We start from the raw sequence: 54531 nt of genomic DNA on the forward strand, positions 1-54531 counted from the left end.
AGCCGATGCAGATCCTTCGTCCCCAGCCCGAAGAGCCAGGCTCCGGCGCCGAGGAACAGCAGGCTCTTCGTCGCCGCGTGCGCGACCAGCTGGCCGGTCCCGGCTGCCTGGCCTCCGGCTCCGGCGGCGAGCACCATGAACCCGATCTGCGAACACGTCGAGGCCGCCAGCACCTGCTTGAGGTCCCGTTGCACCACCGCCACCACGCCGAGGACGAGCGCCGTCACCACCCCGGCCCAGGCCGCCGTGTCCGCGGCCCAGCCCGTCGCCCCCAGCAACGGCTCGACCCGGATCAGCAGGTACGCCCCGGCGGCGACCATCGTGGCCGAGTGCAGCAGTGCCGAGACCGGGCTCGGGCCGTCCATCGCGCGGGAAAGCCAGAAGCTGAACGGCAGCTGCGCGGACTTCCCCAGCGCGGCCAGCACCAGTCCGGCCGCGACGGCGTCGCGCCAGCCGCCTGCGGCGCCGGGCAGCCCGGCGAGGGCGAGCCCCGGGACCCCGCCCGCCAGTGCCGCCCCAGCCGCGAGATACAGGCCGAGATCGCCCGACCGCGTCGTGAGGAACGCGATCGCCCCGGATTCCACCCGGCGGTTCTCCCGCCACCAGAAGCCGATCAGGGCGTACGAACAGGCCCCCATGACCTCCCAGGCCATCAACAGGACGACGAGGTCGCGCGCGGTGACGGTGACCAGCATGGCCCCGGCGAACACCAGCATCAGCCCGTGAAAACGCGCCCGTGATTCCTCGGCGCCGAACTCGCCGGCCGCGAACACCAGCACCGCCGCCAGAACCGCGGCGACAGTGATCACCATGACCGCGGACAGCCCGTCCACCGCCAGCCCGATCGGCAGGTTCGCGAGCAGCGGAACGGTCACGGCGGGCCGGGCGACCGCGGCGGCGACTGCCAGCGCGAGCGTCGCCACGGCGATGCCCACGCCGACCGCGGGCGCGATCCGGTCGCCGCTGCGGCGCGAAAGCAGCAGCGCCGCACCGGCGACGAGGGGGAGACCGATCAACAGCCACAGCGTCATCGGATCAGCCCTTGAGGTCGGCGGCGGAGTCGGTCAGGTCGACGTCACGCCGCCGGAAGATCGCCGTGACGACGGCGAAGCCGACCGCCATGTCCACCGCCATCAGCGTCACCGCGACGAGCACGACGACCTGGCCGTCTGGCCGGCCGGGGGAGACGAAGTACCAGAAGGCGGCTCCGGCGACGATCACCGCGTTCGCCATCAGCTCCAGGCCCATCATGATCATCACGATGGACTGCTGCGACAACGCGCCGTACAGGCCGACGCTGAACAATGCCGCGGCCAGCAAGAGAAAAGCCTGCAGGGTCACCGGTTCAGCCCTCCCGGCACCGGATCGTCCGGCCGTTTCGCGTCCAGACGGTCGCCGTAGCGGTCGTACCGGCCGCGGTGGGTCGCCAGGACGACGGTGGCGACCATCGTGGCGAACAGGCACAGCCCGAGCACCATCATCACGAGCATCTTCGACCCCATCAGCGCCTCGCCCAGCGCCCGTGTCGGGTCGGCCGGGCGCGGCCGGGCGGATGCCGGCCACGGAACCAGGAAAATCCCGGCGGCCAGCGCGGCGAACACCGCGCCGGAGATCGCGAGCGAGCCCTTCTGGTTGTGCACCATCGTCATCGGCATCAACCCGGCCGGATTCATCATGTACATGATCATGAAGACGACCATCACGACCATCTCCATGATCATCATCAGCACGACCAGGATCCCGAGGTAGGCCAGGTTCAGCAGCAGGAGCGTGCCCGCCGCGAAGACGAACGACGCCAGCAGCGCGAAGGTCGCCCGCGCCATCGAGTCGACCCGGAACACCGCGATTCCCGTCGCGACCGCCGCGACGGCGCAGGCCCAGAACGCGACTTGTGTCCACATGCGACTGCTCCCTTCCTCAGCGAACGAGCACAACGACGGCGACGACCAGCGCCTGCACCAGGGTGACCGGGATCAGCACGACCCAGGCGATCTCCTGGTAGCGCTCCATCCGCACGGTGGGCAGCCGGCGTTTCAGCCACACCAGCACGGCCAGCACCGCGAGGGTCTTGACCACCGACCACAACCACGGCGGCAGCAGCGGCCCGGCACCGCCGCCGAGGAACAGCGGCACCGCGAACGCCGCCCCGGACACCAGCAGCAACCAGCGTCCGCCGAGGAACACCAGACGGTCCACTCCGGACAGTTCGGCAGCCGCCCCGCCGGACGCGTCCGAGCCGACCGGGTGATCGAACGGACCCCAGAACGCCATCGCCGGAACCGACAGCAGGTACCCGGCGAACGCGGCCGGCATCCACACGACGAACCACAGCGAACCCTGCGCGGCCACCACATCCGACACCCGCAGCGAACCCGCGCCCAGCGCCGCGGTGATCAACGCGAACATATGCGGCAGTTCGTAGGCCAGCCCCTGCGCGATGAACCGGTAGCCGCCGACCAGGCCGTACGCCGAGTTGGCGCCCCAGCCGACCAGCCAGACGGCCGCCCAAGCCACCACCTCCATGGCGTTGAACCAGACGATGCCGATCGAGAAGTCCGCGACCGGCCGCTGGCCGAACGGGGTGACCAGCGACGCGAGCACGGCGGCGGCCAGGAGCGCGACCGCCCCGCTCTGTCCTAAGAGGACATCCGCGGCCAGTGTGCGCCGTCGCTGCCCCACCAGGAACCCGGCGAGGTCGCGCAGCGGGAGGGTCAGCGCCTGTCGTGCCGGTGCGCCCGCGGTCCGGGCGGTGAGCACGGCGTCCGCCGACGCGGTCGCCGCGGCGAGGGCCGCCAGCACGAGCGGCAGGAGCAATCCTGCCCACCAGGGCAGTTCGTCACCCATGGGTCACCCGCGTCCGCTCGAGATCGGGATCGAGACCGGCGACGATCAACCGCGCAGCCGCGAGTTCGGCACCGGCCAGCAGATCGGGCAGCAGAGCGAGAATTTCGTCCGGGTCCTCGACGGTGGCCGGTGCGGCGCCGGTCGCCTCGTCGAGCCAGCGGTACAGGCGATCGGCGGTGTCGCCGGCCAGCGCTCCGCGGTCGAGCCGCCCCAGCCCGGACAACGACCAGCGCAGCGTCCTCGACCGCCGGACGCGGCGGGCCCACCGGGCCAGCTGGCCGCCGACGTCGCGTCCGGCGAGCAGATCGTCGCGCAACCGGCAGGCGGCGACGGCGGCGTCCTCCCAGCCCGCGACGGACAGCAGCCGCGCGCAGCTGTCGAGCCGTCGCGCGGCGATCCGGGTGCTTTCGAGCGGGAGCGTGTCCCAGAACGGCTCCATGCCGTGCGGGTGGCCGCGCACCGCTTCGACTTCGGCCTCTTGGATCACGTCGCCTTGCAGCGTTGTCCGCACCAGCAGCCCGGCCGGCCACGCGGGCAGCACCGGGCCGAGCGGCACGGTGAGCCGGTCGAGTTTCAGGCCGTCGCGGTCGTCGGCGCGGTCCGCCATCGGGATGCCGCCGGGCATGGACATCCCGCCCATGTCGTGTCCGTGGTGGCCGCCGTGCCCCATGTCGTGGGACTGGTGCTCGCTGTGGCCCATGTCGTGGCCTTGGTGCCCGCCATCGTCCGAGTCGTGGGCTTGGTGGCCGTGCTGGCTCATGTCGTGCCCGCCGTGCGCGGCGTCGCCGGTGTCGTGGGCTTCGTCCATGGCGTGGCCGCTGTGGTCCATGGCGTGCTCGTGGTGTCCGCCGTGCCCCATGCCGGGCTCAGCGTCGTCGCCGTGGTGCATCTCGTGGCCGTGCATTCCGTGGTTGTCGGCCGGAGGATGCTGACTGCGGGCTGCTTCGTGGCGGTCCAGGTCGGCGTCCGGCGGCAGCACCCCGGAACGGAGTTGCTGTTCCGCCTCGGTCAGCTTGGCGTCCGCCTCGGCGGGATCGGCAATGTCGGCTCGGGACCGGGGTCCCGGAACGACGCGCCACACGGCTTCGAGGAACGGTTCCATCGCCGGATCCCGCGGTCCGGCGACGATCAGCAGATTCGCTTCGGCCGGGTTCGGCGCGGGACGCCAGCCTTGCCGGCGGAGCCGCTGTTCCGCGGCGAGCCGGGCGGCAGTTCCCCCGACCGTGCTGACGAGCAGCGGCCGCACCGAAATCCGCTGGAGCAGCCAGGCGGTCAGGTCCATCGGAACACGCCTTCCCGCCGCGCGTACCAGACTCCGGCGAAGAGCACGGCGAGGAACGCGAACATCTCCACGACCGCTGTGGTCCCGACTTCCTTGACGACCAGCGTCCACGGGTACATGAAGACCATCTCCATGTCGAAGGCGAGGAACACCATGGTGATCGGGTACCAGCGGACGTGGAAACGGGACACCGCGTGCTCGGCCGGGGAACCGCCGGAGAGGAACGGCAGGACGTCCCGTGCGGTCGGCGCGAGCCGGACCAGCCGCGCGAAGGCGTAGCCGCCGGCGGCCAGCAGGACAACCGCGGCAAGGGCCGCGAGCGCACCCAGCACTCCGCCTCCTCGGTCTGCATCGGTCTACTACGGAGCTTAGAGGGCCGGACCGGGACCGGCAGCTCGACGCTCCTATACGGGTACGGGGTAATGCTATAGGGGCGCTCGCAGGCTGTCGATCTGGGATCGGCTTCGGTGCCGATGGCGGGCTTGGGCGGTTTTTCGTACGGGTGGGCCGTGGCACGGAAACGCCCGGCGGCGGGTAAGCGGGCGGCCGCGGCAGGTTCCTGTGATCCGGTTCCGGGCGCGTGACCTGGCGGGGTGGCTCGGGCAGGCGAGCAGGCGGTGCCGCCCGACTGTCCTCTTCGGACGCTGTGGTCGACGGGATGTCGTTGGCCTGGAACGGTGGCGATTCGCCGACGTCGCGAGGCGGGCCCGGACGGCTGGTGCCCCGGCGACCTCCGGGAGAACACACCGCGGCGGCCGAAATCCGCTGCTGACAAGAAAGTCGCGACGATCGGCAGCGTCAGGTTCCGGACGTCGCGGCTTCCCGATCTCCGCCGGCGGCCGGTGCGGACTCGCGGACGGCGCGGCGCCAGGCCGCCGCGCGCAGGAGGCGGAGGCCGTTGAGGCCGACGATGACCGTGGAGCCTTCGTGTCCGGCGACGCCGAGCGGGAGCGGGAGGGTGCCGATCAGGTCCCAGAGGACCAGGGCGGTGATGAAGGTCGCGGCGATGACGAGGTTGGCGGTGACGACGCGGCGGGCTCGGCGCGACAGCGCGATGACGGCGGGGACCGTGGCGAGGTCGTCGCGGATGATCACGGCGTCGGCGGTCTGCAGGGTCAGGTCGGATCCCGCTCCGCCCATCGCGATTCCGGTGTGGGCGGCGGCGAGAGCGGGGGCGTCGTTGATGCCGTCGCCGATCACGGTGACGCGCTGGCCGTCGGCTGCCAGTTCGCGCACGGCGATGACCTTGTCGTCGGGCAGCAGCCCGGCGCGCACGTCGGCGATCCCGACCTGGCCGGCCAGTTTCCGGGCTGTGGCGTGGTTGTCTCCGGTCAACAGGACCGGGGCGGCGCCGGTGAGCCGGGTGACTGCCGAGACGGCGCCGGCGGCTTCGGGGCGCAGCTGGTCGGTGATCGCCAGTACCGCGATCGGCTGGTGCTCGCACCGCACGACCACGGCGGTGTTGCCGCGCTGCTGCAGGGCGCCGACCGCGGAGGCGGCGGTGGCGAGGCCGGCCGTGCCGTCTCCCTCCGGCAGGAGGGCGCCAGGCGAGCCGACCTGGATGAACCGGTCCTCGACCCGCGCGGAGACGCCGCGCCCGGGCTGGGCGCTGAATTCGTCGACGGCGGGCAGTTCGAGGCCGCGGGCTCGGGCTGCCCGCACGACAGCGGCGGCGAGCGGGTGCTCGCTGGGGTGCTCGGCCGCTGCGGCCAGCCGCAGGACGTCGTCTTCGGTGAAGCGCGTACCGGGCAGGACGCGGATCTCGGCCAGCTCCGGGACGCCGCGGGTGAGAGTGCCGGTCTTGTCGAAGGCGACGCGGGTGGTCGCGCCGAGCTGCTCCATCACGACGGCGGACTTGGCGAGCACGCCGTGGCGCCCGGCGTTGGCGATCGCAGCCAGCAGCGGCGGCATCGTCGCGAGGACCACCGCGCAGGGCGAGGCGACGATCATGAACGTCATCGCGCGCAACAGCGAGTCCCGCAGCGGGTCGCCCCACAGCAGCGGGAGCACGAACGGGGCGATGGTCGCGGCGACCATGCCGAGCGAGTAGCGCTGCTCGACTTTTTCGATGAACAGCTGGGTTTTCGCCTTGGTCCGGCTGGCCTGCTCGACCAGGGACGCGATGCGGGCGACGACGGAGTCTTCGGCGCGGCGGTCCACGCGCACGCGCAGCGACCCGGTGCCGTTGAGGGTGCCCGCGAACACCTCGTCGCCGGTCGTCTTGTCCACCGGCAGCGGTTCGCCGGTGATGGTCGCCTGGTCGACTTCGCTGGCCCCGCCCACGACCGCGCCGTCGGCGGCGATGCGCTCGCCGGGCCGCACCAGCACGACGTCGCCGACCTCCAGATCGGCCGCCCGCACCGTGTGCTCGGCGCCGTCGGGGCCGAGGCGGGTCGCGGTTTCGGGCGCGAGGTCGAGCAGGCCGCGGACCGCGTCCTCGGTGCGGGCGGTGGCCAGTGCCTCCAGCGCGCCGGAGGTGGCGAAGATGACGATCAGCAGGCCGCCGTCCATCACCTGCCCGATCGCCGCGGCCCCGATCGCGGCGGCGACCATCAGCAGGTCGACGTCCAGGGTTTTCTCGCGCAGCGCCTGCAGCCCGGCCCATCCGGGTTCCCATCCGCCGGTGACGTAGCAGGCCAGGTACAGCGCCCACCACGCCCACGCCGGACCGCCGGCCAGCTGCACGGCCAGCCCGGTCAGGAACAGCGTGAGCGCGGCCGCGGCCCAGCGCATCTCCGCCAGCGCGAACAGCCGGGTCCGCCGTGCGGGGACACCCTCGGCAGGCGCCGCGACAGCTGAAGCGCCGGCTGCGACGGTGGGCGACGAGACCACGAGGAACCTCCAAGACGAGCGGGCTGACTGGATCACGATAACAGAACACATGAAGATGTCTTCATGCGTTATGGGGTGAGTTATGCTGCACCGCATGGGACACGGGGTGCAGGGGCACGATCGCCCGGCAGCACGGCTCGACGCCGAGTCGGCCGCGCACGTCGCCACCACCCTGCAGGCGCTGGCCACCCCGAGCCGGTTGCTGATCCTGACCGAACTGCGGCACGAACCCCGGCCGGTCACCGCGCTCGCGGAGGCGATCGGCATGGAACAGTCCGCGGTGTCGCATCAGCTGCGGCTGCTGCGCAATCTCGGCCTGGTCACCGGCACCCGGACCGGCCGCAGCATTGTCTACAGCCTCTACGACAACCACGTCGCCCAGCTGCTGGACGAAGCCGTCTACCACAGCGAGCACTTGCGTCTCGGGTTGAGCGACGCTCCCCGCACCGCGGGCTGACCGTCCTCGGAACCCGGGGCGGTGCACCGAGTTCGCGGAAGCGCTCTGCCGGAACTCGACGCCGGTCCGCCGGGGCGGAGCCGCTGTGCCCCCGCTGATCGGTTCCGGCCGGCCGCGCGGGGAGGGACTCTGATTCCCCATGCCAGGAACTTGAGGTGAAGCTGTGGGCGCGGTTGAGGCGTGTCTGTCCTAGGTCGCAGAGCTGGCTGGACTCGGTGGCTCGGCAGAGGGAGGGCCAGCGCCCCAATGTGGCATTGGGTGCATGCGACGCACCCAATGTGGCATTGGGTGCGCGGCGGGAACGGTCAGAGGGGCATCAATCGGTCATTCCGGCGGCGTCGGCTTCTCTTGTGGACGGTCAGCAGGCCGTGTCGACGCGGCTTAAGTTCCTGGCATTGACTCTGAGTCCCTCAGGGTTCCCCTCACGGACCTGCGAAGACAGTCATGCGGGAATCAATGGGGCATTTCAGCGATCCTGACGTCCTTTACGGACGGTCAGCGGGCCGAGGCCACGAAGGTTAAGTCCCTGGCATTGCGTGCCGGCCTGCCGGGAGGCCGGCGAGGTCGGCGACGAGGCCGCTGAGCATGCCGCCGCACCCGCCTCGCGCCGGGTCACCGCCGCGCTCGCACAGGCGACCCTCGAAACGGCTGCTGCGGCGCCTTGGCCCCGCCGCACTGCCGTCCACATCTCAGGAAGATCGAAGGACCGGATCCCGCCTCGGGCAAGTTCGTACATCGGCAACCTGCTGCGGCGCTTGCGTCGCCGCGAGCCGAGGCGAAAGGCCCATCGCGATGTTCGGTCGCTCGCCCGAGCTGCCGAAGAGTGCGGTCGGTCAGCGGGTACCTTGCCGCGGAAGAGTTTTGCCCCGTCCGGCGGGGCCGGCGATGGGCCGCACCTGATCCTCAGGCGTGCTTTCGGCCGAGATCATCCGGCAATGCGGAGCGCGGCAGAAGGCATCGATCTCGACCGGCGAGCCTGCCGGGCTGTCGACCCGGGATCAACCTTGGGGTGGAGGCGAGCGAGCGTGCTCGTTCGTACGGTTGCGCCATGGCACCGACGCAAGACAGCTTCCCGGTACGAACCGTGGAGCTGGAAGACGGCAGGCGGCTCGCGTTCGAGGAGCGGGGCAACCACGACGGATTCCCGGTGTTCCGGTTCCACGGCACGCCCGGGTCGCGGCGGGAACAGTTTCCCGGCGAAGAGGCGACTGCCGGACTCGGCGTCCGGCTGATCACCTTCGACCGGCCTGGCTATGGCCGCTCCGACCCGCGCCCGGGCCGGACGCTGCTCGACGTCGCGTGCGATGCCGCGCGGCTGGCCGATGCTCTCGGCATAGACGCGTTCGCCGTGACCGGGATGTCCGGCGGTGCCCCCTTCGCACTCGCGACGGCATGGTCCTGTCCGGACCGAGTGACTGCGGTGGCGCTCACGTGCGGCATCGCACCGCTGGACCGGCCGGGCGCGTTGGAGGGGATGCACGCGCCGAACGCGCGCGAATTCTCGTGCGCGGCACAGGAACCGGAGCGATTGGAGAGCCTGCTTTCCGGCGGGAGCCTTGCGGCGGACTTGCCGGCGGACGAGGTGCGGGCATTCGGCGGGATCGACGGGCTCGGCGAAGCCCTGGCACCGGGCTTGGCCGAGGCTGCCCGGCAGGGCTGGGCCGGAGTGCTTGCGGACGACCTGGCATTCGTGCGGCCGTGGGGATTCGACCTGGCCGCGATCGCCGTCCCGGTGTCGTTGTGGCACGGCGACCGCGATTCGCTGGTCCCGTTCCACCACGCCGAACATCTCGCGGCTCGGATCCCTGGCGCGGCGCTGCACCGCTGCCGCGGCGAAGGGCACCTCGCGATGTTCGGCCGCCAGGAGGAAGCACTGGCGAGCCTGCTCCCGCAGCGGATTCGGTGAGGCGGAGGCGCTTCCGCCGCATCGGAGCGACTCCGCGAGGCCGGCCGAGTTCATCCGGCAGCGTGGAGCACGCGGCAGAAGGCGTCGATCTCCTCGACGGTGTTGTAGTAGTGCAGCGAGGCGCGCACGACCTCGGCCAGGCCGCGATGCTCCATGTCCCAGCGAGTCGACGGTGCGCGGGACACGCTCACGTTGATCGAGTGTTGTGCCAGCGTCGTTTTCACCGCGTCGCCGGTCATGGCGTCGACGGTGAAGGAGACGATTCCGCACTGCTCGGCGCCGACGTCGCGCACGCGGACACCCGGCAGTTCGTCCAGGCGGAGGCGAAGGTCGGCGGCAAGCCGGCTGACGCGCTCCCAGATGGCGTCGAGATCCCAGCCGAGCGCGTAGTCGACCGCTGCGCCGAAGCCGATTTTCGCCGCGACATTGAATTCCCAGGATTCGAACCGGCGTGCGTCCTCGCGCATCTCGTAGCGGTCGCGCGCTACCCACTTGGCGGCGTGCAGATCCAGCATGGGTGGTGCCAGCTCGGCCAGCCGTTCGCGGCGGACGTAGAGGATCCCGGTCCCGCGCGGCCCGCGCAGGTACTTGCGCCCGGTCAGCGACAGCAGGTCGCAGCCGATCGCGTCGACGTCGAGCGGGATCTGGCCGGCCGACTGGCAGGCGTCGAGCAGGAACAGCACGCCGGCCTCGCGGGCCGCGCGGCCGACTTCCGCCGCCGGGTTGACCAGGCCGCCGTTGGTGGGCACGTGGGTCAGCGAGACCAGCCGGACCCGGTCGTCGAGCATCTCGCGCAGCCGCGGCACCGAAATCTGGCCGGATTCGTCGTTGGGCACTACCGCCACCTCGATGCCGTGGCGTTCGGCGGCCTGCAGGTAGGCGATGAAGTTGCTCGCGTACTCGGCTTCGCTGGTGAGGACGCGGTCGCCGGGCCGGAACGGAATCGCGAAGAACGCCAAGTCCCAGGCCCGGGTGGCGCTGTCGAGGAACGCGATCTCGTCCGGTGCGCAGCCGAGCAGGCGCGCCGCCGACGGGTAGACGCCTTCCAGGGCGTCGTTCGCGGCGGCAGCGGCCTCGTATCCGCCGATGCTCGCTTCGAGATTGAGATGCCCGATGACGCCGTCCAGCACCGGACGCGGCATCAAGGCGGCTCCGGCGTTGTTGAAGTGCACGACCGTCTCGCAGCCGGGCGTTTCCTTGCGTGCGGTGTCGACGTCGAACGGGGTCATACCGCCTCCTCGCCGCGTCGGGGGAGGGGCGCGGCTGCCGTCGCGCCCGTGTGATCCACCAGTCGCAGGAACGAGCGTGCCCGTTCCTGGGTCGGCCGGGTGAAGAAGGCTTCCGGCGCCGCTTCTTCGACGATGACGCCGCCGTCCATGAACACGATGCGGTCGGCGATTTCGCGGGCGAAGTGGGTCTCGTGCGTGACGATCACCATGGTCATGCCTTCTCCGGCCAGCTCCCTGATGACTTCCAGCACCTCGGCGTGCAGTTCGGGGTCCAGTGCCGAGGTGGGTTCGTCGAAGAGCACTGCCCGCGGTTCCATCGCCAGCGCCCGGGCGATGGCGACTCGCTGCTTCTGACCGCCCGAGAGGCGGGATGGGTATTCGTCGCGTTTTCCGGACAGCCCGACCCTGTCCAGCAGCCGCTCGCCGAGGGCGATCGCCTCGGACATCGGCAGCTGACGGACCTGGCGCGGCCCCTCGATGACGTTGCCCAGGGCGGTCATGTGCGGGAACAGGTTGAACTGCTGGAAGACCATGCCGGTTCGCCGGCGGGCTTGCCGCGCCAGCCGCCGTCCGGCGCGGTCGCGCGGCGAACCGCAGTCGAAAGCGCAGTCGCAGACGCGCAGATGCCCGGAATCGGGCTCCTCCAACAGGTTCATGCACCGCACCAGGGTCGTCTTGCCCGATCCGGACGGTCCCATGAGGACCACGACCTCGCCGGCCCGGACGGTCAGGTCCACGCCGCGGAGCACCTCGAGGTCGGCGAAGCGCTTGTGGATGCCGCGAAGTTCGATCATCGGCTGGGTCATCTTCAGTACGCCCTTCCCATCCGCTTTTCGAGCACGCTCTGCCCGAGCGACAGCAACGTGTTGATCAGCCAGTACATCAGCCCGGCGAGCAGGAATGCCTCCATGTAACGGAAACTGGCGTTTCCCACGCTTTCCGCGACCCGGGTCAGCTCGACCACGGTCACCACCGACGCCAGCGAGGTGTCCTTCATGAGTGCGATGAAGCGGCTGCCGACCGCCGGCGTCGCGATCCGGATCGCCTGCGGGAACACGATCCTGCGGAAAGTGCGCCAGTACGGCATGCCGATCGAGGAGGCGGCTTCCCACTGTCCTTTGTCGACACCGAGGATTCCGCCGCGGAAGTTCTCGCTGAGGTAGGCGGCGGAGAACAGCGTCAGAGCCAGGATCGCTGACGGGATCGGCTCCAGCTGGACGCCCAGCTGCGGCAGTCCGAAGTAGAGCACCATGATCTGGATCAGCAGCGGGGTGCCGCGGAACACCGAGACGTAGCCGATCGCGACGGCCCGCAGCACCCGGATCGACGAGATCCGCGCCAGTGCGATCAGCGCACCGAGCGCCGAGCCGAGGGCGAACGACACCACGCCGAGCAGCACGGTGACGCCGAGTCCTTTGGCCAGCATGGGAAACGCGTTGGCGAGCAGGTCCATGACGTCCTCCCTAGTTCGCCGGCGCGGTCTTGAGTTCGGCCGCCATGTCCAGGCCGCCGAGCCACTGCTTCGAGATGCGGGTCAGGGTGCCGTCGGCGATCATCGCGGCGATCGCCTTGTCGGCTTCCTGTTTGAGCGCGGGCGAATCCTTGCGGAAGGACATGCCGTTGACCTCGCTCTCCAGCAGCGGTCCCACCGGCTTCACGGCGAGGCCGTTCTTGCTGGCCAGGTAACTGCCCTGGAAGCGTGAAACCAGCATCGCGTCGGCGTTCCCGCGGGAAAGATCGGTCAGGCCGAGTGTCGCGTTCTCGTACGTTTTCACCTGCACGTCCGGGATCTTGTCCTGTGCGAAGCTTTGCTGCGTCGTGCCTGCCGACACCGCGACCGTCTTGCCCTTGAGGTCGGTCAGCGAGGCGATCTTCGGATTCGACGCCTGAACGAAGACCGAGATTCCGTTCACCTCGTAGGGCCGGGAGAAGTCGACCTGTTGCTTGCGGGCCGCGGTGATGGTCTGGCCGGAGATCACCATGTCGTACCGGCCCGCCTTGATGCCTTCGATGAACGTCTGGAAACTCGCCTGGACGAATTCGACCTTCCCGACGCCCATCCGGCGCGCCAGTTCGTTGGCGACATCCACGTCGTAGCCGATCGGAGTGCCCGACGGGCCAACGAAATTCCACGGTGGATTCGCTTGTGTCAGCGCGACGCGCAAGGTGCCGCTGTCGCGCACCTTCTGCAGCACGTCTCCGGAGGCTGCGCTCGAACAACCGAGCACCGTCCCGGCCGAGACGATCAGAACCGAGGACAGGACGACCCTTCGCGACAGCTGCATCCGTACCTTGCGCATGGCGGCTCCCTTGGGGACAGAGGAATCTGGCGGCCATCGGACACCCGTCGCGGCAGCCGCTTCGGTCGTGATGCGCATCACTCGAACGAGTGGACTGTATGCCCCCCTAGGGTATGGGTCAACGGGGGTTCACCCGGCTGTCGGACTGGAAACCGAACCGTAACGACCTGAGCGTAAGGTCGCGGCGGGCGAGCCGAGGGCCGTCAACCTACTGCCGGCTGCCTGCGCGAACAAGGCGACGACGCGTGCGCGCGCTTCCTCGCTCCTAACTCAAGTAGTAGATTGACGGTCTGTCCGGAGTGGAAGGTGGACGCTCATGCCGGAGCAGCAAGCGGTGCGGCCGACGCTGATGACCCGGCTCGCGGCTGTGCTGCGGGGAGAGGTCTCGGCCGAGACGGTGGAGGCGTACCGGCGAGCCGGTGCGGGCGCGTACGAGGACTTGCTGACGGCGGAGAAACTCCGGGACCGCCTTGCCGGCCGCGGGGCCACGCTGTGGCAAGCGCGCCCAGGCGAGCTGAGCCAGCTGCTGTGCACCTGGAACGCATTCGCCTTGCAGACCCTCGGCGACCAGTTCGTCGAGGCGGACTACACGGCGGTTCCCCGGACCGTCGGATACCTTCCGCCGGTGACGGCGGAGCAGGCGGCCGCGTTCCTCGGCGAGGTCGAGCAGTGGTCGTCGCGCGCACGACGGGCCGCGCGCGACCCCGGTTTCGACGTCGCCGCCGAGGTGAGCCTGCCCGCCTCGCTTCCCGCCTGGGTCGAGGCCGAACCGTGTCCGCGTGCGCATCTGGCCGCCATGCTCGCCGCGGTGCGGACGATGCGCGACCATGTTCAGGCAGCGCAGGCCGACTTCGCCCGCACCGGAATCCCCGCGGGCAAGAACGCCCTCGCGGCCACCGTCGACGGGATGGTGGCGGAAGCCGAGGGCACTGCGTCCTACGCGGAGTCGCTGTGGTCCCCGAACGCTGACGCGGCCGTTCATCAGCGGGTCGAGAACTCGGTCAAGTGCGCGATCGAGCGCTACTACCTCATCGGGCAGCTGCTCGCGATGCCGGCTCTGCTGGATCGCCCCGACGTCCAGGTCGCGATGGTGTCGGGACCGGCCTTGCCGGTTCCCGGACAGGCGGGCTTCGACCCGTGGTGCCTCACCGACCCGGCAAGCCGGGCGAGCTGGAAGCGCGACCCGGCCGCGCGCCGGGCAATCGATCACCTGTGGCGCTGCGACCCGGACCCCGCGGCGACGCTGACGATCCAGGCGCAGATCGATGCGGCGCTGCGGGCGGAGGCGATCGCGGCCGGGACCACGGCCAGCGGCGCGGCGATCGGCAACTACTACTGCTGCCCCTGGTCGGCGATCTACCTCGTGCGCGCCCCGGTCGTGATCGCCGGCCGCCGGCTGCGTCCGGGGGACCAGTTCACGCTGGACGTTTCGGCGGAGGAGATCGCCGAGGGCGGCCCGTTCAAGCGGGCGCTGCTCGTGGGGCCGTTCCATCCCACGAACGACATCGACTACTGCGATCCGGCGTCGGGCGGCCGCCATGGCTAGGCGCGGCGCGACGTGTCGGCGGGGCGGTCTCCGGGCAGCCGCGGCTGGCGGAATCCTGGCGCTCGGCGCGGCCGGATGCGGCGGGAGCGGTGCCGGATCGCCCGGCAGCCCAGCTTCGCCGGCTCGGTCGTCGAGCGCTGCGCCGCCGGGGACGCGGGTCGCGGTGGAGCTGACCGAGTTCGCGATCCGGCTGCCGCAGCGAACGTGGGCACCCGGCACCTACACCTTCGTCGCGAGCAACAGCGGAACGACAGTCCACGCGCTGGAACTCGCCGGACCCGGCGGTGCCGATCAGAAGACCGGCACCTTGCGCGGCGGCGAGTCGGGGAGCTTCACCGTCACGCTCCAGCCAGGGCGCTATGAGCTTTCCTGCCCGGTCGGCAACCACAAGGAACTCGGCATGGACACGACGATCGAGGTGGGCTCCGCCGCACCCGGTACGTCGCCCGCTCAGCCCAGCGGCGGCGGCGACTGAACAGCGGGGGCAGGCCTGCCCGCAGGACTGTGGTGGGAGAATGATCCCCAGCTGGCCGAACGGTTCAGGCGGCAGTGATTTTCGGCAGCGCTGCTCTCCTTCGCGCGCCGGACAGCCGATCACAGCAGGAGATCGCGTTCGTGTTTTCAGTCCGCCGGTCTGTGCTCCGGACGGTCCGGGCGCAAGCCCCGGAGGAGGTCGACGACGGGCCCCAGCTCGTCGGTCTCGCGGCGGCACGCGATGCAGACTCGCAAGTGCCGCCGGAATCGCTCGTGCTCCGCGGGTCTCAGATTCTTCAGGAGATATGCGGCTGCTTCGTCGGTCATCGGGCAGGAGAGCGGCATCGCGCCTCCTCTCCGGCTCGGGAACTCAATTAGTACTAACCTATATAGTAATATGACTCCATGCGACGTCATCAGCGCGGTCCAGGCGCCGTTTCGCGGTGGGGCCGGCGCGGCGGAGACTGGGGGTGCGGCCGGATCGGCCGGGTTCCGGTCCGGATGAGCCCGTGGATGGCGCTGCTGGCCGCGTTGATGGTCTACGTGTTCGCACCGTGGGTAGGGAGGTGGGCGCCCGGCCTCGGGATCGCGCGGTACGCGGTGGCGTTGGTGTTTCCAGCGGTGCTGGTGTTGTCCGTGCTGGTGCACGAGTTCGGCCATGTGGCGGCGGGGCGGGCGCTCGGGATGCCGGCGAAGCGAATCACGATCGACCTGCTGGGCGGTGCGACCGAATTCGACCGGGACCCGCGCACGCCCGGAGGCGAGGCGCTGCTGGCGGCCGGCGGGCCCGCGGCGTCGGTTCTGGTGGCGGGTCTGGCCGCCCTGGCTGAAGATCTGGTGCCGCTGACGGGTCTGGCGGAGGTGCTCACCCATGTCTTCGCTGTTCTCAACGTGGCGTTGGCCCTGTTCAACCTGCTGCCGGGGCTGCCGCTGGACGGCGGGCACCTCCTGCGAGCCGGTGCGTGGCGGGTCTTCGGAGACCGCCGGCGCGCGACGAGGATCGCCGGCTGGTTCGGGCGTCTGCTCGCGGTGCTGATCGTCGTGGTTCCGCTCGTGCGGCTCCTGGGCGGTGCCTCGACGGGGATCATGTTCGCCGCCGTCTTCGTCTTCGCCGGGGTGATGATCTGGGCAGGCGCGTCGGAGGCGCTGAGCGAAGCCGTCCTCCCGGTGCCGGATGCCGGCAGCCTGTGCCGGCCGGTCCTTCCGGTCGCCGAGCATCTGTCCGTTGCCGAGTCGCTGATGGTGGCCGAGCAGTACGGCGTGCGGGAGCTGGTGGTCCTCGACGTCGAGGACCGGGCCTGGGGAGTCGTGAGCCGGTCGGCGCTGCTTGCGGTGCCGCCGGCGCAGCGCCCGGCCGTGCCTGTCGTGGCTGTTGCCCGGACGGTCGGAGAGGACGCGATCGTCCCGGCTGGTCTCCGCGGACGGGAACTCGCCGAACGCGTGCGCAGCGGTGCCGAGCTTGTGGTCGTCGATCGGGCCGGTGTACCGAAGGGCCTGCTCGCGGAGGGTGATCTGGATCCGCGGGCGGCTCGCTCCTGAGGCCGGACGGGTCGTTCGTTGAGCAGTCTGCGTCTCGTCAGCCGGCTATGCGGGGAACTCGCCCGTGGCGGCGAAGTCCAGTCGCTTGGCGACGGAGACGGCCTGGTCGGCGAAGCGTTCGTGGAAGCGGGCCAGCAGTGCCAGGCTGGTGGCCGTGCGCACCCCGTACGGCCAGCCGGGGCCGGTGATCGTGGTGAGCACCCGGGAATGCAGGGCATCGACAGCGTGGTCGGTCTCGTCGAGTTCGGCGAAGCCGTCGACGCCCGGCTGGCCGATCAGTTCGCCCAGCCGGTCGGCCATGCCGGCGGCGATCTCGCCCAGCCGGGCGAACGTGTCCTCAAGGTCGGCGGGCACGGCGTGGTCGGGATGGCTGAAGCGTGCGGTGTCGGCGATGTGGGCAGCCAGGTCGCCCATGCGCTCGATCTTCTCCGCCGAGTAGACCGCGGCGAGGATGCTTCGCAGGTCGCTGGCGACCGGAGCCTGCAACGCCAGCAGACTCTGCGCGTGATCCTCGCAGCCGCCGCGAGCCTGATCCAGCGCGGCGTCTCCGGCGATCACCCGCTCGGCCAGGTCGAGGTCGGCCATCAGCAACGCCCGGCTCGCCTGCCGCATCGCCTGAGCGGCCATCGCGCACATCGCGACCAGCTGCTCGCGCAGCTGGACCAGCTCGCCGTGGAAGGTCACCCGCATGAACAACGAGCCTAACGCTGTACCTGGACCTCGGCATCCGCACACTGGCACCCTTCCGGATCCGGCGAGCACGTCCGGCGACATCGCCGCCCGGCGAGCACGCCCAGCCCTTCGCCCGGTGCCGAGCATTCCGGCCACGGCAGGCGCTGGGCGGGTAGCGCTTTCGCGCTGTACGCCTGGACGTCACGGCAGAACTGCGGCACCAAACGCGGGCAGGATCCGCCCCCTCCGCGGAAGTGACGTTTCCGCGGGCATGTTCGGCCGCCGAGTTCCTGGTGCGGCTGGGCGGCGTTCGATCAGTTCGGCGGAGGCTGCGCGTTCATCGTGGTCTCGCTCGCTGGGTTGCTGGTCCGCGTGCGGGATTTCGGCGTCAGGAGCGCAGGACGTCCATGAGGACGTCTTCGGCATGGAGATAGCGCAGCGAGTCGACCCACAGCCGGTAATAGCCGGGGCGACCGCGGACGGCCGCGGTGTAGGCGGCGATGTCGGCTTCGGTGAGGGCGAGCAGTGCTTCGGGGAGTTCCTCGGCGGTGAGGTCGGCGATCTCCGCCCAGGCCTGCGCGGAGATTCCGTTGCCGAAGCCGTGTGGCGGCAGCCAGAACATCGGACCCCGGCCGGCGTAGCCGGGGTCGGGGGTGTGCGGGGCGCTCATGGCGTGTCCTGGTCGTCGAATTCGGCGGGGGCGAGGCCGAGGCAGGCATCGCCGCGGAGGAAGGGGATCGCGCGGGGCCAGGACGTTTCGGCTGGGGTCGCTGGTTCGTGGCGGGTGTGCCAGGCGTGTTTGCGCTGGGTTTCCTCAAGCTCCCAGCCCAGCAGCGTCAGGCGGCTGCGCAGGACGTCTTTGGCGAGGTCCGATGCGGCGAGTGCGGCATGGTCACGGCACAGTCCGTGGCCGCGGGTCCAGCGTTCGCGGACGGTGTGGTGCAGGGAGGCCGCGTCGAGCAGTGCGAGTTCGCGACGTTCGGCGAGGTCGCCCGCGGCGCAGGCAGTACACGAGGGTTGGTTGTCACGGAAGTTCCGGAGGGCCTCGGCGACGAATCGTTCCGGACGTCGAAATGCGGCAGCGGCCCTGTCCCGGCGACGTTCGAGCAGGTGCGGCCAGGCTGCGCGAAGGCGGGCGAAAAACCCGGGGAGCGGCGAAGCGTCGAGGCGGTCGGCGAGCTGGGCAAGGCGGGCGTGTTCGGCCTGGTGCATCGTCGCCCAGATCGTGCAGGCGCTGTCGTGGTCGAGAAGGGTGGCGTCTGCGAGGTGCGTCGGGCAAAGCCAGGGCTCGCCGGGGTCGAGGCGGGCGACGTCTTGGCCGAGAAGCCAGGTGGCGTAACGCAGTTCGCCGCGGCTGCGGGCGCGGCATACGGGGCAGCAGGGAAGGTCGAGGGCGTGGGTTGCTCTGTCTGTTGTGGACTGTTCGGTGAGTCGTTTGTCGTCCTCGGCGAAGAGTTCGGCCGCGGCGGTGAGGTGCGGAGCCCGGATGAGGAGGTCGGGATCGGAGGGAGGCGTGTATGGCTGGTCCCGGGCGATGGCGGCGAGTGTGGTCGCGAACGGCCACGGAGCTGTGTTCAGGACGTCGAGCAGGTGGTGGGTGCACAGCCGGCGGATTCCGTTGATGACCTCGGGGTCGTCGAGCCATCGGACGAGGGCGCCGAGACGGCGGTCGACGGCGGCGGTCATTTTGTCGCAGGGATCGCAGTGGCAGCCGGTCACGCCGCCGAGAGCGGAGGCGATCAGATCTCCCAGGAGCGAGGGAAGGACCCGGATGCCTTCGGAGGTGGTGGTCAACAGACGCAGGTGGCGTGCGCAGAAGCCGCCAGCGGCCGCGATCCGGCGGCGGTAGCCGGGATCTCGGTGGGTTTCCATGACGTACCAGGTGTGCCAGTGGTGTTCGGCGGCGTCTTTGTCGCGGCACAGGAGGCAGCCGTCGTCGGCCAGGGCGCGAATGAGGCGGTGGCGTTCATCATCGTCTCGTGGGGTGTTCACGGCTCGCTCCGGAGACGTTCTGCCACTTGGTCGCGGAGAGCCTGCAGTCGCGCGGCGGGTGGGCCGACGCCGTCGAGTCGGCGGCGCATGGCTTCGCGGCGCGGGTCTTGGTTGAGGGAGAAGGCCAGCTGCACGGCGGTGCGCATGAGCCATTGGTGGTACTGCAGCAGCCGGCCGATTTCGTCTGCCAGCGGGGCGCGTTCGCGGTCCACGGGGATGCTGTTCAGTTCTTCGCGGAGCCGGTGGTAGGTGCTGACGAGTTCGCTGCCGGCGTGGCCGATGGCGCCGGGCACGTCACCAGCGGCGCCGCAGGCTCGTACGGCGGTCTCGGTCTCCGGTGCTACTGCCGCGGCGCGGTCGAGCACCGACGACAACCGCGCCAGCTGCTCTCTGGCGGAGAGCGCGGGGCGGCGGAAGCGGTGCAGGAAGCCGGGCACGGTTCATCCCAGGCGGACGGTGAACGCGGTTTCCGGGATGCCGTAAGGGAGTTCGGGCGCGTCGGCGGCGATCTCCAGCAGGCGGTTGTATTTCGCGACGCGTTCGCCGCGGGCCGGGGCACCGGCCTTGAGCTGTCCGCAGCCGGTGCCGACGGCGAGGTCGGCGATGAAGTCGTCGGTCGTTTCCCCGGATCGGTGCGAGATCATCTGGCCGTAGCGGTGTTCGCGGCAGATCTCGATCGCTTCGAGGGTTTCGGTGACGGTGCCGACCTGGTTGAGCTTGATCAAGGCGGCGTTGGCGACGCCGAGGCCGGCGCCGCGGGCGATGCGGGCCGGGTTGGTGACGAAGTTGTCGTCGCCGACCAGCTGGATGCGGTCGCCGAGTTCCGCGGTGAGTTCGCGCCACCCGGCGAGGTCGTCCTCGGCCATGCCGTCTTCGATGCTCCAGATCGGGAAGTCGCGCACCATTTCGACGTAGCGCTGCACGAGATCCGACGAGCTGTGCCGGCGGCCGTTGACCAGGTACGTGCCGTCGGCTTGGCGGAACTGCGACGCGGCCGGGTCCAGCGCGATGGCGATGCCGTCTTGGCCGGCCGGGTAGCCGGCGTCCTCGATCGCGCGGAGCAGCAGCTGCAGCGCGTCTTCGGGCCGGGTGACGTCCGGAGCGAAGCCGCCCTCGTCGCCGAGACCGACGGTGTATCCGCGTTCGGTCAGCAGCGCCTGGAGCGCGGCGTAGACCTCCGCGCCGGTGCGGATCGCCTCGGGCAGGCTGGCCGCGGCGAGCGGGGCGATCATGAATTCCTGGAAGTCGAGGCCGGTGCGGGCGTGCGCGCCGCCGTTGAGGACGTTGAAGTGCGGCACCGGCAGCCGCGGCCGCCCGCCCGGGACGTGCAGCCAGGACCACAGCGGAACCTTCTCGGCGTCCGCGAGCAGACGGGCGACCGCCATGGACACGCCGACGATCGCGTTCGCGCCGAGGCGGCTGCGGTCGGCAGTGCCGTCCAGCTCGACCATTGCCAGGTCGATCTCGGCGAGACCGGTCCAGTGGCGGGCGATCAGGAGGTGCCGCACCTCGGTGTTGACCGACTCGACGGCGCCGAGGACTCCCGCGCCGCCGTAGCGGGCCGGGTCGCCGTCGCGACGTTCGCAGGCTTCGTTCCGGCCGGTCGAGGCACCGGAAGGCACAGTCGCGGTGGCGTGCCGCGACCCGCTGGAGACGGCGACGGCCAGAGTGGGACGGCCGCGGGAGTCCAGGATTTCGCGGGCGCGGAGGTCGGTGATCTGCATGGTGGTCATGACGTTCTCCGTAAGGGTCGGGACGCGTGGTTTATTGCGGTGGGGCAAGGGGGCGCACGGCGAGCAGGTACGCCCCGCCGAGTGCGAGAACGCCTGCTGCGGCAAGCCAGGGCGAGCCGGTGGTCCACATGTCGCCGACGAGGGCTGCGGCGATGCCGGCGAGCCCGCCGAGCAGCAGGCGGCTGCGGTGGCGCAGCCAGCCTGGCAGGTCGGCATGGCCTGCGAGGGTGCGGCGGGCTTCGCCGGCGAGCAGGAACGTGAGGGCCAGGAACCCGGTTGCGCAGGCTGCGGGCGGCGACGGCGTCCCCACGGCAACGGCGAAGGCAGCGGTCACGACCGCGAGCGGGGCGGCCCATGAGCCCGGCCAGCGGGCGGTGACGAGGACGAACAGCAGCGTGACGGCTGCGCTGGCCACGACGACGGGCGAGACCTGGAGAGTGGAGGCGGCCATGGGGACGCCGGTGCCGAGCATAGGAATCGGTCCGCGGGCGAGTGTGTTCATCGGGTCCTCCCGATCAGCGGGCGAAGGCTGAGCGGTCCGAGGACGTCGTCGAGCTGCTGGCGCTCGTTCCACTGGACGACGGGGATCCCGAGGCCGGTCAGGCGGGTTTCGACCCGGCGTCGGTCGAGGCGCCACAGCCGTACTGCGAGGCGGTCGGTCTCGGCGTCTCGGCCGATGGGCGGTTCGGTGCGCAGCGTGTCGACCACGACGATCGCGCACCCCCTGCGGTGCAGGTCCTGCACGGCGTTGAGCGCGCGGTGGTCGAGCAGCGGCGAGAACACGATCACGGCGGCGCGTGGCGGCAGCGCGGGCCGCGGGATCCGGGAGAGGTCCGGCTCGACGACGGCATCGTCGAGACGGGCCTCGACCACAGTGTCGGCGACGCGGTAGAACTGCCGCGCGCTGGCATCCGGGCCGATCCAGCGCAGGATCCCGCCGAGCGCGACGACGCCGGCCCGGTCGCCCCGGTGCAGGGCCGTCCGCACGACGGCGGTCGCGCCGTGCACGCCGAGGTCCAATGTGGACCCGCCGGACTGCGGGACGGCGGAGAAGGTGTCGATCACAGCGATGATCTCGGCGGCCTGCTCGGCGAGCCGATCGGTGATGTACAGCTGTCCTCGCCGTGCGGTGGCGGTCCAGTTGACGTGGCGCAGCAGATCTCCCGGCTGGTAGGGCCGGACGGCGGCGAATTCGATGCCGCTGCCCCTGCGTCGTCCGATGTGGACTCCGGCGCGGTCGGGAAGATCAGCGGGGCGCGGCAGGCTGTCGAGCGTCGTGGTACGGGGGTAGGCGCGTATTTCGCCGGCGTCCGCGATCACCACGGCTTCGAGCAATCCTGAATGGGCGTAGGCGGCCACTCGCGGTTGTACGGACCAGCGCCCCCAACGGAGCAGTCGCAGCGCGAACGTGCGTCCGTCCTCAGTGGACGCAGCGATGCGAGGCGTGGGCAGCGACACGGAGATCTCGTCGGCCGCGCCGCGTGCGTGGACGTCGACGGTCAGCGGAACTGTGTCGTGTTCAAGGCAGCGGGGCTCCGGCAGCGCGGTATCGACGGTGAGCGACTCGGCGGGCGTCCGGCGTCGGCGGCCGACGGCGAGAGCGCCCAGCAGAGGTGCGGCGAACCCGATCAGGTCCGCCCGGCCGAGCAGCATCCCGGTCAGCATCGCGAGTCCGGCACAGGTCGCGAGTGTCACTGCGAGCGGGGTCGGATGCCAGTGCACCGGATACGCGCTCATGTCGGCCGCCCGGCGCGCGGGACGGGGACGTCGTCGAGAATCCGGGCGAGCACGTCTTCGCCGCGCACCTGACGGACCCACAGTTCGGGCCGCAGGCTGAGCCGGTGCGCCCAGCACGCGGGCACGAGATCCTTGACGTCTTCGGGCACGACATAGTCCCGGCCGGCCAGCAGCGCCTTCGCGCGGGCCAGCTGCACAAGCTCCAGGCAGGCCCGGGGGCTGGCGCCGACCACCACCTGGGTGTGCTCGCGGGTCGCCGCCGCGAGCCGCACGACGTAGGCCAGGACGTCCGGGTCGACCTCGGCCTGTTCCACCGATTCGCGCAGGGCGGTCAGCTCGCCGGAAGCCAGGATCTGGTGCAGCGCGGCCGGAGCGGAGCCGCGGTCGAGGCGGCGGCGGAGCATGTCCTGTTCGCGTTCGGCGGGCAGGTAGCCGATGCGGACGCGCAGGGCGAACCGGTCGAGCTGCGCTTCGGGCAAGGGATAGGTGCCCTCGTATTCGATCGGGTTGTCGGTGGCGAGCACGACGAACGGGTCCGGCAGCGGGTGCGTGCGCCCGTCGACGGTGACCTGCCCTTCGGCCATCGCTTCCAGCAGCGCGGCCTGGGTTTTCGGCGGGGTGCGGTTGATTTCGTCGGCAAGCAGCAGGTTGGCGAACACCGGCCCGGGCCGGAACACCAGCCGCCGGTCGGCCTGGTCGTAGACGACGGCGCCGGTGACGTCGGAGGGCAACAGGTCCGGGGTGAACTGGATGCGGGCGAAGCCGAGGCCGAGCACGGTCGCGAACGATCGGGCGATCAGTGTCTTGCCGAGGCCGGGCAGGTCTTCGATGAGCACGTGCCCGCGCGCGAGCGCGCCGAGCAGGATCAGCTCCAGGACGGCGCGTTTGCCGACGACGGCGCGTTCGACCTCGTCCAGGACGGCGGTCGAGCGGGCTCCGGTCATGGCGGCGTCGGTGAGCGTCATCGGAGGGCCTCCAAGCGGTCGAGGATCGCGGCGAGGGTCTGGTGCGACGGTCCTGGGGCGTCGCGGTCGCCGGACCGCGCGCGGCTCGGGTCGACCAGCGGCCAGAGGTCTTCGCCGAGGAGGCGCCTTCCGTCCGGGTCCGGTCCCAGCAGGCGCACGAGGACCGGGCGCAGGTCGCAGTCCCAGGCGTGCCGGGAGGTGCCGGACCAGGCCACGGCGGCGGCGAGCTTGGCATAGCCGGGGAAGTCCGGCCGCCGAGCCTCGCGGGCCGGTGCGGCCGCGGTCTGCGAGGGGCGCAGAGCTGCCCGGACGTTGACTATCGCCAGCACGGTGATCAGCACTGCGGTGACGAAGAGGCCTGCGACCGAGGCGATCGCATAGCCGACGGCGAGCAGGACCGCCGCGGCGACGCTGAACAGGACGGTGATCATGGTCGCCTGCCGAGGTCGTGGAGGAGTTCGTCCAGGGCCTGGCGCGCGGTGTCCTGGTGCGCGCCGGTGATCGGGTGGCTGCTGAAGCGTGCTTCGGCGAACACGTCGACCAGCCGCTGTGCCGGTCCTGCGCGCACGAGTCCGCCGTCTGCGGCGCGGGCGAGCACCGCCGACGGGGTGTCGGAGAGCCGGGGTGCCGCCGCGGACTGTGCGAGTGCGCGCTCCATCGCCGCGAACGACCGCAGGATCGCCCCTCGCGGCCCGCCGGTGACCGCCGCGACGATTTCGCCGCGGCCCGCTGCCGCAGCCTCCGCCAGACCACCTGACGCCTCGATCGGACGCGGCGCCCGGCGGTGCCATCGGAGAAGCAGCAGGAGCAGGGCTGCCAGCAGCACGACCGGCAACAGCCAGGACGGCCCGCCGCCGGGGGAAGCCACCGAGGGCGCGGCTGCTGGCGGAGGGGGCACGAACCGGACTGGAGGCTGCGTCGGCGGGGTGGCTCGCGACGCCACGACAGCCAGGACCACGAGCGGTGCGGCGACGACGGCCAGGGTGATCAGCACTGCCCACCGCCGGCCCCATTTCGTGCCCAGCGGCTCGTGGACGGCCTCGAAGTCGTCGTCCTCAGGCCTCCGGCGACGGCGCAGCGCCGCGAAGAACGCGAGCACCGGAAGAACCGCGGCGAGGACGAGGATCGAGGTGAGGACAGCCAGCGTCGTGCCCCCGACGTGCGCGAACGGCCCCGCGAACGACCAGCGGGCGTTTCCGCGGGCACGCACTCCGGCCACGCCGAGCGCCAGCAGGACGCCGACGGTGATCAGCGCGGTGGCTTCACCCCGGTGTCGCATTCGCACACCTCTCCCTGACGTGTTCGTCAGGGACCGTTAGCGGCGTGCCGCGGTTGTGGTGAGCCCCATCACCTGCCTGCGATTGTGCCACGGCCGGACGCCGGACGCGATCAGCCGGAGGGCTGGCTCGGGTATGCTCGGGTGAGGCGATGAAGCTCGCCGCAACCGCCGCCCCCGGCTGATGGCTTCTACCAGTGCCGAGCTGGTGTGGAAGCGGGTGGTGCGGCATGGCGCGTTCTCCGAGCGTCCTGTTCCCGGGTGGCGAAACCGTCGGCAGACCGGCCGAGCCCGCGTTCTTCGGCGATCTGAATCTCGGCCAGGCGGTGTCCGCGGTGACTGCCGGGCGGGCCGAGTACGACCTGGGCCTGTTCTTCTCCGCGCCGCTGCACGAGGCGCCTGCCGTCGAGTATCGGCACGAAGTGTTCCGCGACCTCCAGCGCGACGACGTGCGCGAGGTGGTCGAGGAGTTCGCCGAGCGGATGCGGCGCATGCGCGAGCGCCTGGCGCTGGCCGGAAAGATCCACTATCCCCGGCAGAAGCAGCGGTGGTTCCTCGACGCGGTGGATGTCTACTGTGGAGCGGTCGCGGCGCTGCGGGAAGGGCTGGACCGCGTCGAGATCCGGTCCCGCGGCCTGCGGTCGATCCACGAGCACGTCGCCGGATACCTTGCGGCGCAACCTTTTCACGCATTGCTTGCCGACACGCGTGATCTCCAGGAGCAGCTCGCGCGGATCAAGTACCGCGTGCACGTCCAGGGCGCGCGAGTCAAGGTCAGCCGGTTCGACGACGACGCGGACTACAGCAGCGAGGTCGAGAAGACGTTCGCGAAGTTCAAACAGGGCGCGGTGAAGGACTACTTCGTCCGGTTTTCCGAGCCGCCGGAGATGAACCACATCGAGGCGCAGGTTCTCGACTGCGCGGCCCGGCTGTACCCGGGCGCGTTCCGCGCTCTCGCGGACTACTGCGAACGGCATCGTGACTACCTGGCGGCCGCGATCGGCCGGTTCGATCGCGAGGTGCAGTTCTACCTCGCCTACCTGGCGCACATCCGGCGGCTGTCGGCGACCGGTCTGCGGTTCTGCTATCCGGAGATTTCGGCGACCTCGCACGACATTTACGCCGAGGACGCCTTCGACCTCGCTCTCGCCACCAAGCTCGTCCCGGACAGCCCGTTGGTGTGCAACGACTTCCGACTGTCGGGTGCCGAACGGGTGCTGGTGGTGACCGGGCCGAACCAGGGCGGCAAGACGACGTTCGCGCGCATGTTCGGCCAGCTCGCGCACCTGGCCGCGCTCGGATGCCCGGTGCCCGCGGCGCGAGCCAGGCTGTTCCTCCCGGACCGGGTGTTCACGCATTTCGAACGCGAGGAGAATCCGATCACCCTGCGCGGCAAGCTCGACGACGAGCTGGTGCGGATCCGGGACATCCTGCGCGACGCGACGAGCGACAGCGTGCTCGTGCTGAACGAGAGCTTCGCGTCCACCACCCTGCACGACGCCCGGTTCATCGGCACCGACGTGCTGCGCCGCATCATCGACTTGGGCGCGCTGACGGTGTATGTGACCTTTGTGGACGATCTCGCGTCGCTGGGCGAGGCGACGGTCAGCATGGTCGGCGGGGTCGTTCCGGACGATCCGGCCGAACGCACTTACCGGCTTGAACGGCGGGCGGCCGACGGGCTCGCTTACGCCGCGGCGATCGCCGAGAAATACGGACTAGCCTACGACACCCTGCGAAGGCGGATCGGGCGATGAAAGTCTTCCTGCTGCACCGAGACCAGGACGCCGATCTCGACGCCCCGCCGCCGCCGGACGACCTCGTCCAGGATCTGGAACTGGAGACCCTGTTCGACGCCATGGCCGCCGGCGACGACTTCCTGCGCGACCTCGTGCCCCGAATCATGTTCGCGAGCCTGACCGACCCGGACGCGATCCGGTATCGCCAGCAGGTTCTCGCCGACTGCGTCGCCCATCCCGGGGTCGTGCGCGACCTCTACGCCATCGCGGTCGACGCGCGCCAGGTCGAGCGGAAGGTGTGGTTCGGGATCCTTTCCCGCGACTCGCCCGAGCACATCCTGAACCGGTCGGTGAAAACGCTCGAATTCCTCGTGGACAACCTCAAACAGCTGCGGCAGCAAGCGATTGAGCGCGGCGGCGAATTTCGCTCGCCGGGATTCGCCCGGTTCTTCGCGATGCTGCGGGAGGAACTCGACGACGACTACTTCGCCGTGGCCGAGAACCACTTGGAGGAACTCGAATTCCCCCGCGGCGTGCTGATGAGCGCGGAGCTGGGACAGGGGAACCGCGGCGTGCGGTTCGGCCTGCACCGGATGCCGAAACGAAGCTGGATCGAGCGGATCACCACGAGCGCTCCGCCCAGCTACGGGTTCGTCGTGCCGGCGCGGGACGAGGCCGGTGCCCGGGCCCTCGGCGACCTGCAAGGGCGCGGGGTGAACGTCGTGGCCAACGCGCTGGCCCAATCGGCTGATCACGTGAAGAGCTTCTTCCGCGTGCTGCGCGCCGAACTCGCCTTCTGCCTCGGCTGCCTGAACCTGCACGAACGCCTGCGCGCGAAAGGGAAACCGGTCTGCTTTCCCGCTCCGGAACCGAGCGGAGAGCCGGTGCTGACCGCGCGCGGACTGTACGACGTGTGCCTCGCCCTGCGGTCCGATGAACAGGTGGTGGGCAACGACGTCGACGCCGACGGCAAGACGCTGGTCCTCGTCACCGGCGCGAACCAGGGCGGCAAATCCACGTTCCTGCGCAGCTGCGGCACCGCGCAGCTGATGCTGCAGGCCGGGATGTTCACGGCGGCGGAAGCCTTGCGGGCGAACACGTGCACGGGCCTGTTCACCCATTTCAAACGCGAGGAGGACGACACGATGACCCGGGGCAAGCTGGACGAGGAGCTGGCCCGGATGAGCGAGATCGCCGACCGGATCCGGCCCGGCGGCCTGCTGCTGTGCAACGAATCGTTCGCCTCCACCAACGAGGCCGAAGGATCCGAACTCGCTCGCCAGGTGGTCCGCGCGCTCACCGAAACAGGCGTCAAAGTCCTGTTCGTGACCCACCTCTACGACCTCGGCCACAGCCTGTGCGAGCAGCACCGCGACGACATGCTGTTCCTGCGCGCGGAGCGCGAGCGGACGTTCACCCTGACCGAAGGCGAACCGCTGCCGACCAGCTACGGCGCGGACTCCTATCGCCGCGTCTTCGCCGGTCACCGCTAGGCACCGCGCGTGCTCGGCTGCTACCGTGGATCAGTCCGTGGTGCTCGGCACCGCGACCGGCGATGGGGCTCGCCGTGATTCGCGCCGTCCGGCGCTGATGGCTTCTACCCGCGACCGCGTCCGCGCAGCATTCTGCCGGGCGACCGGACGAGGAGGAAGCCATGGGGCTGGACGCCAAACCCGTCAACCTGCGCTGCACCGGCCTGATCCTGCGCGACGCCCACGTCCTGCTGTGCCAGCGGATCACCGACTGGGTGCTGCCCGGCGGCACGCAACAGGACGGGGAGTCCGTCGGCGCGTGCGTGCGCCGCGAAGTGCGCGAGGAGACCGGTCTCGCGGTCACGCCGACGGGCGTCGCGTTCGTGCTGGAGGCAACGAATTCGCGTTACGGCCAGCACCTGGTCGAGATCGTGCTGCACGCCGAGACCGACGACCCGGACGCCGAGCCGCACGGGGTCGAGGACGGCCTGGTGCCGCGGTTCGTGCGGCTGGAACACGTGCTGTCGCTGGAGCTGCGGCCTCCGATCGGCGGGTATCTGCGCGGCTTCCATGCGGGTGGCGCGCAGCGGACTGCCGCCTACCTGGGCAACGTGTGGCGCCCGGCGCCGGCCGAGGCGAGGCGATCGTCGTGACTGCCGCGCTGGCGAACCTGGCCGACCTGGTCCGGCGGTATCTCCCGGTCGAACGGGCGCGAGTGGTGGACGACGCGGTGTCCCGTGCCTTGTCCGGGCAGGTCCGGGTGCTCGTGCTCGGCGAGGCCAAGCGCGGCAAGAGCACCTTGGTGAACACGCTGTTCGCCCGCGACTTGCTGCCGACCGGCGCACTGCCGGTGACGTCGGTCGCGACCACCGTCACCGTCGCGTCCACTGTGGATGCCGAGGTCCGCTACCGCGACGGCCGCAGCCGTCCGATCGGGCTGGACGAGGTCGCCGAGCTGGTCAGCGAACGCGGCAACCCCGGCAACGTCCGGCAGGTGGACACCGTGCGGATCTCAGCGCCGTCGGCCTGTCTCCCAGCAGGCACCGAAGTGGTCGACTCGCCCGGCACCGGATCTGTACATCAGGCCAACACCGAGGAAGCCGCGCGGGCGCGCGACAGCGTGGACCTCGCCGTGCTCGTGGTGGCCGCCGATCCGCCTGTCTCGCAGGCTGAGCTGACGCTGGCCGCAGAGGTGATGACGACCGCGGCGGCCGCGGCGGTGCTGGTCAACAAAACCGACCTGGTGCGGCCCGGCGATTTGGCCGAGATCGTCGCGTTCACCCGGGCCGCGGTCGCCGGACCGCTCGGCTCGGACGTCCCGGTGCTGCCGGTCTCGTTGCGCACCGGCGCGCCGACGGAATTGGTCGCGTGGCTCGGGGAACGGATCGCACGCTGCGGCGAAGCGGACGTCGTGTCCTCGACCGCGCGTGCGCTGCGCCGGGAAACGACCGCGGTACTGGACGGCCTGCGGATCGAGTACGAGCTGATCCGACGGTCCACTGAGGACAGTGCGGGTGCGGTGCGCGCCCTGCGGGCGATACTCGACAACGCCCGGGTCGCGGAAACGGCCGCCGTGGACCATCTGCACGGTGCGGCGCGGCGGGCGCGGGCAGACTTGGATGCCGGACACGAGCGTGCGGTCGGCGCGGCGCGTGCGGCCACGCGGGAAGTGCTGGGGGCCGCGTTGCCGGAACAGCCCGCGCGCCCCGAGACCGCAGCAGATCTCGTCCGGCACCGGATCGGCGACCTGGCGGCCGGGCGCTGCGCGGAGTGGTTCAACCGCTTGGGCGCGGAGTTGGAGACGGCCATGCACGCCGGCGCCCGGCAGGCGTTGTCCGGTCTGACTGCGGATCTCGCGCGGTCACGGCAGGCCGCGGCCGAGGTGCTCGGAATCCGGCTGGACGAGGTGCCGATGCCGGAAACCGCTGCCGCGCCACGGTTGCCGGTACTCGAACTCGGCCCGGAGGTCGTTTGGCGGGAACTGGTCACCACGGCACTCGCACACCGCCTGCCGGCAGCGATCCGCCGCAAGCGGTTGCACCGTCACCTGGTCGACTGGGCGGCGAATGCCGTGCCCCGGCCGTTCGGGCGCGCCCGCTCTGCGCTGCAGGACTGGTTGCAGGACAACGCATGCGGGACCGAACGCGCGCTCGCGGAGATCTGGCGGGCCCAGCTCGCCGCACTCGAACGCGGACTCGCCGAAGCCGCGCGCCGGGAGAGTGCCGGTCCGGACGTCCAGCTCGACGAACTCGGCGAGCAGATCAGCGTGCTCGACCAGGCCGTACGCGAGCTTGACACCACCGTCCTCAGCGCCGCGGCACGGTGAGCCGCCATGATCGGATGTGCGCGCTGGCGGCAGACGGAACTCCAGGTCCTGGAATGGGTCCACGGGCAGACACCGCGGTCCGCGGTGCGGTGCGCTCAGATGGTGACCACGCTCGGGGAGACTCCGGTCGCCTGGGCCGCGGTCGGCGCCTCGTGCCTCCTGACGCGATCCGGCGGGCGGGCCGCGCCGATCGTCACGCTCGCGGTCGCGGCTGCACTGCGACGCGGCCTGGCCGATCTGATCGACCGGCCGCGTCCGCCGGAACGGTTGTGGCGCACGGAATGGTCCGGCCCGAGTTTTCCTTCCAGGCACACGACTCTCGGCACACTGGGTGCGGGTCTGGTCGCCGTGAACCTGTTGCGCCGGCCGGGAATCGTCGCGGTGCCGGTCGCGGCGGCCGTCGGGATCAGCCGGATCGTGCTCGGCGTGCACTGGCCCACCGACGTGCTGGCCGGCTGGGCATTCGCGGCGGCGGCACTGGCGCTCTCGGGCGGGAGGCGCCGGAATGGCCGGCGTTGAGCTGTGCCACGCCTTCGTGGAGTTCCCGATCTTCGACGCGAAGTCCCGCTCGCTGAAGAAACGCGTGCTCACCTCCGTCGGCGAGGCGATCCGGACCGGGGCGAAAGTGCCGATCGTGACGGCATTGCGGGACATCACCCTGTCGCTGGCCGAGGGCGACCGCGTCGGGCTGGTCGGGCACAACGGCGCAGGCAAGTCCACCCTGCTGCGGCTGGCGGCCGGGATCTGCGAACCCACCCGCGGATCCGCGCGGCGGACCGGCCGGGTGGCACCGGTGTTCGACCTCGGCCTCGGCATGGACCCGGAAATCTCCGGACTGGAGAACATCGTCGTGCGCGGCATGTTCCTCGGCATGACCCGCCGCCGGATGCGGGCGCGGATCGACGAGATCGCCGAATTCACCGAACTCGGCGACTACCTGCGGATGCCGCTGCGCACCTACTCCACCGGCATGCGGGTGCGGCTGGCGCTGGGCGTGGTGACGTCGATCGACCCGGAGATCCTGCTGCTGGACGAAGGCATCGGCGCGGTCGACGCGGACTTCCTCGAGCGCGCCCGGGCCCGGCTGCGCGACCTGGTCGCGCGCTGCGGGCTGCTGGTGTTCGCCTCGCACACCGAGGAGTTCCTGCTCGACCTCTGCGATTCGGCGCTGTGGCTGGACTCCGGGCGCATCGTGCGAGCCGGCCCCGCGACAGACGTGGTGCGCGCCTACAGGGGTAGCTCAGGCCGGGCGGACGCCGAACCCCAGCAGCGCCGGGCCGCCGATGATCCGATCGCCGCCGATCGCGTCCTTCAGCTCGTACAGCCCCGCGTCGTGGCCCCGGACCGGCAAGCTCTGGGACAAGGGCGACGCGAGGATCTGTGCCGAGCCGATGGGAATCGGTCAGCTGACCGCCAGGAGCGGCCGGAGGCGTCCGGTGCGCAGGGTCTCGACATACCCGGAGGCCACCCGGCGCAGGACGACGCTGGCGGCGAGGGCGACGAGGAGACCGACGACGAACGAGCCGGCGACGTCGTGCGGGTAGTGCGCGCCGACGTAGACGCGGGAGGCTCCTTCCGCGAGGGCGAACAAGGCGGCGATGGCGCAGAGCCGGCGGCTGACCAGATACAGGGCCGCGACGGTGGCGGCGGCGACCGTGGAGTGGCCGCTGGGAAAGGCGTAGTCGTCGAGTGCGGGGCAGGCTTCGACGATGAACGCGTTCGGCAGGGAACGGCAGGGCCGCAGTTCGGCGACGCCGGACTTGACGACCTCGGCGACGACGAAGGCAACCAGGACGCAGACGGGGGCGACGAGGGCGGCGGTCATCGTGGCCGCGTCCGCGCGCCGGGCCTGCCACCAGCCCACGATCATCAGCACGGCGAAGACCCCCAGTCCGTACTGGGTCCAGGCTTCGGCGGGAGCGTTGAGCCAGGCGGTGTGCCGCGCGAAGTCGGTCACCGCGGTGAACCACGAGCCGTCGACGGTCGAGCCGTCGAAGTCGAGCCGGAAGGGGGAACTGGGAGCCATGGCAGGTGGTCTTTCTGGGCAGTGGCGAGCGGTGGGCTGGTGCTTGCGACGGGGGGCGGACTCCTCCGTCTTCATCTACATGGTTGTAGATTCTCGTCATCGTAGCGGGATGGGGTCCGGGCGGTCGCCTGCCGGCAGGCGCGCGGCCTCGGCAGGCGGCATCGCTCCTGGTTGAGGTGCGAGATCGCGGCCGGCGACCAGCACTGCGCGATCGCCTGACCGATGTCGATCATGCTCACTGGCTGCCGTCCTCGCAGGTCGCCGGTTCAGGGAAGCGGTCAGGCTAGCGTGCGGCGGCAGGGGTGCCGATCTTGGGGATGCTAACTGTCGTTATTTTCCAGACCTAACCGCCGCCTTGCTTCCAGCCGCGGGTGAAGTGCCGGATGAGCGTCGCCGGGACCAATGCGATGAGCAGCGCGCCCACCACGATCGGCCCGGGGGAGCCCATGCCGATCCCGACGACCGTGATCACCAGCCCGGTGGACAGCAGGGCGAGCAGACCCGCGGCGGCAGCGGCGAGCGTGGACAGCCGCACCGGGTGAAACGCGGCGAAGCGCCGGGCCAGTCGCGGGCTTTCCCGGACAAGCTCGCGCTCGATCTCGTCGAGCTGCTGTTGTTCGTGGTCGCGCAGTGCCATGGCCGGCTACACGTCGTAGCAGAGGGGCGCAAAACCGCGGAGCATGACCAGAGTTGCCACCCGTGGCCTCCCTGCCTGTGTGATCGCAGCGATCGTCGGACCAGGCAGGGGCTGTTGGCGGCGCACGGCCGCGGTTGGGTCCGGCGAGCCCCACCGCCGGGCGCTGATGCGCGTGGCGGAGTCTACTGCGTTTCGACGGGCGGGAGAGTCGGCGGCGCGAAGCCGTACTCGCGGGCGTGCCGGGCGGACAACGCGGTGGCACAAGGCAGGCAGGCCAACTGCCGGATTTCGGTGAAGGCCAGGTCTGCGGAGCTGAAGCCGGTGGAGTGCGGGACGGAGTTGTGGCCGACGCGGACGCAGTCGCGGCAGACCGCGGCGCCGCAGGAGGTGCAGATTCCCACGGCGGGGCGCGTTTCATCGGCGAGAGAGCAGTCGAGGCAGTGCACGGGGTGTCCTTTCTGGTCAGGCGAGGATGAGCACGAGGGCGAGCACGGCGACGAAGGCGATCAGCAGGTAGCCGACGTAGGCGTCGAGCCGTCCGTTCTGGAGGCGTTTGGCGGTGCGGACGGCGGCGCGCAGCGGGCGCAGCAGCGGCCGGTAGAGGAACTGTTCGACGGCTTCCACGACGTCGGAGGTGTAGCCGAGGTGGGCGCCGGCGGCGTCCGGGCGCGGGTCGTCGTCCCGCCCGCCGCTTCGGCGTTCGACCGTGCGCAGTTCGGCGCGGGTCAGCAGCACGTTCGCCAGCACCTTGCGCGTCGGATTGGTGAACGCGAAGGGTTTGTACTGGTTCTCGCCTTCGACCCCGCCGGTCGCCGAACGCCACGCGGGCACCCGGCGGACGGCGAACATGCGGCCCCGCGCGAACACCAGGCACAGGAGTCCGGCTCCGGCCAGGAGCGCGGGCAGCACCACGGCGAGCCAGGACGGGGAGAGGATGGAGAAGCCGGGGAACACCGGTTGCAGCACCCAGGGCCCCTTGATCGCGGACCCGGTGGCCTCGCGGGGCACGATCGGGCCGAGCCCGGCGGCGATGACCCGCACCTGGAGGGGCGCGACGGCGGCGACGGCGACGCAGCCGACCCCTAGGACGGCGAGGGCGAGCTTGCCGAGCGGGCCGGTGTCCCGGGCCAGCTCCGCGTCGCGCGGTCCGCGGGGGCCGAGCACGGTGAGCCCGACGATGCGCACGAAAGCGACGGCGGCGAAGCCCGCGGTGAGCGCGACCAGCGCGCCGGTGACGGCGAGCGGCAGGGTGTAGCCGAGCGCGCCGAGGCGGAACTGCTGCATCAGCGCCTCCAGCAGGAACCACTCGGACACGAACCCGGCGGTCAGCGGCAGCCCGGCGAGGGTGAGCGCGCCGATCGCCAGCCCCGTGCCGGAGAACCGCAGACGGTGCCCGACCCCGCGCAAATCGTCGAGTTCGGTCGTGCCGGTCGCGTCCTCGATCCCGGCCGTGGCGGTGAACAACAACGATTTGGCCAGTGCGTGCGCGATCGTTTGCAGGGTGGCGGCGAGCAGCCCGACCGCGATCAGCGGCGGCATCGAGGCGGCGGCGCCGATCATCGCGACCGCGTAGCCGACCGTGATGAGCCCGGCGTTCTCCACGCTGGAGTAGGCGACCACCTCGGCGAGATCGGTCTGCACGGTGGCGTGCGCGATGCCCAGCAGCGCGGTCGCGCCGCCCAGCAGGAGCACGACGACGGCGAGCCAGGGCGGCGGCTGGTGCAGGAGCGCGAGGGTCCGCCAGAGGCCGTAGAACCCGACGTTCACCGCGACGCCGGCCATGACCGCGCGCAACGGCCCCGGTGCGGCGCGGTAGCCGCGCGGCATCCACACGTGCACCGGGACCAGCCCGATCTTGACCGCGAAACCGAGCACCAGCAAGGCATAGGCCGCGTCGCGGACACCGGTGTGCGGCAGCGCCGCGAAGCTGGGGAAGGAGAAGCTACTGCTTTGGGCGGCGAGCAGCAGCAGGCCGACCAGCAGTGCCGCCCCGCTGACCTTGCCGAGTGCGATGGTGACGATCGCCGGCGTCGCGGTGCAGCCGCGCTGGTGCGCGGTCATGAGATAGAACGCGACGGTCAGCGTCTCCCAGGCGAACAGGAACACGAACACGTGGTCGGCGGTGACGATGACCGCGATTGACGCGAAGGTGAGCGCATAGGCGCAGCCGAGGCCCCTTGCCCGGACGCGGTGCGGCCGGAGGGCCCAGGCCGCGCACGCCAGCGAGACCGGGACGGCGACGGAGAAGCTGATCACGAGGAACAGCGCGGAGAGCCGGTCGACGGTCAGGTCGGCCGCGCCGAAGCCGAGGAACGCGTCGAGGCTCAGCCGGATCGGCTGCCCCGCGAGCCCGGCGGCGCCGACGATGGTCAGCAGGGTCGCGGCCGCGGCGCCGAGCAGGTAAGGCAGGGGGCGGGCCCAGGCGTGCCGGACGCCGAGCACCAGATCGGCCAGCAGCGCGAGGCCGAGCAGGCCGAGCGCGGCGATCAGGACGGCCGTCATCGCGTTCGCCTCGTCCCGGTCAGCCGGCCGGTGGCCAGCAGGATCGCGTGCAGCAGCCGGAACGGGCTCGGCGGCGACCCCGGCACCCACACGTCGACCGGGAGCAGGTCGCCGATGCCGCCGGCAGTGGCGTAGGAGGGAGAGACCAGGCCGCCGCTGATCGCGTCGGCGCCCGCGGCGATGACCGCAAGCGGACGCGGCATCGCCTCCAGCGTGCGGGCCAGCGGCGCGGCCATCCCGTGCGTTCCGGCGCCGGTGACGAGCAGGAGGTCGGCGTGGCGGGGGCTGGCGGTGAAGAAGATCCCCAGCCGGTGCACGTCGTAGACCGGGTTGAGCAAGGCGAGGACTTCCCATTCCTCGGCGCCGTCCGAGCCGGCGTCGACGTGTCTGATGTGGACGGACCGGCGGAATGCCCTGGTGCGCCGGGACAACGCGGCACGAAGACGGCGCAGTTCGGCATCGGTCTCGGCCAGCTCGGGCACCACGAGGGCTTCCCGGGAGAGCCGGGCGACGTCGTTGCCGTCCTGCCAGGCGAACCGGTCGGGCCGGGCGGCGACACAGGCGCCGCACCCGATGCACCGGCCCTGGTCGAGCCGGACGCGGCCGTGGTCATCCTGGATCGCGCCGGTGGGACACAGCTCGTCCAGCCCCGGCTCCGAGGCGGTTCCGCCGGCCGGGCGGGCGATCGAGCGGACGTCGTCGGCGTCGGGCCGCCGGGGGTGTCCGGTCGTGACGATCCCGTCGCGCAAGCCGCGGAAGACCCAAGGCATCTACATCGCCACCCCGGCTATGGAGAGGCCGAAACTGGCCTCGATGAACGGGAAATCGGTCAGGATGTCGCCGTGGAAGGCCTGGGAGAACACGGCGAGGTTGTGGAACGACGCTGACCTCGGCGCGCATCGCCGCAGCCGCCCGTCGCGCTCGGCGTCGAGGAAGTACAGCACTTCGCCCTGGGGTGCTTCGGCCCAGCCGACTGCCTGACCGGCGACCGGGCCGATCGGGGCGGCCAGCGTCTCGTCGGGCCGGTCGCCGAGCAGTTCGACGATCTGGGCGAGCAGGTCGAACGACTCGGCGACCTCGTCCCAGCGCACCCGCAGCCGGGCCATCGCGTCGCCGTCGCTGCGACGGGACCCGGGCGTGCGGCTGAGCTTGGGGTAGGCGTCGTAGGGCCGGTGCCACCGCGTGTCGTCGCCGGTGCCGCCGGCCCGTCCGACCGGGCCGAGCAGACCGTGCTCCAGGGCGAAATCCTCGTCCAGCGGCCCGGTTCCGCGCAGCCGGTCGAGGAACGACGCGGTCTGCATCAACGCCTCGGCGTCGGCGGCGACGGCGCGGCGGAGAGCGTCCATTCGGGACCGGAGGTCTTCACGGCCGAGCATCGGAAGCGCGCGCACTCCGCCGGGAATCACGACACCGCGGCCGAATCGGTTGCCGCACAACGCGGACACCAGCCGCAGCGTGCGCTCCTTGTGCCAGCCGAAGCGGGCGACGGCGACCGCGAGGCCGGCGGCGTCGGCGAGTTTCATGGCGACGTCGAGGTGGTTGGCGATGCGTTCGAGTTCCGCGTGCAGCGCGCGCACCAGCTGTGCGGTCAGCGGCGGCTGCGCATCGGCGAGTTCCTCGACGGCGTGGCAGAACGCGAGGGCATGCGCGACGGAGGCGATTCCCTCGACCCGTTCGGCCAGCAGAACCGCGCGATTCGGGGCCATTCCTTCGAAGCGCACTTCCAGGCCGCGGTGTTTGAAGTGCGGGCGGACGTTCACGTGCGGGATGTCCTCGCCCGGGGTCTCGACGACGTACTCCACCGATTCGAACACCCCGGAGCGGACGGGACCGTGCGGGAGGCTGAACAGGCCGGTGCCCATCACGTGGCTGGGCAGCGCGCGCTCGTCCGGCTCGACGTGGGACGGGTGGAACGCGGCGCCGGCGCTGGGCAGGGGTTCGTTGTCGTCCGGGTGCGGCAGCACGAGCGGGTCGAGCCGCGGATGGCCCTGCGGGACCACGCCGAACAAGTCGTGCAGCTTGCGCTCGTACCAGAACGCGGAGGGAATCCTCGGCGTCAGCGCGGGATAAGCGCCGGTGCCGGGCGGGAGCCGCAGGTCTACGACGTCGATGCCGCCCGGCCGGGCCAGCAGCACGTGCAGGGTCACGCCTTCGGTGACGTCGCCGTCGCCGATCAGGGCGGCGAACCGCGCCCCGTCGCCGATCCGGGCGAAGATCTCCTCCCGGCTCATGTCCCGCCTCCCAGCTCGGCCACTCCGCGGGCCAGGAGATCGGCGAAGTCCGCTGGCGGGTGCACGCCGAGCACGATCAGCACCACCAGCCCGGCCACCATCGGCGCGACCATCCAGGCACTCGGCTCCCCGCGCACCGGGACATCGGCGCCGCCGCGGACGAAGAGCATCCGCGTGGTCGCCACCGACAGCCCGAGGAAAGCCAGCGTGACCAGCATGACGAGGACCACGGTGACCGTGTCGTGGGCGCTGGCGAGCCCGCCGGCGACGATCTGGAACTCGCTGCGGAACAGCCCGAACGGCGGCATCGCCGACAACGCCAGTATCGCGAACAGGAACAGCGGCGCCGTCCACGGCAAAGTGTCCAAACAGGACCGGATGGTGCCGGTGTCCTTGGTGCCGTACTTGCGGACCAGCACCCCGGCGCCGAAGAAGGCGTTGCCTTTCGCCGCGGCGTGGGCGACCACGTGCAGCAGGACTCCGGCGAGCGCCAAGGGCGCGCCGAGCCCGATGCCGATCGTGAGAATGCCCATGTGCTCGACGCTGGAGTAGGCCAGCAGCCGCTTGAGATCGCGTTGCTCCAGCAGGTACAGCGCGGCCAGCAGCAGGGTGAGGACGCCGAACACGAGCAGCACCGTTCGGGGGAAGCCGGAGCCGAGCGTGCCGCTGGCGACCTGGTAATAGCGCAGCACCGCGTAGAAGCTCACCGCGAGCAGCGAGCCGGACAGCATCGCCGAGACCGGCGTCGGCGCCTCGGAATGCGCGTCCGGCAGCCAGGTGTGCACCGGGAAGAGCCCGACCTTGGTGCCGAACCCGACGACGGCGAGCACGAACGCCAGCTGAACGGCGGTGTGCGGCAAGGTTTTCCCGGCGGTGAGCAGAGGCGCGAACGCGACGTCGTAGGACGAGCCGAGGACGGTGGATCCGGCGTAGTACATGACAATCGTGGCGAGCAGCCCGATGCCGAGACCGGCGGAGGCGAGCAGCACGTACTTCCACGCGGCTTCGGCGGCGTTGCCGGTGTCGTCCAGCGCCACCAGCAGCGCCGACACGACGGTGGTGATCTCGACCGCGATCCACAGCAGCGCGAGGCCGTCCATGAGCGGCGCGCACATCATCGACCAGGCGAACAGGTTCAGTCCGATGTGGAATCTCCGGGCGTAGCGGGCGAATCCCGGACGGTCGCGTTCGGACTGGAGATAGCCGATCGAGTACACCGCGGTCGCGGCGTAGAGGAAGGTGGTGCCGAGCAGGAACACGACCGACACCGCGTCGGCCCGGAGGATCCCGAACTGCACCGGCCCGCGCACGACCGCGGGCACCAGCACGACGGCGAGGCCGAGGCTGGCCAGCGCGGTGAGCAGGCTCAGCGTCTCGCTCGCCCGGACGCGGGCCGGGAGCGCGCCAAGGGCGGACACCAGCGGGAGAGCGGTCAGCAGGACGAGGACGACCGGCATAGCCTCACCCCCTCAGCTTCGTGAGGTCGCGGGTGGACAGCGATTCCGATCGGCGGTGGTGGACCTGCATGAGCACCCCGAACACGACCACCGCGACCAGCAGGTCGAACAGGAACGCCACCTCGAGGATCAACGGCATCCCGGCAGCGACCACGAGACTGGCCAGGGAAACTCCGTTCTCCAGCGAGAAAAACCCGATCGCCTGCGAGACCACGTCACGGCGCACGATCATCAGCACGAACGCCACCAGGATCACCGCGACCGACAGCGCGAGCGCGGTTTCCGGGAGCGCGGGGCTGGTGACTTGGAAGCGCCCGGTCGCGAAGAACCCGAACGCCGCCACCGCGACCGCCAGCAGCACCTCGCTGGCCACGCCGAGCGCGCCGCTGCCGGCGATTTCGGTGCCCGCCCTGCGCAGCATCCGCAGCACCAGCCACGGCACGACGATCACCTTGAGCGCCAAGGACAACGCCGCCAGGGCGTACAGCTCCGGCACGTCCCGCACGACCGCGACGACCACCGCGAGCAGGGACACCAGCAGCGACTGCGCGGCATACACCCGGACTTGCGCGCGCAGCAACGCGGTCCGCAGCATCGCGAACTCGGTGAGCAGCACCAGCACCGCCAGCCCGTTCGCCACCCCGGCATACACTCCGGGAGGCGCGACGGCGGCGGGGTCCGCGGCCAGGACGTTCATCAGCCGCCTCCGAAGTAGAGGGTGAACACGGCCAGCACCGCGAGCAGGAACGCCGCCGCGACGAACTCGGTGATCTTGAACAGCCGCAGCTTCGCGAACGAGTTGTCGATCACCGCGATCAGGACGCCGAGCACCGCGCATTTGCCCAGCAGCGCCGCGATCGCGAGCGCCACGTTCCCGATCCCGGGCGTGGCGGCCAGCCCCCACGGGGCGATGAACACGTTGATCAGGATGGTGAAGAGGATCAGCTGCTTCATCGCCGATCCCCAGCGCAGCATCGCCAGGTACGGGCCGGAGTGCTCGAACGCCCGGGCTTCCTCGATCATGCCGAACTCGTTGGTCCCGGTGTGCGTTTCTACCGGGATCCTGCCGGTTTCGGCCAGGATCACCAGCAGCAGCGCGGCCGCGGCGAGCAGGTGCGCCGGACGCACGATCTGCTCGGCCGAGGACCGGACGGTTTCGGCCAGCGCGTACGGAAGGTCGGTTCCGGTCACCAGCGCGACGGTGAAGACCACGAACAACACCACCGGTTCGGTGATCGCGCCGAAGGTTTTGGTCCGGCTGGCTCCCAATTGCGCGTAGGGCGAACCGGTTTCGGCAGCGGCCACCGCGACCGCGAAGCTGGCGAGCGCCAGCACGAACCCGCCGCCGAGGATGTCGCCCATGTACCCCAGCGGCAACGGGAACGTGGTGAGCACCGGGATCAGCAGCGGCACGGTCAGGTAGCACGCCATCGCGCCGATCGGGGCGACCAGGAAGACCCAGCTCGCTCCGTTCGGAGCCAGGGATTCCTTGCGGAACAGTTTGCCCAGGTCGTAGTACGGCTGGAGCAAGCGGGTGCCGCGCCGTCCCTGCAGCCGCGATTCCACCCGCGCGATCACGCCGGACACCCCGGGCGCGGCGACCAGCACAGTCAGCGCCTGCGCCAGCTGCACGAGCGGGATCGGCACCGGCGGGTTCACGATCGCTCCCCGAGCCGGGGAGCGAGCTGATGATCGGGGACTGCGGAGCCTTCGGAATCCTCGTCCACCCGGACCTCCTCTACCGGCCTGCCAGCGTGCGAACACGAAGGTGGTGCGGTAGAGGCCATTAGCGGAGGATCCGCGGTTAAGGCGAGCCCCATCGCCTGTGTTCCCAGTGTGACCACCACGGCGACGTCGCGCAAGCCCGTGCGCCGCCGCGGACCCGGATGGGTTCTTGACCGCCGGGTCCCCGAGCGGTTGTACTGGACGCGGCGATGGATCCCGCCGGGGCTCGTGTGTGCCCGAACCGCCTCCGCCGAGGCTGATGGCTTCCTGGCCGATGCTTGCCGCGCCGGACCAGGAGGACCGCTGTGAAGATCACCAAAAGGGCGCTGCGACTGTCGATCTTCCTCGGCGACGGCGACATCTGGCACCACAAGCCGACATACGTGGAAATCGTGCACCGGGCGCACAAGGCCGGTCTCGCGGGCGCGAGCGTCCTGCGCGGCTTCGAGGGTTACGGCGTGTCGTCGCGGATCCACACCCAGCACGTGTTCCGGCTGAGCGAGCACCTGCCGCTGCTGGTGCTGATCGTGGACTCCGAAGAGAAGATCCGGGCGTTCCTGTCCGAATTGGACGACCTCGAAATCAGCGGCCTGATCGTGGTCGACGAAGTGGAAACGATCCGCTACACCGAATCCGCGCCGAAGCAGTCGCATTGGTGGTCCGTGAGCTGACGCGGGTGAAACCCGGCACAGCCCGCGGGCCCGCGGACGCCGGCTCGGCTAGACTGGAGCTGCGGCGGTGGGGCTCGCCGCTTCGGGGTCAGCCCGGAAGAACCGCGGCTCTGCCCGCCGCCAACAGTCCCTGCTTGACCAGTGTCGTGCCCAGGACAAGCAGGAGGCGTGCGTGAGCAATGAGGTCGACGTGACCGACCCGATCGACCCGGATGTCGATCTCCAAGTACCGGCACAGCGCCGGGAACTCTTCCGCACGCACGGATTGGTGCTCGTCCTCATCGCGGTCGGCGGTGGTCTCGGGGCACTGGCCCGCTACGGCCTGGCCACGCTGCTGCCCACTGCGCCCGGCCGCTTCCCGTGGGCCACCTTCGGCACGAACGTCGCCGGCTGCTTCCTGATCGGCGTTCTCATGGTGCTCATCACCGAGGTGTGGCCCGCGCACCGGCTCGTGCGGCCCTTCCTCGGCGTCGGCGTGCTCGGCGGATTCACGACCTTCTCCACCTACGCGGTGGAGACGCGCGGCTTGCTGCAGCCGGACACCGTCGGGCTCGCTTTCGCTTACCTGGCGGGAACTTTGCTCTGCGCGCTGCTCGCGGTGATCGCCGCCGTCTGGCTCACCCGGACCGTGACCAGTCTCGTCCGCCAACCCGAAGAAAGGGTCTGATCATGCAGCTCACGGGATACGCCCTGCGCATGTCGATCTTCATCGGCGAGGACGACGTCCGGCACCACAAGCCGCTGCACCGGGTGATCATCGAACGCGCCCGGGACGCCGGATTGGCCGGCGCCACCGTGCTGCGCGGCTGCGAGGGCTACGGGATCCACGCGATGATCCACACCACCCGGCTGCTGAGCATGTCCGAAGACCTCCCGATCACGATCCTGATCGTCGACCGGGAAGACAAGATCCGCGCGTTCCTGCCCGAACTGGACGAGCTGATCAGCGAGGGCGCCGTCCTGCTGGACGAGGTCGAAGTGCTGAGCACCGACGGAGTCCGCCGCCCATGACCGCCGTGCTCGTGTTCGTCGGCGCGATGGTCGGCGCGCCGCTGCGTTACCTGACCGACCGCACGGTGCAGAACCGGCACGACAGCCTGTTCCCGTGGGGCACGTTCAGCGTCAACCTCGCCGGCTGCCTGATCCTGGGCGGGCTCGCCGGAGCCGGAACCGCGCTGCCCGCACCGCTGCTGGCGCTGATCGGCACCGGCTTCTGCGGCGCCCTCACCACCTACAGCACCTTCAGCTACGAAACGGTGCGGCTGCTGGAGCAAAAACTGTACTTCTACGCCGCGATGAACGTGATCATCAGCGTGATCGCCGGGCTGGGCGCGGCGCTGATCGGATACACCGTCTTGCACGCCCTGGTGGGCTGAACCCGGCAATACGGGTTACCGCTGACCGAGTCTCCTTCCGGGCTCGGCGCCGAACGGATCTCGACCCGGCGGTCATCCGGGCAGCGGACGGCCCAGCAGGCTCAGCGCCGCCCGTCTCGCGGGTGCGGGGCCACAGGAGGCGTAACTGTCGAGCAGATCGCGGTGCGCGCCGACTCCGCCGATGCGGACCAGCGCCTGCAAGACGGCGGTGGCCAGGTACGGGTCGGGTCCTTCGACGAGCAGCGTGCGCAGCGGGCCGAGAGCACGGTGTTCCTTGCGGGCGCCCAGAATTTCGGCGGCGATGATCCGCCGCTCCGGCAGCGGGTGCCGCAGCGTCCACAGCAGACGGTCGACGTAGTCGAGGTCGGCGGCCACGACGGCACACAGCGGCTCCTTCGCGGGGGAGGCACCCAGCACGGTCGCACTGGTTCATCTGGCAAATCCACGGCATCCGGTCTTCCTCGCGTCGTCCGGCTGGACGGGCGGGACCCTGTGACGAAGTTCGCCGCACCCCGCGCCTGCTTCATACGGCACTCAGCCGCCGGTAGCCCGCGGAGCAGAGCGCACCGCCTCCGCGAAAAATGGCGCGTCCCCCAGGACGAGGCCGCCGAACGGCTCGCGCGCACCAGGCGGTGGCCAGCACCCGGTGGTTCCCCGGAGAGCCCGGTCATCCACGTCGTCGCGGTCGGCGGGCGGGTTGTCGGATGGGTCTGTCGCGAACGGGAAAGCGGACCGTCGTGCGCGCCGGAGGCTCGGTCGCCGAAGCGGACACGTTCGGCGAATCTGTTCGCGTGCTCGCGGGCTTATCATGAGAGGGCTGGCGAAGGAGTCGGGATGTTCGCGAAACGGGCGGTGCCGGTGAGTTCCCTCGACGCGCCGTGCGCTCCGTGGGAGATCCCGGTCGAACGCGACCTCGCCGAGCTCGGCGGCGGCCCGGCGCGGTCCTTCCGGCCGTCGTCCGCGCGGTTTCTCCCGGTGGACGCGGCCGAGGACCTCGCCGATCTCGTCGGCCCGCCGCGCCCGGGCGACCTGCTGGTGCTGCCGTCCGCGACGCGACCGGCGGCCGACGGGCTGGTCTGCGTCCCGGACCAGGTCGTGGGCATGGGCCCGCGCGGGGTGGCGCAGTGGGTGGACGATCTGCCCTACCCCCGCGTGGTGGGCGTGATCCCCTACGCCGAGCTGGTCGCCGCCGAGCACCTGCTGGCGGGCGAACACGGCTGCCTGGTACTGACCGGAGCCCGCACCCAGCTGACGATCCACTACCGCTCGCCCGCGTGGCCCGCTGTCGGCGACCTGCTGACCCGGCTGCGGGCCCACGCGCTCGCGAGCACCGGGGCGTCGACGATGTCCGCCACCGGCGAGCACGTCCAGTGGGAGGAGCTTCCGTACTCGCTGCTGGTCGGCCTCGGCGACCCCCGGCCGCCGCGGTGCCTGTCGGCGGCCGCGGAATCGGTTCGCGGCCGGTGGTGGCGGCACCGGCGGACCCGGCCCGCCGCGCAGGTGGTGCTGACCCGGTACGAATTGGTGGTGCTGCGGCACGTGACCGGCCGGGCGCCGCTGCGGCACGGGGTGAATCTCCTTGCTGTCGCCCGGGAACACATCGCCGGCCTCGACGCGAGCGGCGAAAGGCTGACGGTGCGCACTCCGGCCGGCGAGCACCAGGTCGAACTCAACCCGGCGCTGGCCGAGGCGGCGCAGACGAAGTTCCGTCCGATGCTTCGTGCCTGCGGCGCACGAGGATCAGCAGCGGGACGGCGGCGAGCTGCGCCACGACCGAGAACAGCACCACAATCGTGAGGGACACGCTGAACAGCGCACCGATGGCCGCGCTGCCAGCGAACCACGCGACGCCGTAGACGCCGGTGAACAGACCGTAGGCCGAGGCCCGCCGGTCGGCCGGGACCATCGGGGCCACCGCGGCCGGGATGATCGATTCGTGCACGCCCATTCCCAGCCCCCACAAGCACATGCCGATCAGCGCGGGCCAGAAGCCGCCGAGGAACGCCAGCGGCGCGTAGGCCGCGGCGACCACGGTCAGCGGGATGAGCAGGCCGATCCCGAAGCGGTCGAACAGCCGCCCGAACAGCAGTGATCCCGCGCCGCTGACCGCCATCGCGACGGCGTAGAAGATCGGCGTCAGGTCGGCGGACACGGCGCCTGCCTGCTGGAAGTGGAACGCGATCACGGGAAAGTCGGCGAAGCCCGCCGCGACCAGCGCCGCGGCGGCCAGATACAGCCAGAACCGCCGCGGGAACCCGTGCGCCTGCACCGGGGCCGTCGAGGGCTCCAGGTCCTGCGGGCGCGGGTAGACCAGCCGCGCTACGCCCAGCAGACAGAGCATGATCGCGGCGGGCACGGCGAGGACGGCGAACGCGAGCCGGTAGTCGTGCCGGCTGCTCGCCAGCACCAACGCGATCAGCAGCGGCCCGAACATGGCCCCGAACTGGTCGAGCGCCTCGTGCACGCCGAAACCCCAGCCGTACCCGATCTGCTTCGCGGCATGGGACAGCATCGCGTCCCGCGGCGGATTGCGGATCGCCTTGCCGACCCGTTCGAGGATCACCAGCAGCGCGGCGACCTGCCAGCTTCCGGCCAGTGCCAGCAACGGGACCACCGACATCTGCAACACGTACCCGCTGATCGTGATCGGCCAGTACCGGCCGGTGCGGTCCGCCCCGCGACCGGACACCACCCGCAGCCCGTACCCGAGCAGCTCGCCGAACCCGGTGACCACTGCGATCGCCAGCGCACCGGCCCCGAGCAGCCCGAGGAAAGGCCCGATGACCGCGCGCGACGACTCGTAGGTGAAGTCGGCGAAGAAGCTCATCACGCCGACCATCAGCACGAACTTCAACCCGGCGGACAACCGCCGCCCGCGAGCCTTATCGGCCATACCGCGCCACCGCCTCAAGACGACCGCGTTACGGTAGCAAAGTAACCGCCGTTACGCATCAGCACGCGACGGCACGATCGGGCAGACTGAGCCCGTGCCCGACCAGAAGACGAACGCCCCCCGTGGCTGGCTGCTGCTGATCTACCGGGTCCCGCCGGAACCGACTCGCCTGCGAGCCACGGTGTGGCGCCGCCTCAAAGGACTCGGCGCCGTCTATCTCCAGAACTCCGTCGCCACTCTCCCGGCCGCACCGGCAGCGGAACGCGCGCTGCGGAAGCTGCGCCACGAGATCGTGGAAATGGGCGGAACGGCGCAGCTGCTCACGAGCACCGCGCTCGTCGGGCAGGCGGACATCGTCGCCACCTTCCAGGCCGCTCGCGACGACGAGTACGAGGAAATCGTCGACAAGTGCCAGGACTTCCTGGCCGAAATCGAGAAGGAAACCGCCGCCGAGCACTTCACCTACGCGGAACTCGAGGAGAACGAGGAAGACCTGACCAAGCTGCGGAACTGGCTGGCGAAGGTCACCGAACGGGACGTCCTCGCCGCGCCTGGCCGCGCCGAGACGCTCCGGGCGCTGGAACGGTGTGAGCGGGTGCTCGAGGAGTACGCGGCGAAGGTGTACGCGTCGGACGCCGACGGACACTGATCGGGTCGCCTTGGCGGGTGCCGCGGGCCGTTCTGATGGCATTCAGCCTGGCTCAGCTCTGGCAGCACGTCGTCCTGGCCGGTGCTGCGATCCTGTTGCTGGCGCCCGAAAGCGGAGTCGTCACCGCACTCCGTGCCAGCGCACCAGCAGGGGCGTTGCTCGCGATCGCCGGAATCGCAGTCGTACACCGAGGCACGCGTGCCGCGACCGGCAACAGTTGCGCCATGACTCTTGGCCTGCAAGGCGACGAGCCGATGTCAGGAGGATGACCACGGGCATTGACAGCGAGAGGTGATCAGCACCGTTTGTTGCGATCGGTATCCGCGACGGGCGCGATCTGGTCGACGAGCGGGCCGCCGGTGTCCAGCAGTGCCCGGAGGGTCTCCAGGGGTTCGGGGACGAGGCGGTACCAGCTCCAGGTGCCGCGGCGTTCGCGGGTGAGCAGTCCGGCGGAGACGAGGACGCGCAGGTGGTGGCTGAGGGTGGGCTGCGGCATGGCGAATTCCTCGGCGAGGTCGCAGAAGCAGGCTTCGCCGCCGGGCGAGTAGCGGATGAGGGACACGAGCCGGATGCGCAGCGGGTCGGCGAGGGCTTTGAACAGGGCCGCGGCCTGGTGGGCGTCGGTGTCGGTGACGGCCGCGGCGGGTTCGGCCAGCAGCAGGGTGACCGGGACCGGGGTGCGGTTGTGCCGGTGTTCGCCCGCCATGGGTCCTCCCGTCGGTTCGTGTGCCGTAGTCGACCATACCTGCTGGATTGACAAAGTTCGATGCAATCGAGTTCACTTGGATTGAGAGAAGTCGATCCAAGGGGTGTGGGTGATGGTGCTGCCTGCTGGCGGCTTGCCCGTGCATGACGCGGACGCGCAGGTCGAGCGGATCGTGGACGAGCTGGCGGACCGGTTCCGCGGGACGTTCGAGCGGGAGGCGGTGGCGCGGTTCGTGCGCGAGTCGTACGCGCTGTTGTCGGAGTCGGCGACGGTGCGCACGCATTTGCCGGCGCTGACGGCGCGGTTCGCGCGCGAGCGGCTGCTGGACCGGGGCCGGGCGTCGGGGCTGTTGCGGGTGGAGGTGCCGCAGGTGCTGTTCGTGTGCGTGCACAACGCGGGCCGGTCGCAGATGGCGGCGGCGCTGCTGGACCATCACGCGTTCGGCCGGGTGGCGGTGCGCTCGGCCGGGTCGCGGCCGACGCGGGAGATCCCGGAGACGGTCACCGCGGCGCTGGCGGAGCTGGGCGTGTCGCTGACGTCGGCGTATCCGAAGCCGTTGACCGACGAGGTGGTGCGGGCGGCGGACGTGGTGGTGACGATGGGCTGCGGTGACGCGTGCCCGGTGTTCCCCGGCCGCCGCTATCTGGACTGGGCGGTGCCGGACCCGGACGGGCAGCCGCCGGCGGCGGTGCGGCGCATCCGCGACGATATGGACGCCCGCGTCCGCGGCCTGCTCGACGAGCTGACTCCGTGATTTTTCCGTTGCCGAGAAAGGAATCCTAGTGTCGCGTGTTCCGGAAGTGCTGTTCGTGTGCGTGCACAACGCCGGCCGTTCCCAGATGGCCGCGGCGCTGCTGGCGCACCACGGCCTGGGCCGGGTCGCGGTCCGCTCGGCAGGGTCGGAGCCGGCGGAGCAGGTGAACCCGGCCGCCGCGCGGGCGTTGGCCGAGTGGGGCCTGGACATCACCGCGGAGATCCCGACGAAGCTCTCCACCGCCGACGTCGAGGCGTCGGACGTGGTGATCACGATGGGCTGCGGCGACACCTGTCCGGTGTTTCCGGGCAAGCGCTACCTCGACTGGGCGCTGGACGACCCGGCCGGGAGGGGCGTGGAGGCGGTGCGCCCGATCCGCGACGAGATCGACCGCCGGGTCCGCGGCCTGCTCGCCGAACTGCTCGACGCCTGATTCCTTCACACCTGTTCTGCCGCAAGGAGAATCGTGACACAGACCGCCGACGACACCGCCCCGGCCGATGGCGACGTCCTGCACAAGCTCTCGTTCCTGGACCGGTTCCTGCCGGTGTGGATCATCGTGGCGATGGCCGCCGGGCTCGGCCTGGGCAGCGTCGTGCCCGGCCTGCAGTCCGTGCTGGACGCGGTGAAGATCGGGCAGGTGTCGCTGCCGATCGCGCTCGGGCTGCTGCTGATGATGTACCCGGTGCTGGCGAAGGTCCGCTACGACAAGCTCGACACCGTCACCCGGGACACGCGCACGATGGTGCTGTCGCTGATGCTGAACTGGATCGTCGGCCCGGCGCTGATGTTCGCCCTGGCCTGGCTGCTGCTGCCGGACCTGCCCGAGTACCGCACCGGGCTGATCATCGTCGGGCTCGCCCGCTGCATCGCGATGGTGATCATCTGGAACGACCTGGCCTGCGGCGACCGCGAGGCCGCCGCCGTGCTGGTCGCTTTGAACTCGGTGTTCCAGGTGATCATGTTCGGGGTGCTGGGCTGGTTCTACCTCGAGCTGCTGCCCGGCTGGCTCGGCCTCGACACCACGAGCGTTTCCTTCTCCCCGTGGGAGATCGCGCTGTCGGTGGTCATCTTCCTCGGCATCCCGCTCGTGGCCGGGTATTTGTCGCGGCGCATCGGCGAACGCACCCGCGGCCGCGACTGGTACGAAAGCAAGTTCCTGCCGAAGATCGGGCCGGTCGCGCTGTACGGGCTGCTGTTCACGATCGTGGTGCTGTTCGCGCTGCAGGGCGACAACATCACCTCCCGTCCGCTCGACGTCGCCCGGATCGCCCTGCCCCTGCTGGCCTATTTCGCGCTGATGTGGGGTGGCGGCTACCTGCTCGGCAAAGCGTCGGGCCTGTCCTATGCGCGGACCACGACCTTGGCGTTCACCGCGGCGGGCAACAACTTCGAACTCGCCATCGCCGTCGCGATCGGCGTGTTCGGCGTGACCTCCGGCCAAGCCCTCGCCGGCGTGGTCGGGCCGCTGATCGAGGTCCCGGTGCTGGTCGCGCTCGTGTACGTGAGCCTGTGGCTGCGCAAACGCTGGCGCACCAACGCATCCCGGACGTGAACCGCACCCAGGTAGCAGTGGTCGGCGGCGGGCAGGCCGGGCTCGCCGCTGGGTTCTACCTGCGCCGCGCCGGCCTGGACTTCGTCATCCTCGACGCGCAGCCCGATCCGGGCGGCACGGGTGGGAGTCGCTGAGGCTGTTCTCCCCGGCCCGCTACAGCGCCCTGCCCGGCTGGCCGATGCCGCCCTACCCCGGCGAGGGGTACCCGACCGCGCCGCACGTGGTCGACTACCTCGCCGCCTACGAAAAGCGCTACGCCCTGCCGATCGTGCGCGGCGAGACCGTGACCAGCGTGGTCCGCGACCGCGGCGGGCTGCGGGTCGCCACCGACACGACCTCCTGGGACGCGGCGGCGGTGATCTCCGCGACCGGCACCTGGTGGCGGCCGTTCCTGTCGCTGGTCTCCGGCGAGTTCGGCGGACGGCAGCTGCACACCGTCGACTACGACGGTCCGGCCGCGTTCGCCGGGCAGCGCGTCGTGGTGGTCGGGGGCGGGAACTCCGGCGCGCAGATCGCCGCCGACCTCGCCCCGGTCGCGACGGTGACGTGGGTGACGCGGCGGCCGCCGCGGTTCCTGCCCGACGACGTCGACGGCCGAGCCCTGTTCGACCTGGCCAGCCGCCGCGCCCGCGCGCTCGCCGCCGGCCAGGCCGATCCGGGCGGGGTCGGGAGCCTCGGCGACATCGTCGCCGTGCCGCCGGTCCGCGTCGCCCGCGACGCCGGGCTGCTCACTCACCGGCCGATGTTCGCGCGCCTGGCCGCGGACGGTCCGATGTGGAGCGACGGCAGCCGCCTCTCCGTCGACGCGGTGGTGTGGTGCACCGGGTTCCGGCCCACGCTGGGACACCTCGCCTCGCTAGGGCTGCGTACTGCGGGCGGAGCGATCCGCACCGAGGGAACCCGCGCTGTCGACGAACCGCGGCTGCATCTGCTCGGCTACGGCGACTGGACCGGCCCCGGATCGGCCACTCTCGCCGCCGTCGGCCCGACCGCACGCGCCGCCGTCTCCGAGATCGCCCGGCAGGCCGATCCGGACGGGCGAGCTGGTTCCTGACCTGCCTTGACATCCACCATGCGCGAGCACGGTCGTTTCCGGCGGAACGCGATCAGGTCATCCGTCGTCGCCGCCCGAACTGTCGCGAACCTTCCGGTAGGTCGCAGCGTTGCGCAGGGAAGACCGTCCGGTGTAGGACGCGTAGACCGCGAGCAGGCCGTCTTGCTGCTCGTCCGAGAGGTCGTTGAGGCCCAGCACCATCTGCTCGAACGGGTCGAGGGCAACCCCGGGCACGATCTGCCTGATCTCCGCGTTTAGCAGCATCTCCTCGGGGATGTGCAGCACCTCGCAGATCTTTTCTAGGAGCGATTCGCCGGGACGCTCCCCTCCCATGATCTGCGATATGCGGCCGGGCGTGACGGCAACCTTCTCCGCGAGTTCCTTCTGGGACAAGCCAGCGAGTTCGAGACGGCGGTTGAGCAGTTCGCTGAGCGCCGTAGTCGGCATGCTTAGAAGCTAACTAAACTGCTAAATCGCTGTCAACCTCTCCGCTCGCGGTCTTGCTGAGCGCGTCGACACGGCTACGTCGCCGCCTGCACGGCATTGGCGCTCGCCGCGCTCGCCTGGGCCGGGAGACCGCCCCGGGCCTGACCCGTCGGCCCGGCCGCCGGGAGTGCCTGCGACGATCACGCCATGCCCGACCCGACACCCGCGTCCACCGCGGCGTGCTGCGCACCGCTTGTGCAGGAGCCGCTGTCTGCCGAGGACGCCGGGCAGTTCGCGGCCGGGTTCAGGGCGCTGGCCGATCCGGTGCGGCTGCGGCTGCTGTCGCTGATCTGCGCGGGTGGGGACACCTCGGCCGGGGAGTTGGCAGCGGCGTTCGCGGTGACCGGGCCGACGATCTCGCACCACTTGAAGGTGCTGCGCGAGGCCGGACTGGTCGAGACAGAACGCCGCGGCACCTCGATCCGCTACCGGACCCGCGAGGAAGCCATGTCCGCGTTGTCCGGGCTGCTGGCGGTGCCGCTCAGCTGACCGGCTGGCAGCAGCGCCGCCGGCCTGGTGCCGCGGTGTCGGTTCTACGGCATCGTGGTCAGGGACGGGAGTCTCAGTCCTTCGGGGAAACTGCTTGAGCACGAACTCCGAGCCGTGGAAGGAGAATCACGCTGCGGGCGACGAATCTCGTGGCGGCGGGTGCTCGCTGAGCCAGCGCCGCTCGACGGTCCAGCCCGGATTCATGCTCGCGTATTCGACGATCCAGGTCGGGCCCCCGTGACTGTCTCCGGTCCAGGGCGTCGGCAGCCGTGGCCCGGTCAGCCGCAAGTGCGGGGTCGGGTCGTGGTCACGGTGGCAGAACACCTGGGAGTCGGCGGCGTCGAAGATCATCTGGCTGACGATCTGTCCCGTGCCGCCCTCCATTTTGAACCGGTGGTCGACCCGCTTCCGGGGGTCTTCCTTTCTCGCGCGGTGGCCGGGCAGCAGCAGGAAGCGGTGCGGGTCGAGCGGCAGGATGACGTCGCAGTACGCGGTCGCCAGCAGCTGGTTCTGGGCGTCCTGGGCGTTCAGGACGACGACAGGCACGTCGCCGGTCCACAGGCACAGGTCGCTGAACCCGAGGCCCCACGGCCGATCGAAGATCACCCAGCTCAGCCGGGCGAGCTGTTCTCCCATGAACCGGAGCTGCTCGTCGCGGCCCGCCGCTGACCTGATCGACTGGGGCAGCGCCAGCTGGCCGGTTCCGTCGCCGGCGAGGTGTTGCAGACGTTTCCGCTGGCGGACGGTCCGCACGATCTGCGAGGCGATCCACCACGCCAGCGCGGCACGCTCGTTGGCCGGCAACGGCCACCGGCCCGGCCCGGGCAGTGCGCCCCGGGGGTCTTCGAGCATCGTGTCGAACGCGGGCACCGCCTGCTTTTCGGGTTGCACAGCAGCTTCTCGGCCCGTTCGCCGTAGAAGTCGCCCACCGCGGCGACCTTCCGGATGTTCGATCCGAACGGCTGGTCGAGGCAGTCGATGTTGCGGGTGGAGATGAACCACTCGCGGCTGCCGGGTTTCCGCTGCCAGCCGAACCGCCGCAGGTACATCTGCGGCACGGTGTGGTCGTTGCTCATCGCGCGCCCCTGTTCGTCAGCACCTTCCGCGGCAAGCATGTCATCGAGCACCGACAGGAATCAGTTACCGGAATCGCTCCGGCTGCTGAAGGCCAGGCTCAGCTGACCGGCTGGCAGCACCGCCGCCCGGCCGACACCGGGGTGCCGATCAGCCGGTCGACGAGGTAGGCGGCGTCGCGGCCGACGCCGCGCAGGGTGGCGGAGGCGAAGCTGCGCTGCCACTCCAGCCCGACATAGCCGAGCCCGGGCACGGTCGTGGACAACCCCTTCCTCTGCAACGGGATCCCGTCCCGCAACGCCCCAGTTCCGTCCAGATAGGACAGTCCAGGCCGGAACCCGGTCGCGAGAACGATCGTGTCGGCGGGTTCGCTCGTGCCGTTGGGCCAGTGCACGCTGTCGCCGTCGAGGCGGGTGAACATCGGCCGCCGGTCGGGCCGCCCGGCGGCGACCGCGGCCTGGTAGCGGCCAGGGTCGGCCACGGGTGTCGCGGGCGGGGCGGACAGGAGGTGCCCGACGGGAAGGTGGTCCAGGCCCAGCGCGGCGGTCCACCAGTGCGCGTCGCGGCCGAACGGTCGTTGCGGGGCGAAGCGGATCGGGGCGCGGGTGGCGAGGGTGACGCGGGCGTGTTCGGCGAGTTCGGCGGCGATCTGCACAGCGGAGTTCCCGGCGCCGACGACGATGACCCGCTGCCCGGCGAACGGCGCGGGGTTGCGGTATTCGCTGGAGTGCACAACGGTCCCGGCGAACTCGTCGAGTCCGGGCAGGGCGGGAATGCGGGGCTGGCTGAATCCGCCGGTGGCGGCGATGAGCGCGGGCGCGGCGAAGGTGTCGCCGTGCCCGGTGCGGACGGTGAACCCGTCGCGGTCGCGGGTGACGGCGACGGCGCGGTGGCGGGTGCGGATGTCGGCGTCGAGTGCGGCGGCGTAGCGGCGGAGGTAGGCGACGACTTCGTCGCGGTGCGGGTAGTGCTCGGGGTCGCCGGGGAAGGGGCAGCCGGGCAGGCTGCTGTAGCGGGCCGGGGAGAACAGGGTGAGGCTGTCGTAGTAGTGCGGCCAGGATCCGACCGGTTCGGGCCCTGCTTCCAGCACGAGTGGGCGCAGGCCCCTCGTCAGGAGGGCGTGGGCGGCGGCGAGGCCGGACTGGCCGCCGCCGAGGACGATCGCGTGCGGGTCTTTGGTCATGGTGTGCTCCGGGTCGGGGTGACGGTCAGGGCGAGGGCTGCGGCGGCGAGGTTGACCGCGGCGAGGGCGAGGAAGGCGGGGCGGTAGCTGCCGAACGCGGCGGCGAGGGCGGACCCGGCGAACGGGGCGAGCGCCATGGTGACGGTCATCGGCGCGGAGAGCAGTCCGTTGAGGCGGCCGTAGTGCGCCGGGCCCCAGCGGTCGGTGATCGCGGTGGCCTGCAGCAGGGTGAAGACCCCGCGCGCCATCCCCGCCACGACCGAAGCGGCGATCAGCGCGACGGTGGTGGTGAGCAGGCTGAGCAGGACGGTGGTCAGCGACGTCGCGGCGAGAATCGCGGCGGTGCGGGCGCGGACGCCGGTGCGGCGGGCGAGCGCGGCGTAGCCGAGCCGGCCGAGGACCTGTCCGGCGCCGCCGAGGCCGAGCGCGACCGCGGCCGTGCCCGGGTCGATCCCGCGTTCGAGCAGCAGCGGCACCAGGTTCACCACAACGGCGAACACGGAGAACGTCGCCAGGCTCAACGCCGCCACCAAGAGCCGGAACGCGCCGCTGCGCGCGATCCGCGCCGGGTCCCCGTGCACTGCCTCGTGCGGCGCGGGTTCGGCGGGCGGCCACGGCCCGCGCAGCCCGAACCAGTGCCCGGGAATCGTGATCGCGGCGAGGATCGCCAGCAGCACCAGGTAGGTGTGCCGCCAGTCCAGGTGCGCGGCCAGCAGCGCGGTCAACGGCGCGAACACGGTGC

Annotated in this window: 59 protein-coding genes, 1 pseudogene and 3 riboswitches (2 of these 63 cut by a window edge); of the genes and pseudogenes, 22 read left to right on the forward strand and 38 right to left on the reverse strand. The window is 70.9% G+C overall.

Going from position 1 to position 54531, the window contains the following annotated elements:
• The 7 genes from L942_RS13650 to L942_RS13680 all read right to left on the reverse strand — a co-directional run.
• On the reverse strand, positions 1-1031 hold the 5' portion of the coding sequence (locus L942_RS13650; RefSeq protein WP_037359827.1) for an NADH-quinone oxidoreductase subunit 5 family protein. The gene continues 793 nt to the left of window position 1, outside the view; only the first 1031 of its 1824 coding nucleotides appear in the window; it begins with the start codon at positions 1029-1031; its stop codon lies beyond the left edge, outside the window.
• A 4-nt stretch (positions 1032-1035) separates the two neighbouring features.
• The gene (gene nuoK, locus L942_RS13655) at positions 1036-1341 is read right to left on the reverse strand and encodes an NADH-quinone oxidoreductase subunit NuoK (protein WP_037359829.1); all 306 of its coding nucleotides are present in this window, start codon (positions 1339-1341) and stop codon (positions 1036-1038) included.
• A complete protein-coding gene (locus L942_RS13660) occupies positions 1338-1901 on the reverse strand; it encodes an NADH-quinone oxidoreductase subunit J (RefSeq protein WP_037359830.1) in 564 nt (187 codons plus the stop codon). The genes nuoK and L942_RS13660 overlap by 4 nt, the downstream gene beginning before the upstream one ends.
• 16 nt (positions 1902-1917) lie before the next feature.
• Complete coding sequence (locus tag L942_RS13665) at positions 1918-2844, reverse strand: complex I subunit 1 family protein (protein WP_037359832.1); 927 nt, start codon at positions 2842-2844, stop codon at positions 1918-1920.
• Complete coding sequence (locus L942_RS13670) at positions 2837-4126, reverse strand: hypothetical protein (protein ID WP_037359834.1); 1290 nt, start codon at positions 4124-4126, stop codon at positions 2837-2839. The genes L942_RS13665 and L942_RS13670 overlap by 8 nt, the downstream gene beginning before the upstream one ends.
• Positions 4117-4458, reverse strand: coding sequence for an NADH-quinone oxidoreductase subunit A (locus L942_RS13675; protein WP_037359835.1), 342 nt, complete (start codon positions 4456-4458; stop codon positions 4117-4119). The genes L942_RS13670 and L942_RS13675 overlap by 10 nt, the downstream gene beginning before the upstream one ends.
• 466 nt (positions 4459-4924) lie before the next feature.
• Entirely contained in the window at positions 4925-6859 is a 1935-nt protein-coding gene (locus L942_RS13680; protein WP_037359993.1) for a heavy metal translocating P-type ATPase, read from the reverse strand.
• A 193-nt stretch (positions 6860-7052) separates the two neighbouring features.
• Here L942_RS13680 and L942_RS13685 point away from each other — a divergent pair, with 193 nt between their 5' ends.
• On the forward strand, positions 7053-7415 hold the full coding sequence (locus L942_RS13685; protein WP_037359995.1) for an ArsR/SmtB family transcription factor: 363 nt from the start codon (positions 7053-7055) through the stop codon (positions 7413-7415).
• Between the two features lie 1048 nt (positions 7416-8463).
• Positions 8464-9321: an alpha/beta fold hydrolase gene (locus L942_RS13690; RefSeq protein WP_051165931.1), complete on the forward strand. Its 858-nt coding sequence runs from the start codon at positions 8464-8466 to the stop codon at positions 9319-9321.
• 50 nt (positions 9322-9371) lie between these two features.
• Here L942_RS13690 and L942_RS13695 read toward each other — a convergent pair whose 3' ends face one another.
• Genes L942_RS13695 through L942_RS13710 form a run of 4 tightly spaced genes read right to left on the reverse strand, consistent with a single transcriptional unit; the run spans position 9372 to position 12850 of the window.
• Positions 9372-10550, reverse strand: coding sequence for an aminotransferase class V-fold PLP-dependent enzyme (locus L942_RS13695; RefSeq protein ID WP_037359836.1), 1179 nt, complete (start codon positions 10548-10550; stop codon positions 9372-9374).
• Positions 10547-11356, reverse strand: a complete 810-nt coding sequence (locus L942_RS13700) for an amino acid ABC transporter ATP-binding protein (protein WP_051165932.1) — start codon at positions 11354-11356, stop codon at positions 10547-10549. The genes L942_RS13695 and L942_RS13700 overlap by 4 nt, the downstream gene beginning before the upstream one ends.
• Positions 11357-11358: 2 nt before the next feature.
• On the reverse strand, positions 11359-12003 hold the full coding sequence (locus L942_RS13705) for an amino acid ABC transporter permease (RefSeq protein ID WP_037359837.1): 645 nt from the start codon (positions 12001-12003) through the stop codon (positions 11359-11361).
• A 10-nt stretch (positions 12004-12013) separates the two neighbouring features.
• Positions 12014-12850, reverse strand: a complete 837-nt coding sequence (locus L942_RS13710; protein WP_235079085.1) for a transporter substrate-binding domain-containing protein — start codon at positions 12848-12850, stop codon at positions 12014-12016.
• 316 nt (positions 12851-13166) lie between these two features.
• On the opposite strand from L942_RS13710, the gene L942_RS13715 reads away from it, so the two are divergent.
• The 3 genes from L942_RS13715 (at position 13167) to L942_RS13730 (ending at position 16409) form a co-directional block, all read left to right on the forward strand.
• Positions 13167-14396: a hypothetical protein gene (locus L942_RS13715; protein WP_051165933.1), complete on the forward strand. Its 1230-nt coding sequence runs from the start codon at positions 13167-13169 to the stop codon at positions 14394-14396.
• Positions 14397-14559: 163 nt separating this feature from the next.
• Positions 14560-14871 carry a cupredoxin domain-containing protein gene (locus L942_RS42855; RefSeq protein ID WP_051165934.1) on the forward strand — a complete coding sequence of 104 codons (312 nt, stop codon included), beginning with the start codon at positions 14560-14562 and terminating at the stop codon, positions 14869-14871.
• 404 nt (positions 14872-15275) lie between these two features.
• Positions 15276-16409 carry a site-2 protease family protein gene (locus tag L942_RS13730; protein ID WP_081655054.1) on the forward strand — a complete coding sequence of 378 codons (1134 nt, stop codon included), beginning with the start codon at positions 15276-15278 and terminating at the stop codon, positions 16407-16409.
• Between the two features lie 45 nt (positions 16410-16454).
• Here L942_RS13730 and L942_RS13735 read toward each other — a convergent pair whose 3' ends face one another.
• The 10 genes from L942_RS13735 to L942_RS13780 all read right to left on the reverse strand — a co-directional run bounded on the left by L942_RS13735 (position 16455) and on the right by L942_RS13780 (position 24787).
• Positions 16455-17099 (reverse strand): phosphate signaling complex PhoU family protein, encoded by a 645-nt coding sequence (locus L942_RS13735; protein ID WP_037359841.1) that lies wholly within the window; start codon positions 17097-17099, stop codon positions 16455-16457.
• A 370-nt stretch (positions 17100-17469) separates the two neighbouring features.
• Positions 17470-17751 (reverse strand): hypothetical protein, encoded by a 282-nt coding sequence (locus L942_RS13740; protein WP_037359843.1) that lies wholly within the window; start codon positions 17749-17751, stop codon positions 17470-17472.
• The gene (locus L942_RS13745; protein WP_037359845.1) at positions 17748-19073 is read right to left on the reverse strand and encodes a hypothetical protein; all 1326 of its coding nucleotides are present in this window, start codon (positions 19071-19073) and stop codon (positions 17748-17750) included. The genes L942_RS13740 and L942_RS13745 overlap by 4 nt, the downstream gene beginning before the upstream one ends.
• Positions 19070-19510, reverse strand: a complete 441-nt coding sequence (locus tag L942_RS13750) for a hypothetical protein (protein WP_037359848.1) — start codon at positions 19508-19510, stop codon at positions 19070-19072. The genes L942_RS13745 and L942_RS13750 overlap by 4 nt, the downstream gene beginning before the upstream one ends.
• A gap of 3 nt (positions 19511-19513) precedes the next feature.
• Positions 19514-20806 carry a phosphopyruvate hydratase gene (eno, locus tag L942_RS13755; protein WP_200862802.1) on the reverse strand — a complete coding sequence of 431 codons (1293 nt, stop codon included), beginning with the start codon at positions 20804-20806 and terminating at the stop codon, positions 19514-19516.
• A 31-nt stretch (positions 20807-20837) separates the two neighbouring features.
• Positions 20838-21308, reverse strand: coding sequence for a hypothetical protein (locus L942_RS13760; RefSeq protein WP_143271430.1), 471 nt, complete (start codon positions 21306-21308; stop codon positions 20838-20840).
• Positions 21305-22543 carry a DUF58 domain-containing protein gene (locus tag L942_RS13765; protein WP_051165935.1) on the reverse strand — a complete coding sequence of 413 codons (1239 nt, stop codon included), beginning with the start codon at positions 22541-22543 and terminating at the stop codon, positions 21305-21307. The genes L942_RS13760 and L942_RS13765 overlap by 4 nt, the downstream gene beginning before the upstream one ends.
• Positions 22540-23508, reverse strand: coding sequence for an AAA family ATPase (locus L942_RS13770; RefSeq protein WP_037359852.1), 969 nt, complete (start codon positions 23506-23508; stop codon positions 22540-22542). Before L942_RS13770 ends, L942_RS13765 begins: the two co-directional genes overlap by 4 nt.
• Entirely contained in the window at positions 23505-23939 is a 435-nt protein-coding gene (locus tag L942_RS13775; protein WP_037359854.1) for a hypothetical protein, read from the reverse strand. Before L942_RS13775 ends, L942_RS13770 begins: the two co-directional genes overlap by 4 nt.
• Entirely contained in the window at positions 23936-24787 is an 852-nt protein-coding gene (locus L942_RS13780; RefSeq protein WP_037359856.1) for a DUF4129 domain-containing protein, read from the reverse strand. The genes L942_RS13775 and L942_RS13780 overlap by 4 nt, the downstream gene beginning before the upstream one ends.
• A gap of 136 nt (positions 24788-24923) precedes the next feature.
• Positions 24924-24985: riboswitch (Fluoride riboswitch) on the forward strand.
• A gap of 29 nt (positions 24986-25014) precedes the next feature.
• Here L942_RS13780 and L942_RS13785 point away from each other — a divergent pair.
• The 6 genes and pseudogenes from L942_RS13785 to wzt all read left to right on the forward strand — a co-directional run.
• On the forward strand, positions 25015-26541 hold the full coding sequence (locus tag L942_RS13785; RefSeq protein WP_037359858.1) for a MutS-related protein: 1527 nt from the start codon (positions 25015-25017) through the stop codon (positions 26539-26541).
• Complete coding sequence (locus L942_RS13790; protein ID WP_037359860.1) at positions 26538-28016, forward strand: MutS-related protein; 1479 nt, start codon at positions 26538-26540, stop codon at positions 28014-28016. The genes L942_RS13785 and L942_RS13790 overlap by 4 nt, the downstream gene beginning before the upstream one ends.
• Positions 28017-28065: 49 nt before the next feature.
• Positions 28066-28130: riboswitch (Fluoride riboswitch) on the forward strand.
• A gap of 47 nt (positions 28131-28177) precedes the next feature.
• Complete coding sequence (locus L942_RS13795; RefSeq protein ID WP_037359862.1) at positions 28178-28648, forward strand: NUDIX hydrolase; 471 nt, start codon at positions 28178-28180, stop codon at positions 28646-28648.
• The gene (locus L942_RS13800; protein WP_158684459.1) at positions 28645-30321 is read left to right on the forward strand and encodes a dynamin family protein; all 1677 of its coding nucleotides are present in this window, start codon (positions 28645-28647) and stop codon (positions 30319-30321) included. Before L942_RS13795 ends, L942_RS13800 begins: the two co-directional genes overlap by 4 nt.
• Before the next feature lie 99 nt (positions 30322-30420).
• Positions 30421-30840: a phosphatase PAP2 family protein gene (locus L942_RS41995; RefSeq protein ID WP_158242505.1), complete on the forward strand. Its 420-nt coding sequence runs from the start codon at positions 30421-30423 to the stop codon at positions 30838-30840.
• Positions 30827-31514 (forward strand): annotated as a pseudogene (gene wzt, locus L942_RS42860) (galactan export ABC transporter ATP-binding subunit Wzt/RfbE); the annotation flags it as partial. The gene L942_RS41995 and the pseudogene wzt, both read left to right, overlap by 14 nt.
• A gap of 47 nt (positions 31515-31561) precedes the next feature.
• Here the strand turns inward: wzt and L942_RS46320 are convergent.
• From L942_RS46320 to L942_RS13850, 10 genes are all read right to left on the reverse strand, one after another.
• Positions 31562-31684, reverse strand: coding sequence for a hypothetical protein (locus tag L942_RS46320; RefSeq protein WP_440201318.1), 123 nt, complete (start codon positions 31682-31684; stop codon positions 31562-31564).
• Positions 31685-31723: 39 nt separating this feature from the next.
• Positions 31724-32422, reverse strand: coding sequence for a phosphatase PAP2 family protein (locus L942_RS46165; protein WP_200862808.1), 699 nt, complete (start codon positions 32420-32422; stop codon positions 31724-31726).
• 268 nt (positions 32423-32690) lie between these two features.
• Entirely contained in the window at positions 32691-32984 is a 294-nt protein-coding gene (locus L942_RS13815; protein ID WP_037359868.1) for a DUF3040 domain-containing protein, read from the reverse strand.
• Between the two features lie 182 nt (positions 32985-33166).
• Positions 33167-33385, reverse strand: coding sequence for a hypothetical protein (locus L942_RS13820; RefSeq protein ID WP_037359870.1), 219 nt, complete (start codon positions 33383-33385; stop codon positions 33167-33169).
• A gap of 61 nt (positions 33386-33446) precedes the next feature.
• Entirely contained in the window at positions 33447-35486 is a 2040-nt protein-coding gene (locus tag L942_RS13825) for a proton-conducting transporter transmembrane domain-containing protein (protein ID WP_051165937.1), read from the reverse strand.
• Entirely contained in the window at positions 35483-36256 is a 774-nt protein-coding gene (locus L942_RS13830) for a ferredoxin (RefSeq protein ID WP_037359872.1), read from the reverse strand. The genes L942_RS13825 and L942_RS13830 overlap by 4 nt, the downstream gene beginning before the upstream one ends.
• Positions 36257-37717: a hydrogenase large subunit gene (locus L942_RS13835; protein WP_037359874.1), complete on the reverse strand. Its 1461-nt coding sequence runs from the start codon at positions 37715-37717 to the stop codon at positions 36257-36259.
• The gene (locus L942_RS13840) at positions 37714-39174 is read right to left on the reverse strand and encodes a proton-conducting transporter transmembrane domain-containing protein (protein WP_037359876.1); all 1461 of its coding nucleotides are present in this window, start codon (positions 39172-39174) and stop codon (positions 37714-37716) included. Before L942_RS13840 ends, L942_RS13835 begins: the two co-directional genes overlap by 4 nt.
• A 4-nt stretch (positions 39175-39178) precedes the next feature.
• Entirely contained in the window at positions 39179-39871 is a 693-nt protein-coding gene (locus L942_RS13845) for a hydrogenase (RefSeq protein WP_037359879.1), read from the reverse strand.
• Positions 39871-40833 (reverse strand): respiratory chain complex I subunit 1 family protein, encoded by a 963-nt coding sequence (locus L942_RS13850; protein WP_037359881.1) that lies wholly within the window; start codon positions 40831-40833, stop codon positions 39871-39873. The genes L942_RS13845 and L942_RS13850 overlap by 1 nt, the downstream gene beginning before the upstream one ends.
• 111 nt (positions 40834-40944) lie before the next feature.
• Positions 40945-41007: riboswitch (Fluoride riboswitch) on the reverse strand.
• Between the two features lie 197 nt (positions 41008-41204).
• On the opposite strand from L942_RS13850, the gene L942_RS13855 reads away from it, so the two are divergent.
• The 4 genes from L942_RS13855 to crcB (L942_RS13870) all read left to right on the forward strand — a co-directional run bounded on the left by L942_RS13855 (position 41205) and on the right by crcB (L942_RS13870) (position 42946).
• Complete coding sequence (locus L942_RS13855) at positions 41205-41570, forward strand: DUF190 domain-containing protein (protein ID WP_037359883.1); 366 nt, start codon at positions 41205-41207, stop codon at positions 41568-41570.
• Positions 41571-41742: 172 nt separating this feature from the next.
• The gene (gene crcB, locus L942_RS13860; protein ID WP_308196523.1) at positions 41743-42237 is read left to right on the forward strand and encodes a fluoride efflux transporter CrcB; all 495 of its coding nucleotides are present in this window, start codon (positions 41743-41745) and stop codon (positions 42235-42237) included.
• 2 nt (positions 42238-42239) lie between these two features.
• Positions 42240-42581 (forward strand): DUF190 domain-containing protein, encoded by a 342-nt coding sequence (locus L942_RS13865; RefSeq protein WP_037359885.1) that lies wholly within the window; start codon positions 42240-42242, stop codon positions 42579-42581.
• Positions 42578-42946 (forward strand): fluoride efflux transporter CrcB, encoded by a 369-nt coding sequence (crcB, locus tag L942_RS13870; RefSeq protein WP_037359887.1) that lies wholly within the window; start codon positions 42578-42580, stop codon positions 42944-42946. Before L942_RS13865 ends, crcB (L942_RS13870) begins: the two co-directional genes overlap by 4 nt.
• Before the next feature lie 72 nt (positions 42947-43018).
• On the opposite strand, the gene L942_RS13875 is transcribed toward crcB (L942_RS13870), so the two are convergent.
• Positions 43019-43363, reverse strand: coding sequence for a HEAT repeat domain-containing protein (locus tag L942_RS13875; protein ID WP_081655056.1), 345 nt, complete (start codon positions 43361-43363; stop codon positions 43019-43021).
• 1252 nt (positions 43364-44615) lie between these two features.
• Entirely contained in the window at positions 44616-45839 is a 1224-nt protein-coding gene (locus tag L942_RS13885) for an MFS transporter (protein ID WP_051165938.1), read from the reverse strand.
• Between the two features lie 94 nt (positions 45840-45933).
• Between L942_RS13885 and L942_RS13890 the strand changes: the two genes are divergently transcribed.
• Positions 45934-46488, forward strand: coding sequence for a Chromate resistance protein ChrB (locus tag L942_RS13890; RefSeq protein WP_037359894.1), 555 nt, complete (start codon positions 45934-45936; stop codon positions 46486-46488).
• Between the two features lie 295 nt (positions 46489-46783).
• On the opposite strand, the gene L942_RS13895 is transcribed toward L942_RS13890, so the two are convergent.
• The gene (locus L942_RS13895; RefSeq protein ID WP_063695767.1) at positions 46784-47194 is read right to left on the reverse strand and encodes an ArsR/SmtB family transcription factor; all 411 of its coding nucleotides are present in this window, start codon (positions 47192-47194) and stop codon (positions 46784-46786) included.
• 112 nt (positions 47195-47306) lie between these two features.
• Between L942_RS13895 and L942_RS45360 the strand changes: the two genes are divergently transcribed.
• The 5 genes from L942_RS45360 to L942_RS13915 are packed head-to-tail and all read left to right on the forward strand — an operon-like array spanning position 47307 to position 50557.
• Positions 47307-47948: an arsenate reductase ArsC gene (locus L942_RS45360; protein WP_051165952.1), complete on the forward strand. Its 642-nt coding sequence runs from the start codon at positions 47307-47309 to the stop codon at positions 47946-47948.
• A gap of 28 nt (positions 47949-47976) precedes the next feature.
• Positions 47977-48381: an arsenate reductase ArsC gene (locus tag L942_RS13905; protein ID WP_037359896.1), complete on the forward strand. Its 405-nt coding sequence runs from the start codon at positions 47977-47979 to the stop codon at positions 48379-48381.
• A gap of 33 nt (positions 48382-48414) precedes the next feature.
• Positions 48415-49503, forward strand: a complete 1089-nt coding sequence (gene arsB, locus L942_RS13910; protein WP_037359899.1) for an ACR3 family arsenite efflux transporter — start codon at positions 48415-48417, stop codon at positions 49501-49503.
• The gene (locus L942_RS45365) at positions 49500-49637 is read left to right on the forward strand and encodes an FAD-dependent oxidoreductase (protein WP_235079086.1); all 138 of its coding nucleotides are present in this window, start codon (positions 49500-49502) and stop codon (positions 49635-49637) included. The genes arsB and L942_RS45365 overlap by 4 nt, the downstream gene beginning before the upstream one ends.
• 29 nt (positions 49638-49666) lie before the next feature.
• Entirely contained in the window at positions 49667-50557 is an 891-nt protein-coding gene (locus tag L942_RS13915; RefSeq protein ID WP_235079104.1) for an NAD(P)-binding domain-containing protein, read from the forward strand.
• 57 nt (positions 50558-50614) lie between these two features.
• Here L942_RS13915 and L942_RS13920 read toward each other — a convergent pair whose 3' ends face one another.
• Entirely contained in the window at positions 50615-51004 is a 390-nt protein-coding gene (locus tag L942_RS13920; protein ID WP_037359901.1) for a helix-turn-helix domain-containing protein, read from the reverse strand.
• A gap of 186 nt (positions 51005-51190) precedes the next feature.
• Here L942_RS13920 and L942_RS13925 point away from each other — a divergent pair, with 186 nt between their 5' ends.
• A complete protein-coding gene (locus L942_RS13925) occupies positions 51191-51532 on the forward strand; it encodes a metalloregulator ArsR/SmtB family transcription factor (RefSeq protein ID WP_037359903.1) in 342 nt (113 codons plus the stop codon).
• Between the two features lie 126 nt (positions 51533-51658).
• Here L942_RS13925 and L942_RS13930 read toward each other — a convergent pair whose 3' ends face one another.
• The 3 genes from L942_RS13930 to L942_RS13940 all read right to left on the reverse strand — a co-directional run.
• Positions 51659-52423 (reverse strand): DUF4238 domain-containing protein, encoded by a 765-nt coding sequence (locus L942_RS13930; RefSeq protein WP_037359904.1) that lies wholly within the window; start codon positions 52421-52423, stop codon positions 51659-51661.
• Positions 52424-52706: 283 nt separating this feature from the next.
• Positions 52707-53789 (reverse strand): flavin-containing monooxygenase, encoded by a 1083-nt coding sequence (locus L942_RS13935; protein ID WP_037359906.1) that lies wholly within the window; start codon positions 53787-53789, stop codon positions 52707-52709.
• Positions 53786-54531, reverse strand: the 3' portion of a protein-coding gene (locus L942_RS13940) for an MFS transporter (RefSeq protein ID WP_200862803.1). 469 nt of this gene lie beyond the right edge of the window; only the last 746 of its 1215 coding nucleotides appear in the window; the start codon falls outside the window, past its right edge — the gene reads right to left on this strand; the stop codon is at positions 53786-53788. Before L942_RS13940 ends, L942_RS13935 begins: the two co-directional genes overlap by 4 nt.

This window comes from Amycolatopsis orientalis DSM 43388 (assembly GCF_000411975.1).
Lineage (GTDB): Bacteria > Actinomycetota > Actinomycetes > Mycobacteriales > Pseudonocardiaceae > Amycolatopsis > Amycolatopsis orientalis_D.

What these genes read in the sequence shown, in the direction of transcription:
- L942_RS13740 (WP_037359843.1), bottom strand. Translation starts at nt 17,751, where the DNA reads ATGAGCGCCCCGCACACCCCCGACCCCGGCTACGCCGGCCGGGGTCCG.
- L942_RS13765 (WP_051165935.1), bottom strand. Translation starts at nt 22,543, where the DNA reads ATGAGCGCGTATCCGGTGCACTGGCATCCGACCCCGCTCGCAGTGACA.
- L942_RS13935 (WP_037359906.1), bottom strand. Translation starts at nt 53,789, where the DNA reads ATGACCAAAGACCCGCACGCGATCGTCCTCGGCGGCGGCCAGTCCGGC.
- L942_RS13840 (WP_037359876.1), bottom strand. Translation starts at nt 39,174, where the DNA reads ATGCCGGTCGTCCTCGTCCTGCTGACCGCTCTCCCGCTGGTGTCCGCC.
- L942_RS45360 (WP_051165952.1), top strand. Translation starts at nt 47,307, where the DNA reads ATGGTGCTGCCTGCTGGCGGCTTGCCCGTGCATGACGCGGACGCGCAG.
- L942_RS13775 (WP_037359854.1), bottom strand. Translation starts at nt 23,939, where the DNA reads ATGATCACCGTCCTGTTCAGCGTCGCCGCGGCGGTCCTGCTCGCCGTC.
- L942_RS13665 (WP_037359832.1), bottom strand. Translation starts at nt 2,844, where the DNA reads ATGGGTGACGAACTGCCCTGGTGGGCAGGATTGCTCCTGCCGCTCGTG.
- L942_RS13715 (WP_051165933.1), top strand. Translation starts at nt 13,167, where the DNA reads ATGCCGGAGCAGCAAGCGGTGCGGCCGACGCTGATGACCCGGCTCGCG.
- crcB (WP_037359887.1), top strand. Translation starts at nt 42,578, where the DNA reads ATGACCGCCGTGCTCGTGTTCGTCGGCGCGATGGTCGGCGCGCCGCTG.
- L942_RS13790 (WP_037359860.1), top strand. Translation starts at nt 26,538, where the DNA reads ATGAAAGTCTTCCTGCTGCACCGAGACCAGGACGCCGATCTCGACGCC.
- L942_RS13895 (WP_063695767.1), bottom strand. Translation starts at nt 47,194, where the DNA reads ATGGCGGGCGAACACCGGCACAACCGCACCCCGGTCCCGGTCACCCTG.
- L942_RS13660 (WP_037359830.1), bottom strand. Translation starts at nt 1,901, where the DNA reads ATGTGGACACAAGTCGCGTTCTGGGCCTGCGCCGTCGCGGCGGTCGCG.
- L942_RS13920 (WP_037359901.1), bottom strand. Translation starts at nt 51,004, where the DNA reads ATGCCGACTACGGCGCTCAGCGAACTGCTCAACCGCCGTCTCGAACTC.
- L942_RS13710 (WP_235079085.1), bottom strand. Translation starts at nt 12,850, where the DNA reads ATGCGCAAGGTACGGATGCAGCTGTCGCGAAGGGTCGTCCTGTCCTCG.
- L942_RS13835 (WP_037359874.1), bottom strand. Translation starts at nt 37,717, where the DNA reads ATGAGCCGGGAGGAGATCTTCGCCCGGATCGGCGACGGGGCGCGGTTC.
- L942_RS13760 (WP_143271430.1), bottom strand. Translation starts at nt 21,308, where the DNA reads ATGAACACACTCGCCCGCGGACCGATTCCTATGCTCGGCACCGGCGTC.
- L942_RS13695 (WP_037359836.1), bottom strand. Translation starts at nt 10,550, where the DNA reads ATGACCCCGTTCGACGTCGACACCGCACGCAAGGAAACGCCCGGCTGC.
- L942_RS13815 (WP_037359868.1), bottom strand. Translation starts at nt 32,984, where the DNA reads ATGGCACTGCGCGACCACGAACAACAGCAGCTCGACGAGATCGAGCGC.
- L942_RS13685 (WP_037359995.1), top strand. Translation starts at nt 7,053, where the DNA reads ATGGGACACGGGGTGCAGGGGCACGATCGCCCGGCAGCACGGCTCGAC.
- L942_RS13680 (WP_037359993.1), bottom strand. Translation starts at nt 6,859, where the DNA reads ATGCGCTGGGCCGCGGCCGCGCTCACGCTGTTCCTGACCGGGCTGGCC.
- L942_RS13770 (WP_037359852.1), bottom strand. Translation starts at nt 23,508, where the DNA reads ATGACGCTCACCGACGCCGCCATGACCGGAGCCCGCTCGACCGCCGTC.
- L942_RS46165 (WP_200862808.1), bottom strand. Translation starts at nt 32,422, where the DNA reads ATGAAGACGGAGGAGTCCGCCCCCCGTCGCAAGCACCAGCCCACCGCT.
- L942_RS13845 (WP_037359879.1), bottom strand. Translation starts at nt 39,871, where the DNA reads ATGAACGTCCTGGCCGCGGACCCCGCCGCCGTCGCGCCTCCCGGAGTG.
- L942_RS13885 (WP_051165938.1), bottom strand. Translation starts at nt 45,839, where the DNA reads ATGGCCGATAAGGCTCGCGGGCGGCGGTTGTCCGCCGGGTTGAAGTTC.
- L942_RS13705 (WP_037359837.1), bottom strand. Translation starts at nt 12,003, where the DNA reads ATGGACCTGCTCGCCAACGCGTTTCCCATGCTGGCCAAAGGACTCGGC.
- L942_RS41995 (WP_158242505.1), top strand. Translation starts at nt 30,421, where the DNA reads ATGGTGACCACGCTCGGGGAGACTCCGGTCGCCTGGGCCGCGGTCGGC.
- L942_RS13825 (WP_051165937.1), bottom strand. Translation starts at nt 35,486, where the DNA reads ATGACGGCCGTCCTGATCGCCGCGCTCGGCCTGCTCGGCCTCGCGCTG.
- L942_RS13925 (WP_037359903.1), top strand. Translation starts at nt 51,191, where the DNA reads ATGCCCGACCCGACACCCGCGTCCACCGCGGCGTGCTGCGCACCGCTT.
- L942_RS13785 (WP_037359858.1), top strand. Translation starts at nt 25,015, where the DNA reads ATGGCGCGTTCTCCGAGCGTCCTGTTCCCGGGTGGCGAAACCGTCGGC.
- L942_RS13865 (WP_037359885.1), top strand. Translation starts at nt 42,240, where the DNA reads ATGCAGCTCACGGGATACGCCCTGCGCATGTCGATCTTCATCGGCGAG.
- L942_RS13795 (WP_037359862.1), top strand. Translation starts at nt 28,178, where the DNA reads ATGGGGCTGGACGCCAAACCCGTCAACCTGCGCTGCACCGGCCTGATC.
- L942_RS13830 (WP_037359872.1), bottom strand. Translation starts at nt 36,256, where the DNA reads ATGCCTTGGGTCTTCCGCGGCTTGCGCGACGGGATCGTCACGACCGGA.
- L942_RS13730 (WP_081655054.1), top strand. Translation starts at nt 15,276, where the DNA reads ATGCGACGTCATCAGCGCGGTCCAGGCGCCGTTTCGCGGTGGGGCCGG.
- L942_RS13700 (WP_051165932.1), bottom strand. Translation starts at nt 11,356, where the DNA reads ATGACCCAGCCGATGATCGAACTTCGCGGCATCCACAAGCGCTTCGCC.
- eno (WP_200862802.1), bottom strand. Translation starts at nt 20,806, where the DNA reads ATGACCACCATGCAGATCACCGACCTCCGCGCCCGCGAAATCCTGGAC.
- L942_RS13690 (WP_051165931.1), top strand. Translation starts at nt 8,464, where the DNA reads ATGGCACCGACGCAAGACAGCTTCCCGGTACGAACCGTGGAGCTGGAA.
- L942_RS13735 (WP_037359841.1), bottom strand. Translation starts at nt 17,099, where the DNA reads ATGCGGGTGACCTTCCACGGCGAGCTGGTCCAGCTGCGCGAGCAGCTG.
- L942_RS13670 (WP_037359834.1), bottom strand. Translation starts at nt 4,126, where the DNA reads ATGGACCTGACCGCCTGGCTGCTCCAGCGGATTTCGGTGCGGCCGCTG.
- L942_RS13780 (WP_037359856.1), bottom strand. Translation starts at nt 24,787, where the DNA reads ATGCGACACCGGGGTGAAGCCACCGCGCTGATCACCGTCGGCGTCCTG.